This window comes from Streptomyces sp. NPDC058001, assembly GCF_042886315.1.
In the GTDB taxonomy this organism is placed as follows: domain Bacteria; phylum Actinomycetota; class Actinomycetes; order Streptomycetales; family Streptomycetaceae; genus Streptomyces.
This window is the reverse complement of record NZ_JBHVQT010000012.1, coordinates 248,094-305,764: the sequence shown is the minus strand read 5'-3', so window position 1 is coordinate 305,764 and position 57,671 is coordinate 248,094. Positions and strand designations below refer to the sequence as shown.

General features: G+C 70.4%; 50 protein-coding genes, 2 pseudogenes and 1 riboswitch (1 of these 53 only partly in view). Of the genes and pseudogenes, 12 read left to right on the top strand and 40 right to left on the bottom strand.

Features of this window, described 5'->3' with window-relative positions; translation table 11 throughout:
* Both ACFVT5_RS29850 and gabT read right to left on the bottom strand, forming a co-directional pair.
* A protein-coding gene (locus tag ACFVT5_RS29850) for a phosphatase PAP2 family protein (protein ID WP_389894361.1) crosses the window boundary here: on the bottom strand, positions 1-104 show its beginning. The gene continues 652 nt to the left of window position 1, outside the view; only the first 104 of its 756 coding nucleotides appear in the window; the start codon lies at positions 102-104; the stop codon falls past the left edge of the window.
* Positions 105-435: 331 nt separating this feature from the next.
* On the bottom strand, positions 436-1,770 hold the full coding sequence (gabT, locus tag ACFVT5_RS29845) for a 4-aminobutyrate--2-oxoglutarate transaminase (protein WP_389894359.1): 1,335 nt from the start codon (positions 1,768-1,770) through the stop codon (positions 436-438).
* Positions 1,771-2,055: 285 nt separating this feature from the next.
* Here gabT and ACFVT5_RS29840 point away from each other — a divergent pair, with 285 nt between their 5' ends.
* The 3 genes from ACFVT5_RS29840 to ACFVT5_RS29830 all read left to right on the top strand — a co-directional run bounded on the left by ACFVT5_RS29840 (position 2,056) and on the right by ACFVT5_RS29830 (position 7,741).
* A complete protein-coding gene (locus ACFVT5_RS29840) occupies positions 2,056-4,227 on the top strand; it encodes an ATP-binding protein (protein ID WP_389894357.1) in 2,172 nt (723 codons plus the stop codon).
* A gap of 190 nt (positions 4,228-4,417) precedes the next feature.
* Positions 4,418-6,124: a PucR family transcriptional regulator gene (locus ACFVT5_RS29835; RefSeq protein WP_389894355.1), complete on the top strand. Its 1,707-nt coding sequence runs from the start codon at positions 4,418-4,420 to the stop codon at positions 6,122-6,124.
* A 171-nt stretch (positions 6,125-6,295) separates the two neighbouring features.
* Positions 6,296-7,741 (top strand): aldehyde dehydrogenase family protein, encoded by a 1,446-nt coding sequence (locus ACFVT5_RS29830; RefSeq protein WP_389894353.1) that lies wholly within the window; start codon positions 6,296-6,298, stop codon positions 7,739-7,741.
* Positions 7,742-7,843: 102 nt separating this feature from the next.
* On the opposite strand, the gene ACFVT5_RS29825 is transcribed toward ACFVT5_RS29830, so the two are convergent.
* The 8 genes from ACFVT5_RS29825 to ACFVT5_RS29790 all read right to left on the bottom strand — a co-directional run bounded on the left by ACFVT5_RS29825 (position 7,844) and on the right by ACFVT5_RS29790 (position 17,625).
* Complete coding sequence (locus ACFVT5_RS29825) at positions 7,844-9,688, bottom strand: chitinase (protein WP_389894351.1); 1,845 nt, start codon at positions 9,686-9,688, stop codon at positions 7,844-7,846.
* 86 nt (positions 9,689-9,774) lie between these two features.
* Positions 9,775-10,230, bottom strand: a complete 456-nt coding sequence (locus ACFVT5_RS29820; protein WP_389894349.1) for a hypothetical protein — start codon at positions 10,228-10,230, stop codon at positions 9,775-9,777.
* 146 nt (positions 10,231-10,376) lie between these two features.
* Positions 10,377-11,795: an NAD(P)/FAD-dependent oxidoreductase gene (locus ACFVT5_RS29815; RefSeq protein ID WP_389894347.1), complete on the bottom strand. Its 1,419-nt coding sequence runs from the start codon at positions 11,793-11,795 to the stop codon at positions 10,377-10,379.
* Between the two features lie 22 nt (positions 11,796-11,817).
* Positions 11,818-12,618: an ABC transporter permease gene (locus ACFVT5_RS29810; RefSeq protein ID WP_389894345.1), complete on the bottom strand. Its 801-nt coding sequence runs from the start codon at positions 12,616-12,618 to the stop codon at positions 11,818-11,820.
* The gene (locus ACFVT5_RS29805; protein WP_389894343.1) at positions 12,618-13,547 is read right to left on the bottom strand and encodes an ABC transporter permease; all 930 of its coding nucleotides are present in this window, start codon (positions 13,545-13,547) and stop codon (positions 12,618-12,620) included. Before ACFVT5_RS29805 ends, ACFVT5_RS29810 begins: the two co-directional genes overlap by 1 nt.
* On the bottom strand, positions 13,544-14,692 hold the full coding sequence (locus ACFVT5_RS29800) for an ABC transporter ATP-binding protein (RefSeq protein ID WP_389894341.1): 1,149 nt from the start codon (positions 14,690-14,692) through the stop codon (positions 13,544-13,546). The genes ACFVT5_RS29805 and ACFVT5_RS29800 overlap by 4 nt, the downstream gene beginning before the upstream one ends.
* 82 nt (positions 14,693-14,774) lie before the next feature.
* Complete coding sequence (locus ACFVT5_RS29795) at positions 14,775-16,019, bottom strand: PotD/PotF family extracellular solute-binding protein (protein WP_389894339.1); 1,245 nt, start codon at positions 16,017-16,019, stop codon at positions 14,775-14,777.
* 82 nt (positions 16,020-16,101) lie between these two features.
* Positions 16,102-17,625: a gamma-aminobutyraldehyde dehydrogenase gene (locus ACFVT5_RS29790; protein WP_389894337.1), complete on the bottom strand. Its 1,524-nt coding sequence runs from the start codon at positions 17,623-17,625 to the stop codon at positions 16,102-16,104.
* 231 nt (positions 17,626-17,856) lie between these two features.
* Here ACFVT5_RS29790 and ACFVT5_RS29785 point away from each other — a divergent pair.
* A pseudogene (locus ACFVT5_RS29785) lies at positions 17,857-17,964 on the top strand (NADP oxidoreductase); the annotation flags it as partial.
* 4 nt (positions 17,965-17,968) lie between these two features.
* Here ACFVT5_RS29785 and ACFVT5_RS29780 read toward each other — a convergent pair.
* Positions 17,969-18,655, bottom strand: coding sequence for a glycerophosphodiester phosphodiesterase (locus ACFVT5_RS29780; RefSeq protein ID WP_389894335.1), 687 nt, complete (start codon positions 18,653-18,655; stop codon positions 17,969-17,971).
* Between the two features lie 21 nt (positions 18,656-18,676).
* Positions 18,677-19,708, bottom strand: coding sequence for an adenosine deaminase (locus tag ACFVT5_RS29775; RefSeq protein ID WP_389894333.1), 1,032 nt, complete (start codon positions 19,706-19,708; stop codon positions 18,677-18,679).
* Positions 19,709-19,828: 120 nt separating this feature from the next.
* Between ACFVT5_RS29775 and ACFVT5_RS29770 the strand changes: the two genes are divergently transcribed.
* The 3 genes from ACFVT5_RS29770 (at position 19,829) to ACFVT5_RS29760 (ending at position 25,945) form a co-directional block, all read left to right on the top strand.
* Complete coding sequence (locus tag ACFVT5_RS29770) at positions 19,829-20,686, top strand: DUF4190 domain-containing protein (protein WP_389894331.1); 858 nt, start codon at positions 19,829-19,831, stop codon at positions 20,684-20,686.
* Between the two features lie 122 nt (positions 20,687-20,808).
* Positions 20,809-25,461 (top strand): RHS repeat-associated core domain-containing protein, encoded by a 4,653-nt coding sequence (locus ACFVT5_RS29765; RefSeq protein WP_389894329.1) that lies wholly within the window; start codon positions 20,809-20,811, stop codon positions 25,459-25,461.
* A gap of 16 nt (positions 25,462-25,477) precedes the next feature.
* Complete coding sequence (locus tag ACFVT5_RS29760; protein ID WP_389894327.1) at positions 25,478-25,945, top strand: hypothetical protein; 468 nt, start codon at positions 25,478-25,480, stop codon at positions 25,943-25,945.
* Between the two features lie 64 nt (positions 25,946-26,009).
* On the opposite strand, the gene ACFVT5_RS29755 is transcribed toward ACFVT5_RS29760, so the two are convergent.
* Together ACFVT5_RS29755 and ACFVT5_RS29750 are read right to left on the bottom strand one after the other, a co-directional pair.
* The gene (locus tag ACFVT5_RS29755) at positions 26,010-27,197 is read right to left on the bottom strand and encodes an extracellular solute-binding protein (RefSeq protein ID WP_389894325.1); all 1,188 of its coding nucleotides are present in this window, start codon (positions 27,195-27,197) and stop codon (positions 26,010-26,012) included.
* A 126-nt stretch (positions 27,198-27,323) separates the two neighbouring features.
* Positions 27,324-28,763, bottom strand: a complete 1,440-nt coding sequence (locus ACFVT5_RS29750) for a gamma-aminobutyraldehyde dehydrogenase (protein ID WP_389894323.1) — start codon at positions 28,761-28,763, stop codon at positions 27,324-27,326.
* A 173-nt stretch (positions 28,764-28,936) separates the two neighbouring features.
* Between ACFVT5_RS29750 and ACFVT5_RS29745 the strand changes: the two genes are divergently transcribed.
* From ACFVT5_RS29745 to ACFVT5_RS29730, 4 genes are all read left to right on the top strand, one after another.
* Complete coding sequence (locus tag ACFVT5_RS29745) at positions 28,937-29,449, top strand: Lrp/AsnC family transcriptional regulator (RefSeq protein WP_389894321.1); 513 nt, start codon at positions 28,937-28,939, stop codon at positions 29,447-29,449.
* Positions 29,434-30,813: an aspartate aminotransferase family protein gene (locus ACFVT5_RS29740; RefSeq protein ID WP_389894319.1), complete on the top strand. Its 1,380-nt coding sequence runs from the start codon at positions 29,434-29,436 to the stop codon at positions 30,811-30,813. Before ACFVT5_RS29745 ends, ACFVT5_RS29740 begins: the two co-directional genes overlap by 16 nt.
* A gap of 206 nt (positions 30,814-31,019) precedes the next feature.
* The gene (locus ACFVT5_RS29735; protein WP_389894317.1) at positions 31,020-31,754 is read left to right on the top strand and encodes an ABC transporter ATP-binding protein; all 735 of its coding nucleotides are present in this window, start codon (positions 31,020-31,022) and stop codon (positions 31,752-31,754) included.
* A complete protein-coding gene (locus tag ACFVT5_RS29730; protein WP_389894315.1) occupies positions 31,736-32,899 on the top strand; it encodes a hypothetical protein in 1,164 nt (387 codons plus the stop codon). Before ACFVT5_RS29735 ends, ACFVT5_RS29730 begins: the two co-directional genes overlap by 19 nt.
* Positions 32,900-32,906: 7 nt before the next feature.
* Here the strand turns inward: ACFVT5_RS29730 and ACFVT5_RS29725 are convergent, their stop codons facing one another.
* The 9 genes from ACFVT5_RS29725 to rpsB all read right to left on the bottom strand — a co-directional run bounded on the left by ACFVT5_RS29725 (position 32,907) and on the right by rpsB (position 43,298).
* Entirely contained in the window at positions 32,907-33,998 is a 1,092-nt protein-coding gene (locus ACFVT5_RS29725; protein ID WP_389894313.1) for an ABC transporter ATP-binding protein, read from the bottom strand.
* Positions 33,998-35,635, bottom strand: a complete 1,638-nt coding sequence (locus tag ACFVT5_RS29720; RefSeq protein WP_389894311.1) for an ABC transporter permease — start codon at positions 35,633-35,635, stop codon at positions 33,998-34,000. Before ACFVT5_RS29720 ends, ACFVT5_RS29725 begins: the two co-directional genes overlap by 1 nt.
* A 22-nt stretch (positions 35,636-35,657) precedes the next feature.
* Positions 35,658-36,752, bottom strand: coding sequence for a thiamine ABC transporter substrate binding subunit (locus ACFVT5_RS29715; protein WP_389894309.1), 1,095 nt, complete (start codon positions 36,750-36,752; stop codon positions 35,658-35,660).
* Positions 36,753-36,833: 81 nt separating this feature from the next.
* Positions 36,834-36,953: riboswitch (TPP riboswitch) on the bottom strand.
* A 116-nt stretch (positions 36,954-37,069) separates the two neighbouring features.
* Positions 37,070-38,176 (bottom strand): 23S rRNA (adenine(2503)-C(2))-methyltransferase RlmN, encoded by a 1,107-nt coding sequence (gene rlmN, locus ACFVT5_RS29710; protein ID WP_389894307.1) that lies wholly within the window; start codon positions 38,174-38,176, stop codon positions 37,070-37,072.
* A 200-nt stretch (positions 38,177-38,376) separates the two neighbouring features.
* On the bottom strand, positions 38,377-39,525 hold the full coding sequence (locus ACFVT5_RS29705; protein WP_389894305.1) for a phosphatidate cytidylyltransferase: 1,149 nt from the start codon (positions 39,523-39,525) through the stop codon (positions 38,377-38,379).
* Entirely contained in the window at positions 39,525-40,082 is a 558-nt protein-coding gene (gene frr / locus ACFVT5_RS29700; protein WP_389894303.1) for a ribosome recycling factor, read from the bottom strand. Before frr ends, ACFVT5_RS29705 begins: the two co-directional genes overlap by 1 nt.
* A 178-nt stretch (positions 40,083-40,260) precedes the next feature.
* Positions 40,261-41,037 (bottom strand): UMP kinase, encoded by a 777-nt coding sequence (gene pyrH, locus ACFVT5_RS29695; protein WP_389894301.1) that lies wholly within the window; start codon positions 41,035-41,037, stop codon positions 40,261-40,263.
* Positions 41,038-41,290: 253 nt separating this feature from the next.
* Positions 41,291-42,136, bottom strand: coding sequence for a translation elongation factor Ts (gene tsf, locus ACFVT5_RS29690; RefSeq protein ID WP_389894299.1), 846 nt, complete (start codon positions 42,134-42,136; stop codon positions 41,291-41,293).
* A gap of 202 nt (positions 42,137-42,338) precedes the next feature.
* Positions 42,339-43,298: a 30S ribosomal protein S2 gene (gene rpsB / locus ACFVT5_RS29685; protein ID WP_389894297.1), complete on the bottom strand. Its 960-nt coding sequence runs from the start codon at positions 43,296-43,298 to the stop codon at positions 42,339-42,341.
* Between the two features lie 287 nt (positions 43,299-43,585).
* Between rpsB and ACFVT5_RS29680 the strand changes: the two are divergent.
* Positions 43,586-44,230, top strand: a pseudogene (locus tag ACFVT5_RS29680) (peptidoglycan DD-metalloendopeptidase family protein); the annotation flags it as partial.
* Between the two features lie 120 nt (positions 44,231-44,350).
* Here ACFVT5_RS29680 and ACFVT5_RS29675 read toward each other — a convergent pair.
* The 17 genes from ACFVT5_RS29675 to ACFVT5_RS29595 form a co-directional block, all read right to left on the bottom strand.
* Positions 44,351-44,908 carry a TetR/AcrR family transcriptional regulator gene (locus ACFVT5_RS29675; RefSeq protein WP_389894295.1) on the bottom strand — a complete coding sequence of 186 codons (558 nt, stop codon included), beginning with the start codon at positions 44,906-44,908 and terminating at the stop codon, positions 44,351-44,353.
* A gap of 173 nt (positions 44,909-45,081) precedes the next feature.
* Positions 45,082-45,918: an RNA polymerase sigma factor WhiG gene (gene whiG / locus ACFVT5_RS29670; protein WP_389894293.1), complete on the bottom strand. Its 837-nt coding sequence runs from the start codon at positions 45,916-45,918 to the stop codon at positions 45,082-45,084.
* Positions 45,919-46,209: 291 nt separating this feature from the next.
* Positions 46,210-47,445: a DNA-processing protein DprA gene (gene dprA / locus ACFVT5_RS29665; RefSeq protein WP_389894291.1), complete on the bottom strand. Its 1,236-nt coding sequence runs from the start codon at positions 47,443-47,445 to the stop codon at positions 46,210-46,212.
* The gene (locus tag ACFVT5_RS29660) at positions 47,442-49,067 is read right to left on the bottom strand and encodes a YifB family Mg chelatase-like AAA ATPase (protein WP_389894289.1); all 1,626 of its coding nucleotides are present in this window, start codon (positions 49,065-49,067) and stop codon (positions 47,442-47,444) included. Before ACFVT5_RS29660 ends, dprA begins: the two co-directional genes overlap by 4 nt.
* A complete protein-coding gene (locus tag ACFVT5_RS29655) occupies positions 49,067-49,429 on the bottom strand; it encodes a YraN family protein (RefSeq protein WP_389894287.1) in 363 nt (120 codons plus the stop codon). Before ACFVT5_RS29655 ends, ACFVT5_RS29660 begins: the two co-directional genes overlap by 1 nt.
* 158 nt (positions 49,430-49,587) lie before the next feature.
* The gene (locus ACFVT5_RS29650) at positions 49,588-49,896 is read right to left on the bottom strand and encodes a DUF2469 domain-containing protein (protein ID WP_003993268.1); all 309 of its coding nucleotides are present in this window, start codon (positions 49,894-49,896) and stop codon (positions 49,588-49,590) included.
* 55 nt (positions 49,897-49,951) lie between these two features.
* On the bottom strand, positions 49,952-50,479 hold the full coding sequence (locus tag ACFVT5_RS29645) for an NUDIX hydrolase (protein WP_389894464.1): 528 nt from the start codon (positions 50,477-50,479) through the stop codon (positions 49,952-49,954).
* Positions 50,480-50,507: 28 nt separating this feature from the next.
* The gene (gene lepB, locus ACFVT5_RS29640; RefSeq protein ID WP_389894284.1) at positions 50,508-51,260 is read right to left on the bottom strand and encodes a signal peptidase I; all 753 of its coding nucleotides are present in this window, start codon (positions 51,258-51,260) and stop codon (positions 50,508-50,510) included.
* Between the two features lie 79 nt (positions 51,261-51,339).
* Positions 51,340-52,419 (bottom strand): signal peptidase I, encoded by a 1,080-nt coding sequence (gene lepB / locus ACFVT5_RS29635; protein ID WP_389894282.1) that lies wholly within the window; start codon positions 52,417-52,419, stop codon positions 51,340-51,342.
* Entirely contained in the window at positions 52,316-53,383 is a 1,068-nt protein-coding gene (lepB, locus tag ACFVT5_RS29630; protein ID WP_389894280.1) for a signal peptidase I, read from the bottom strand. The genes lepB (ACFVT5_RS29635) and lepB (ACFVT5_RS29630) overlap by 104 nt, the downstream gene beginning before the upstream one ends.
* Positions 53,376-54,143: a signal peptidase I gene (gene lepB / locus ACFVT5_RS29625; protein ID WP_389894278.1), complete on the bottom strand. Its 768-nt coding sequence runs from the start codon at positions 54,141-54,143 to the stop codon at positions 53,376-53,378. Before lepB (ACFVT5_RS29625) ends, lepB (ACFVT5_RS29630) begins: the two co-directional genes overlap by 8 nt.
* Before the next feature lie 92 nt (positions 54,144-54,235).
* Positions 54,236-54,586, bottom strand: a complete 351-nt coding sequence (gene rplS / locus ACFVT5_RS29620) for a 50S ribosomal protein L19 (RefSeq protein ID WP_389894276.1) — start codon at positions 54,584-54,586, stop codon at positions 54,236-54,238.
* Between the two features lie 134 nt (positions 54,587-54,720).
* On the bottom strand, positions 54,721-55,542 hold the full coding sequence (trmD, locus tag ACFVT5_RS29615; RefSeq protein WP_389894274.1) for a tRNA (guanosine(37)-N1)-methyltransferase TrmD: 822 nt from the start codon (positions 55,540-55,542) through the stop codon (positions 54,721-54,723).
* Entirely contained in the window at positions 55,542-56,102 is a 561-nt protein-coding gene (rimM, locus tag ACFVT5_RS29610) for a ribosome maturation factor RimM (RefSeq protein ID WP_389894273.1), read from the bottom strand. Before rimM ends, trmD begins: the two co-directional genes overlap by 1 nt.
* Positions 56,103-56,246: 144 nt before the next feature.
* Entirely contained in the window at positions 56,247-56,486 is a 240-nt protein-coding gene (locus tag ACFVT5_RS29605; RefSeq protein WP_389894271.1) for an RNA-binding protein, read from the bottom strand.
* Between the two features lie 2 nt (positions 56,487-56,488).
* Positions 56,489-56,917: a 30S ribosomal protein S16 gene (gene rpsP / locus ACFVT5_RS29600; RefSeq protein ID WP_389894269.1), complete on the bottom strand. Its 429-nt coding sequence runs from the start codon at positions 56,915-56,917 to the stop codon at positions 56,489-56,491.
* Positions 56,918-57,196: 279 nt separating this feature from the next.
* Positions 57,197-57,671: hypothetical protein (locus ACFVT5_RS29595; RefSeq protein WP_389894267.1), on the bottom strand; the 475-nt coding region annotated here is incomplete at its 5' end.

The following is a 57,671-nucleotide window of genomic DNA, read 5'->3' as shown; positions in this document are numbered from 1 at the left end:
AAGAGCGCGGCGAGGAGAACAGCGAGTGAGCCGGGGAACGCCGACGGCCGCCCCGGAACAGGGGGGGGCGTTCCGAAGCGGCCGTACTGATCGGTTTGCCGCACGCCCCGGGGGGTTTGGGGCGGGCGGCCATCCGATCGGTGAGGAATTCCGGAGCGGGATGCTCCGCGGGTGTGCGCGAAGGCACGACCCGAACGCAGCTGGGGAGGCCACGTCCAGGTGTCGCCCACAGTCTCCTGTGAGCGGGGTGTTTCTCTCATCTGCGCCAAACCTACGGCAGGGGATGAGGGACCGACAGCCGGAAGAGCCACCCGCCATCGCCCTCGCACACGTTCTTCACAGCGTCTGCTCCCGGGGCCGCATGGGGTGCGGCACCGGGGTCCCCTGCGCGCGGTTCTGGCCCCCATGGGTGCGGCCCATGGCTCAGAAGAGCGCTCAGAGCTGCGAGAACGCGCCCTCAAGGATGTCCAGGCCCTCGTTCAGCAGATCCTCGCCGATGACCAGCGGAGGCAGGAAACGGAGCACATTGCCGTAGGTGCCACAGGTCAGGACCAGCAGGCCCTCCGCGTGGCACGCCTTGGCGAGCGCCGCCGTTGCCTCCGGGTTCGGCTCCTTGGTCGCCCGGTCCTTCACCAGCTCGATCGCGATCATCGCGCCCCGGCCGCGGACCTCGCCGACGATGTCGAACTTCTCCTGCATCGCCGCGAGCCGGGCCTTCATGACCTCGCCGATCCGTCGCGCCCGCGCGTTGAGGTCCAGCTCCTTCATGGTCTCGATGGAGCCGAGCGCACCCGCGCAGGCCACCGGGTTACCGCCGTAGGTGCCGCCGAGACCGCCCGCGTGTGCCGCGTCCATGATCTCCGCGCGGCCGGTCACCGCCGCCAGCGGCAGACCGCCCGCGATGCCCTTGGCCGTGGTGATCAGATCCGGCACGATGCCCTCGTCCTCGCACGCGAACCACTGGCCCGTACGGCAGAAACCGGACTGGATCTCGTCCGCGACGAACACGATGCCGTGGTCGGCGGCGAACTGCCGGATCGCGGGCAGGAAGCCCTTCGCCGGCTCGATGAAACCGCCCTCGCCGAGCACCGGCTCGATGATGACCGCGGCCACGTTGTCCGCGCCGATCTGCTTGCTGATCATGTCGATGGCCTGCGCGGACGCCTCAGCACCCGCGTTCTCGGGACCGGTCAGCCAGCGGTACGCGTAGGCCACGGGCACCCGGTAGACCTCGGGCGCGAACGGGCCGAAGCCGTTCTTGTACGGCATGTTCTTCGCCGTCAGTGCCATCGTCAGGTTGGTCCGGCCGTGGTACCCGTGGTCGAAGACGACGACGGCCTGCCGCTTGGTGTAGGCGCGGGCGATCTTCACGGCGTTCTCGACGGCCTCGGCGCCCGAGTTGAACAGCGCCGACTTCTTGGCGTGGTCACCCGGCGTCAGCTCCGCGAGCGCCTCGGCGACGGCCACGTACCCCTCGTACGGCGTGACCATGAAACAGGTGTGCGTGAAGTCGGCGAGCTGCGCGGACGCACGGCGTACGACGGCTTCGGCGGACGCGCCGACGCTGGTCACGGCGATACCGGAACCGAAGTCGATCAGCCGGTTCCCGTCGACGTCCTCGATGATGCCGCCGTCCGCGCGGGCGGTGAAGACGGGGAGCACGGAGCCGACCCCCGCCGCGACCGCGGCGACGCGTCGGGCCTGCAACTCCTGCGACTTGGGGCCGGGGATGGCGGTGACGACGCGGCGCTCCTGCGGAAGTGCGGTCATGTCGGGCTCCTGGGGGGTGGTGCGGACGCGGGTCGGGGTGATTTCACAGCTTTCTTCCGCAGGCTAGGGCCGGGCCCAAGGACTGGGCATGCTCCATGAGGGAGTTGTTCGTGCGGAAGGTTGTCCGTCATGGACATAGTCCCTCGCGGTCCCAGGGCGGGGCGCGGCGGCGGCGCATTCCCGCAGGCCGTGGCGCGTAAGCAGGTGAAGTCCCCCGTGGGGGCACTAGATTGACCGCAGTTCGACCGCGCAACACGGAGACCGGCAGGTCAGGGGGCAAGGGCCATGGACACCGACGGCACGCAGGACGCACGCGGTACGCACGCCACACCGGTGCCGCGCCCGGCGGGACCGCCGAACGGGTCGGGCGCGGAGGCGCTGCCGCCCAGGCCGGCCCGGCCACCCCGCCCCGCGGGCACCGTTCCCGGCCAGGCGGGTACCGCCCTGCCGCCCCTTCCCGACGGCGGCGACTTCCTCGCCTGGCTGCGCGCGCCCCGCCCCGAAGCCGCCCCCGGCGTATGGCGGCTGCTGCACACCCCGCGCCCCGAACAGGAACCCGAGGTCACCCCGGCCCGCCAACTGGTCAGCGGCGCGGTGATCGCGTTCCTGGTGGGCTGGCTGGTCTGGTCCCTGCTCTGGAACGGCTATCTCGGCGGCTGGTGGCTGCTGCCCCTGTACGCGGCGATCCCCGACTCCTGGGCCCAGCCGCACTCCTTCGGCGCCGTGGTCGTCGTCTACGCGTACTACGGCGCCGTCGCCTTCGGCCTGATGGTCACCGTGGGCCGCCTCGGCCGCTGGGCGGAACTCTGGCGCCGCTTCGGCCCGCCCGCCTGGCGCCGCGCCGCCCCACCCGTCCCCGTACGCCCCCCGGCGCCCGAAGAGGACCCCGCCGAGTGGCCCGAGCTGCGGGCGGCGGGTGCCGGGGCCGCCGCCGACCGGCTCGCCGCCGACGCCCGTACCGGACTGATGCGTGACGTCGACCTCGCCCGGATCGCCCGTGCCTGGCAGGGCGTGCGCAACGGCCGGCACGGCATGGCCGACTTCACCCGGGCCGTCACCGACGAGGGCGCCGCCGCCTGTCTGCACCCCTCCGGCGCCCGTGACCTGCCCGGCCGCGCGGCCCGGCACGACCTGCTCACGGCCCAGGTCCGGATCGGCACCACCGCCGACGACAGCCGCAACCCGTACCACTACCGGGGCGCCGGGCTCGCCCTCGGACCCGATCTGCTCGGTACCGGTCTGCTCGCCGTCGGACCGGCCGGATCCGGGAAGACCGGCAGCGTGGTGTGGCCGCTCACCGAGTCGCTCTGCCTCCAGGCACTCGCCGGACGCGCCGCCGTCATCGTGGTCGGCGCGGCGGGCGCGGGACTCGGCGCCACCGAGGGCTATGACGTCGTCGTCCGGATCGGGCACCCCGACTCCGTCTACGACCTCGACCTGTACGGCGGCACCACCGACCCCGACGAGGCCGCCGCCGTGCTCGCCGAGGCCCTGGTCGGCGACCTCGCGGACCCGCATCCCAGCGGCGACAGCAGGCGCTCCACGACCGTCCTCGCCCAGCTCCTGGGACCCTTCCGCGCGGTGCATGGCCGCTTCCCCTCCGTGCCCGAACTCCGCGGCCTCCTGGACGGGGCGCCGGGACCGCTCGGCGCGCTGCGCAAGGCGCTCACCGAGACCGGGCAGGACGCCATGCTCCGCGAACTCGACGCCCGCGAACGGCAGTCGGGCCACCCCGGCGACGTCGGCGGCGTACTCGCGGACCGGGTGGCGCTGCTCGACCGGCCCGCCTTCGCCGGATTCTTCGACACCGCGGGACAGAGCCGGCCCTTCTCGCTGCGCGCCCTCGACCACCCCGTACGCGTCCGTATCGACCTGCCCCAGCGCGGCCACGCCGACGCGTCGCGCATCCTCGCCCGCCTGGTTCTCGCCCAGTTCACCGCGAGTGTCGCCGTCCGCGAGGACCGCTCCCTGTTCGCCTGCCTGGTCATCGACGACGCGACCGGCGTCATCACACCCGAGGCGGTACGCGGCGTCCAGCGGCTGCGGTCCTCGCACGCCGGGGCCGTCCTGACCCTGCGCACCCTCGACGACGTGCCCCGGACGCTGCGCGGACCGCTGCTCGGCGCGATCGGCTGCCGGATGGCGCTGTCCGGGCTCACCCCGTGGGACGGGCAGGACTTCGCCGAGGTGTGGGGCAAGGAGTGGACCGAGGCCCGGGACGTCACCGACCGGCAGATCATCGCCGAGACCCCGCTCGGCAAGACCGTGCACGCCCTGCGGCGCGTGATCACCGGCCGCGCGGTGACCGCGCGCGCGGTGACCGTACGGCAGGTGGAGCGGGAGCGGTGGTCCGCCTCCGAGCTGGCCCACGCGGTGCCGCCGGGACACGCCGTGCTCTCGCTGACGACGGTGCGGGGCGAACACGCGCCGCCGCTCCTGGTCGACCTGCGGAAGTGAGGAGCGGTGCCGCCGGGGGCCGTACGGTGAGATCGGGCGGGGGGAGATCGGGCGGGGGAGATCGGGCGGGCGGTGGCCGGGCGGGTGACACCGTACGGTGAGGCAGAATCGGTAGCAGCCGTTCATACGCGACGGCCAAAAGATCACCCTCCCCCACCCCATCGCACGCCCTCCGCGACCTGAAGGTCCCATGCGCCCCACGCTCGCCTCGCTCGTCCAGCACTCCGCGCTCAAGCTCACCGTGCGCGCGGGCGAGGACCGCCTGGACACCCCCGTCCGCTGGGCACACGTCAGCGAGCTGGCCGACCCGGTGCCGTACATGGAGGGCGGCGAACTGCTCCTCGTCACCGCGCTCAAGCTCGACGCGGAGGACCCCGAGGCCATGCGCCGCTATGTGAAGCGGCTCTCCAAGGCCGGGGTCGTGGGGCTCGGCTTCGCCGTCGGCGTGCACTACGACGACATCCCCGACGCCCTGCTCACCGCCGCCCGCGAGGCCGACCTGCCGCTGCTCGCCGTGCCCCGCCGCACCCCGTTCCTCGCGATCAGCAAAGCGGTGTCCGAGGCCATCGCCCGGGAGCAGTACCGCTCCGTCACGGCCGGCTTCGCCGCCCAGCGCGAGCTGACCAGACAGACCCTCAGCGACGGACCCGACGGCCTGATCGCCGCGCTCGCCGCCCAGGTCGACGGCTGGGCGGCGCTCTACGACGCGTCCGGCGCCCTTGTCTCCACCGCGCCCGACTGGGCGTCCCGCAGAGCCGGCAGGCTCACCGCAGACGTGGAGCGGCTGCGGGAGCGCCCCGCGCCCGCGAGCGCCGTCGTGGCGGGGACCGAGGACCGGGTGGAGCTGCACTCGCTGGGCACCGGACGGCGGCCCCGCGCCGCGCTCGCCGTGGGCACCGCCTCCACGCTGGGCACCGCCGAGCGCTATGCCGTGCACTCCGCCATCGCCCTGCTCACCCTCACCACCGAGCGGTCCCGCTCCCTGCACGCCGCCGAACAACGCATCGGCGGCGCCGTGCTGCGGATGCTGCTCGCCGGGGAACCGGATCACGCGCGGGCCGTCGCGGGCGGGCTGTACGGGGATCTGCTCGACGCGCCGTTCCGCCTGATCATCGCGGAGTCGGCGTACACGTCGTCGTCCGCGTCGGCTTCCGTTTCGGCCTCGGCGTCGGCTTCAGCTTCCGCCCCGGCCCCGGTGGCCGGCTCCGGTGACGATCCGCTGGACGCGCTCACCGATGTCGTCGAGTCCGCCGCCGCGCGGGCCGGTGAGGCCGTGCTCGTCGTCCCTGAGGGCGACCGGCTGCTGCTTCTCGCGGTGGACGGAGGAGCGGCGGTCGAGGCGTGCACGCGGTACGCGGAATCCGTCGAGGCGACCCGGATCGGCGCGGGGGCGCTCCCGGGCAGCGGTGCCGAAGGGGCCGCGTCGGGAGGGGCGGCACCGGGCGCCGTGGTGTCCGAGGGCGGGGACCTCGTCGTCGGACTCTCCGCGCCGGCCGGACCGATCGCCGCCGCGACCGCGTACAAACAGGCCGAACAGGCGCTCTCCGTGGCCCGCCGGCGCGGCCGGGCCCTGGTCGAACACGAGGAACTGGCCGCCGGATCGGTCCTGCCGCTGCTCGCCGACGACGCGGTACGGGCCTTCGCCGACGGCCTGCTGCGGGCGCTGTACGAGCACGACGCCAAGGGTCGCGGCGATCTGGTGGCCTCGCTGCGGGCCTGGCTGTCCCGGCACGGGCAGTGGGACGCGGCGGCGGCGGACCTCGGCGTCCACCGGCACACCCTGCGGTACCGCATGCGCCGGGTCGAGGAGATCCTGGGCCGCTCCCTGGACGACCCGGATGTCCGGATGGAGCTGTGGCTGGCCCTGAAGACGACCACGGCGAGCGGCACCGGTTAGGGCCGACCGCCTCCGTACCTATCGGGCGGCACCGATAAGGCGGTCCACACCGACAATCCGGCCAGCGCGGTCGCCGTACCACTCCGCGTAGGACAAACGCCCCAGCACCCCATCACCCCTACGGTGAAGGTGACCATCACACACCACCCGCGGAAGGGCCGGGACTCGACAATGACTTCCACCCATGCCTTCTGGCTCGCCGGCCGCCAGGCCACCGGCGAGTCCGCCTTCGACGTCACCTCGCCCTGGGACGGGCGGCTGGTCGGCCGGGTCAGCGAGCCGACCGAGGCCCAGGTCGAGGAAGCGGTCGCCGCGGCCCACGCCGTGCGGGACTCCTTCGCCGCGACCCCCGCCCATGTCCGCGCCGCCGCCCTCGACCATGTGTCGAAGCGGCTCGTCGAGCGCACCGAGGAGATCGCCCAGCTCATCTCCGCCGAGAACGGCAAGCCCGTGAAGTGGGCCCGCGGTGAGGTCGGCCGCGCGGTCTCCGTCTTCCGGTTCGCCGCCGAGGAGGCCCGTCGCTTCAACGGCGGTGAGGCCCAGCGGCTGGACACGGACGCCGGCGGTCAGGGCCGCCTCGCCCTCACGCGCCGCTTCCCCAAGGGCGTCGTGCTGGGTATCGCGCCCTTCAACTTCCCGCTCAACCTGTGCGCCCACAAGATCGCCCCGGCCATCGCCGCCGGTGTGCCGATCATCCTCAAGCCGGCCCCCGCGACCCCGCTCTCCGGGCTGCTCATCGGTGAGCTGCTCGCCGAGACCGAGCTGCCCGCCGGCTCCTGGTCGATCCTGCCGGTCGCCAACGACCGTATGCCCGCCCTGGTCCAGGACGAGCGGCTGCCGGTGATCTCCTTCACCGGGTCCGAGCAGGTCGGCTACGCGATCATGGACTCGGTGCCGCGCAAGCACTGCACCCTGGAACTGGGCGGCAACGGCGCCGCCGTCGTCCTCGCCGACTACGCGAGTGACGAGGACCTGGACTGGGCGGCGACCCGTATCGCCACCTTCTCCAACTACCAGGGCGGCCAGTCCTGCATCTCGGTGCAGCGCGTGATCGCCGACGCCTCGGTGTACGACCGCCTCGTGCCCCGGATCGTCGCGGCGGTCGAGGCCCAGGTCACCGGTGACCCCGCCGACTCGACGACCGATGTCGGTCCGCTGGTCAGCGAGGCCGCCGCGCAGCGCGTCGAGTCCTGGGTGGACGAGGCAGCGGCGGCGGGCGCCACGGTCCTCACCGGCGGCAAGCGCGACGGCGCCTCCTACGCGCCGACCGTCCTCGCCGACGTACCGGCCGGTGCCACCGTCGCCTGCGAAGAGGTCTTCGGACCCGTTCTCCTGGTGCGGAAGGTGCACGGCGAGGCGGAGGCGTTCGCCGCCGTCAACGACTCCAAGTACGGCCTCCAGGCGGGTGTGTTCACGCACGACGTGCAGACCGCGTTCCGGGCCCACCGGGCGCTGGAGGTCGGCGGCGTCATCGTCGGCGACGTCCCGTCCTACCGCGCCGACCAGATGCCGTACGGCGGCGCCAAGCAGTCCGGTGTGGGCCGCGAGGGTGTGCGTTTCGCGATGGACGACTACACCTACGAGCGCGTCCTCGTCCTCACGGGACTCGCTCTCTGAGAGACGCTCAGGAACGACTGACGCGACGGCCGGAGCCCGCTGTGCGGGGGCTCCGGCCGTCGCGGTCGGTGTCGGGGTCAGATATCAGGGGCGCCGACGGTCTCAGCCGAAGTACGCGTCGAAGTTCTTCGAGAACTCCCAGGCGCCGAAGCGGTCCCAGTTGATCGACCAGGTCATCAGGCCGCGCAGCGCGGGCCAGGTGCCGTGGGTCGTGTATGAGCCGCAGTTGGTCTTCTTGGTGAGGCAGTCGAGGGCCTTGTTGACCTCGCCGGGCGCCACATGTCCGTTGCCCGCGTTGACGGACGCGGGCATGCCGATCGCTATCTGGTCGGCCCGCAGCGGCGGGAAGACATTGGCCGCGTTGCCCGCGACGGGGAAGCTGGTGAGGAGCATGTCGGTCATGGCGATGTGGAAGTCGGCGCCGCCCATCGAGTGGTACTGGTTGTCCAGGCCCATGATGGGACCGGAGTTGTAGTCCTGGACGTGCAGCAGGGTCAGATCGTCGCGCAGGGCGTGGATGACCGGGAGATAGGCGCCCGCGCGCGGGTCCTGTCCGCCCCACTGGCCGGTGCCGTAGTACTGGTAGCCGAGCTGCACGAAGAACGTCTCGGGGGCCATCGTCAGGACGAACTTGGCGCCGTACTTGGCCTTGAGGGTCTTCACGGCCTGGATGAGGTTGACGATCACCGGGGTCGTGGGGTTCTTGAAGTCGGTGTCGTTGGCGTTGAGGGACAGGGAGTGTCCCTCGAAGTCGATGTCGAGGCCGTCCAGACCGTACTCGTCGATGATCTTCGACACGGAGGTGACGAAGGTGTCGCGGGCGGCGGTGGTGGCGAGCTGGACCTGGCCGTTCTGGCCGCCGATGGAGATCAGGACCTTCTTGCCCGCGGCCTGCTTGGCCTTGATGGCGGCCTTGAAGTCGGCGTCGCTCTCGACGTTCGGGCACTCGGTCTGCGGGCAGCGGTTGAAGCGGATGTCGCCCGAGGTGACCGAGGTGGGTTCGCCGAAGGCGAGGTCGATGACGTCCCAGCTGTCGGGGACGTCGGCCAGCCGGGTGTAGCCGGAGCCGTTGGCGAAGCTGGCGTGCAGATAGCCGACGAGGGCGTGCGCCGGGAGGTCGGTCGGGCCGCCCCCGCCGCCCGTGCCCGTCGTCGCCGTGACGGCCCCGGACCTGGCGGACTCCCCCGCGTCGTTCACGGCGGCGACCTGGAAGCTGTACGCGGTGGACGCGGTCAGGCCGCTGACGGTCGCCGAAGTGCCGGTGACCGTCTGGACCTTGGTGCCGTTGCGGTAGATCGCGTAGCCGGTGGCGCCGGTGACCGGGGACCAGGAGAGGGCGACGCTGGACGAGGTGACCGTGCCCGTCTTCAGGCCGGTGGGGACGGCCGGCGGCTGTCCGGCCTCGACGCCGGGTCCGACGAGGGAGATGTCGTCGGCGTAGTAGGCGGGGGTTCCGTACCAGCCGTGGGTGTAGAGGGTGACCTTGGTGGTGGCGGTTCCGGTGCGGAAGGTGGTGGAGAGTTTCTGCCAGTCGGTGGCCGACGCGGTCCAGGTGGAGACATCGGTGGTGCCGGTGCCCGAGGCGCCGAGGTAGACGTAACTCCCGCGTACGTACCCGCTGATCGTGTACTGGGAGTCGGGTTTCACGGTGACGGTCTGGGAGCACTGGGCGTTGTCGCTGCCGGCCGGGGTCGCCCGGAGCGCCGAAGTGCCGGTGCGCACAGGTGTGTTGACGACGGCTCCGCTGCCCGCGGTGCAGGTCCAGCCGTCGAGGCCGGACTCGAATCCGCCGTTGCGGGCCAGGTCGGCATCGGCGGCACGGGCGGCCGACGGCGTCATGGTGATGCCGGACACGGCGACCAGTGCGGTCGTGGCGAGCACGGCGAGAAGTCTCGGGCGGACGAAGCCGCGTACGGGGGGACGTACGCGTGGTCTGGTGCGGTCCACAACGGCCTCCGGGCATGGGGGATTTGGCGTGGGACGGAGCGCGCTCAATTTGGTCCAGACCAATTCGGTTGTCAAGACCTCTGGCATCAATCCGTCACGCGGGGCCCGGCCGCCGCCTCATGCATCGACAGCTCCAGGACCGCCGGGTCGGTGAGGGTGCCGGTGCCGTCCGGCGCGATCAGCCAGCGCACCCCTCCGGTGGCCGCGCGCCCGGGGTACGGGACGACGATCCAGGTACCGCTGCCCACCGTGCGGACCCCGGTACCGACCCAGCGGGCGGCGGTGCCCGAGGGCACGAAGAAACCCATCCGGGAGTCGCCGAAGTCGACGAGCACGGGGCCCGGACGGTCGACGAAGCGGGTGAGGACATCGAGGGTGGCGTACCCCAGCTCACCCGGCAGGATGAGGACGTCCCAGAGCTTGCCGGCCGGGAGCAGGGCGACCCCGAGGGGGTTGCGCTCCCACTCCCAGCGGCAGGCGTCGGGCTCCGGTGTCACGGACACCAGCCATTCCACAGCCGCTTTGGCTGTCGGCCCGGTCATGTCGACCTCCCTTGTGTGTGATCGCTAAGTGCGGATCACCAGGGAGAGGGCCGACAGCGGGGACCATTACGCGGGTTTCGCTACTTGCCGGTAGTGATCTGGGTCACACCGGCCGACCAGGGCGTACGCCCCCGGGGTCGGGCGGGTCAGCTGTCGAAGCCGAGGCCCAGCCGGTCCATCGTCCTGAGCCAGATATTGCGACGGCCGTCCTGTTCGTCGGCGCGGGCGAGCGACCACTTGGTGAGGGAGATCCCCGCCCACGCGAACGGCTCGGGCGGGAACGGCAGCGGCTTCTTGCGGACCATCTCCAGGTCGGTGCGCTCGGTGCGGTCCCCGGCGAGCAGATCCAGCATCACGTCCGCGCCGAACCGGGTCGCGCCGACGCCGAGGCCCGTGTAACCCGCCGCGTAGGCGACGCGCCCGCCGTGCGCGGTGCCGAAGAACGCCGAGAAACGGGTGCAGGTGTCGATGGCGCCACCCCACGCGTGGCTGAAGCGGACGCCTTCGAGCTGCGGGAAGTACCGGAAGAAGTGCCCGGCGAGCTTCGCGTAGGTCTCGGGCCGGTGGTCGTACTCGGCGCGCACCCGGCCACCGTAGGGGTAGATCGCGTCGTAACCGCCCCACAGGATGCGGTTGTCCGCGGAGAGCCGGAAGTAGTGGAACTGGTTGGCTCCGTCACCGAGGCCCTGCCGGTTCTTCCAGCCGATCGAGGCGAGCTGCTCGTCGGTGAGCGGTTCGGTCATCAGCGCGTAGTCGTAGACGGGCACGGTGTACGACCGCACCCGCTTGACGAGCGACGGGAACACATTGGTGCCCAGGGCGACTTGGCGCGCGAAGATCCGGCCGTAGGGGGTGCGGACGCCCATGCCCGCGCCGCGCTGGGTGAGCGAGAGCGCGGGCGTGTGCTCGTAGATCCGTACGCCGAGGGAGCGGCAGGCGCGCTTGAGGCCCCAGGCGAGCTTCGCCGGGTGCAGCATCGCGACGCCGTCACGGTCCCAGATCCCCGCGAGGAACGCCGGCGAGTCCACCTGGGCGCGGACCGCGTCCGTGTCGAGGAGTTCGGTGCCCGACGCGAGGCCCTGACGGCGCATCTCGCCGTGCCAGGCGGTCAGTTCCTCGGCCTGGTACGGCTCGGTGGCGACGTCGATCTCGCCGGTGCGCTCGAAGTCGCAGTCGATGGAGTACCGGGCGACCGCCTCCTCGATCGCGTCGAGGTTGCGGGCGCCCAGCTTCTCCAGGGTGCCGATCTCGTCAGGCCAGCGGCTGAGTCCGTTGTCGAGGCCGTGGGTGAGGGACGCGGCGCAGAACCCTCCGTTGCGGCCCGAGGCGGCCCAGCCCACCTCGCGGCCCTCGACCAGGACCACCTCACGGGCCGGGTCGCGTTCCTTCGCGATCAGCGCGGTCCACAGTCCGCTGTAGCCGCCGCCGACGACGAGCAGATCGCACTGCTCGGTGCCGGTGAGGGCGGGCTCGGCGCGCGGACGGCCGGGGTCGTCCAGCCAGAAGGAGACGGGCTGCGCGTCGGAAAGGGCTGCGGTCCAGCGGGTCATGGCGCTCGGGGCCATGATTTTCAACTCCCTACAGGGGTTATGCCTTTTGCTTGTTGCGGCGGTTGCTGACGACCATTCCGGCCAGCACGAACACTACGGCGACGACAAACATCGCCGTGCCGATGACATTGATCTGAACGGGCGTTCCGCGCTGCGCCGAGCCCCACACGAACATGGGGAACGTGACGGTCGAACCCGCGTTGAAATTGGTGATGATGAAATCGTCGAAGGACAGCGCGAAGGCGAGCAGGGCACCCGCCGCGATACCGGGCGCCGCGATCGGCAGGGTGACCCGGACGAAGGTCTGGAAAGGGCCTGCGTAGAGGTCCTGCGCGGCCTGTTCCAGACGCGGGTCCATCGACATGACGCGCGCCTTGACCGCGGTGACGACGAAACTCAGACAGAACATGATGTGCGCGATCAGGATGGTCCAGAAACCGAGCTGGGCGCCCATGTTGAGGAACAGCGTAAGGAGCGAGGCGGCCATGACGACCTCGGGCATCGCCATCGGCAGGAAGATCAGCGAGTTGATCGCGCCCCGGGCCCGGAAGCGGTACCTGACCAGGGCGAAGGCGATCATCGTGCCGAGCACGGTCGCGCCCAGGGTGGCCCAGGCGGCGATCTGGAGGCTCAGGGACAGCGAGCCGCACATGTCGGCGACCCCGCACGGGTCCTTCCAGGCGTCCGTGGAGAAGTTCTGCCATTCGTAGTTGAAGCGCCCCTTCGGTTTGTTGAAGGAGAACACCGTGACGACGACATTCGGCAGCAGGAGATAGCCGAGGGTCAGCAGACCGGCGATGACGACGAGATTCCGCCGGAACCAGCGTACGGGAGCCATCAGACCAGATCCTCCGTCCCGGATTTACGGATGTAGAGCGTGACCATGACGAGGATCGCGGCCATGAGGATGAATGAGAGTGCCGCTGCCGTCGGATAGTCGAGAACGCGCAGGAATTGCGTCTGGATCACATTGCCGACCATGCGGGTGTCGGTGGAACCGAGCAGATCCGCGTTGACATAGTCACCGGTCGCCGGAATGAAGGTGAGCAGCGTGCCGGACACCACACCCGGCATGGACAGCGGGAAGGTCACCTTGCGGAAGGTGGTGGACGGCTTCGCGTACAGGTCGCCGGCCGCCTCGTGCAGCCGCCCGTCGATCCGTTCGAGCGAGGTGTACAGCGGCAGGACCATGAACGGCAGGAAGTTGTACGTCAGACCGCAGACCACCGCGAGCGGGGTGGCGAGTACGCGGCTGCCGTCCGTCATCCCGAGCCAACTGGTGACGTCCAGGACGTGCAGGGTGTTGAGGGCGCCGACGACCGGGCCGCCGTCCGCGAGGATCGTCTTCCAGGCGAGCGTACGGATCAGGAAGCTGGTGAAGAACGGCGCGATGACCAGGATCAGCACCACATTGCGCCAGCGTCCGGCGCGGAACGCGATCAGGTACGCGAGCGGATAGCCCAGGATCAGACAGAGGATCGTCGCGGACCCCGCGTACAGGACGGAGCGCAGGAACTGCGGCCAGTACTCGGACAGCGCGTCCCAGTAGGTCGCGAAGTGCCACGTGACCTTGAAGCCGTCCTCCAGGGAGCCCGTCTGCACGGACGTGGACGCCTGGTAGACCATCGGCAGCGCGAAGAACACGAACAGCCACAGGATGCCGGGCAGCAGCAGCCAGTACGGGACGAGCCTGCCGCGTCTGCGGGGCCTACGGGTCTTCTCGCTCCGCTCCGGTTCGGCCGCCGGGGCCTCGGTGACGGCGGTCATGCCGCCTCCTCGACCGTCTCGACACCGGCGTCGATGTCCTGCGAGGCGTCGAGTCCGAAGGTGTGCTGCGGGTTCCAGTGCAGGACGACCTCGGCGCCGGGCACCAGGCGGGGGTCACGCTCGATGTTCTGCGCGTAGACCTCGAAGTCGGGGCAGACCGGGCTGTTGACGACGTACTGCGTGGAGACCCCGATGAAGCTGCTGTCGGCGATCTTGCCGGTGATGCGGTTACGGCCGTCGGGCACCGTGTCCGCGTCGTCGGCGTGCGTGAGCGAGATCTTCTCGGGACGGATGCCGACGAGGACCTTGCCGCCGCTGGTGCCGGGCGCCGAACATCGCGCGGCGGGCAGCACCAGCTTGCCGTCGCCCGCCCTGAGCACCAGGTCGTCGCCGGAGGTGGAGTCGACGCGGGCCTCGATGAGGTTCGACGTGCCGAGGAAGTTCGCGACAAAGGTGGTCTGCGGGTTCTCGTACAGGTCGGCGGGCGCGCCGAGCTGTTCGACACGGCCCGCGTTCATCACGGCGACCGTGTCGGCCATCGTCATGGCCTCCTCCTGGTCGTGCGTGACATGGATGAAGGTGATGCCGACCTCGGTCTGGATCCGCTTGAGTTCGAGCTGCATCTGACGGCGCAGCTTCAGGTCGAGCGCGCCGAGCGGCTCGTCCAGGAGGAGCACCTTGGGGTGGTTGATCAGGGCGCGGGCCACGGCGACGCGCTGCTGCTGACCACCGGAGAGCTGATGCGGCTTACGGCGCGCGAAGTCGCCGAGCTGCACCAGGTCGAGCATGTCGTGGACCTGCTTCTTCACGGACTTGACGCCTCGGCGGCGCAGCCCGAAGGCGACGTTCTCGAAGATGTCGAGGTGCGGGAAGAGGGCGTACGACTGGAAGACCGTGTTCACGGGCCGCTTGTAGGGCGGCAGCGCGGTCACGTCCTGGTCGCCGAGCGAGACCGTGCCCGACGTGGGCTCTTCGAGGCCCGCGATCATCCGCAGGGTGGTCGTCTTGCCGCAGCCGGAGGCGCCGAGCAGGGCGAAGAAGGAGCCCTGCGGGACGGTCAGGTCCAGGGGGTGGACGGCGGTGAAGGAGCCGTATGTCTTGCCGATCCCGGAGAGGCGGACGTCGCCACCGTGGTCTGTCGTCATGATGGATCCCGGAGTTGAGGGACGGTGAAGGGCTGGGGGCGGAGAGAGGGCACCGGGAGGTGCGGTGCCCGCGGTACCGAGGTCAGACGCCGGTGAGCTTGGCGAACTTCGCCTCGTACGCCGTCTCTTCCTTGGAGCTGAGCGAGCGGAACGCGTGGGACTTCGCGGCCATCGCCTTGTCGGGGATGATCAGCGGGTTGTCCGCCGCCTTCTGATCGATCTTGGCCAACTCGTCGTGAACGCCGTCGACGGGACACACGAAGTTGATGTACGCGGCCAACTCCGCCGCGGCCTTCGGCTCGTAGTAGTAGTCGATGAGCCGCTCGGCGTTCTCCTTGTGGCGCGCCTTGATGGGCACCAGCAGGTTGTCCGAGGAGATCATGTAGCCGCTCTCCGGGATGACGAAGACGATGTCCGGGCTGTCGGCCTGGAGTTGCACGATGTCGCCCGCCCAGGCCATACAGGCCGCGAGGTCGCCCTTGGCCAGGTCGGACGTGTAGTCGTTGCCGGTGAAGCGGCGGACCTGGCTCTTGTCCACGGCCTTCTGGATACGCGCCACGGCCGCGTCGAAGTCGTCGTCCGTGAACTTCCCGGGGTCCTTGCCCATGTCGAGCAGCGTCAGGCCCATGGTGTCGCGCATCTCGGAGAGCAGCCCCACGCGTCCCTTGAGTTTGGGGTTGTCCAGCAGGTCCGATACCGAGGTGACCTCGATGCCGTCCAGCGCCTTCTTGTTGCAGGCGATGACGGTCGGGATGCCCGCCCAGGGGTACGAGTACGCGCGTCCGGGGTCCCAGTCGGGGCTGCGGAACTGGTCGGAGAGGTTCGCGAAGGCATGCGGCAGGTTGGACGCGTCCAGCTTCTGCGCCCAGCCGAAACGGACGATCCGCGCGGCGAGCCAGTCGGTCACGTTGATCAGGTCGCGCCCGGTGTCCTGCCCGGCGGCGAGCTGCGGCTTGATCTTCCCGAAGAACTCGACGTTGTCGTTGATGTCCTCGGTGTACTTGACCGTGATCCCGGTGCGTTCGCGGAACTGGTCCAGGGTGGGGTGCTTGCGACCGCTGTCGTCGACGTCCATGTACTCGGTCCAGTTGGAGAAGTTGACCCGCTTCTCCTTGGCCGAGTGGTCCTCGGACGAGACGCCGCCGCTCTTGTTCGCCGCGGCGGGTATGCCGCAGCCGCTGAGCGCGGCTATGCCGCCGACGGCGAGCGCCCCGCCCGTGGTCGCCCGCAGCAGCGAACGGCGGGACAGCGATGCCCTGCCGTTGCGCATGCTGCGCCGCATCGCGGCCACCTGGGCCGAGGACAGGGGTTCGGGCTCGAACTGCATGCGCGTGATGCCCTTCCGGGAGGGTGGGGCCGTCGCGCGAACGTGGCGGTGGCCCCGGCGGCCGAGGCCGCCTGTCGAATACTTAGCGGTCCCCGAAGATCGTGCGGTGCCAGTCCTTCCTGGCCACCGCGGTGTTGTCGAACATGACGTGCTTGATCTGGGTGTACTCCTCGAAGGAGTACGTGGACATGTCCTTGCCGAACCCGGATGCCTTGTAGCCGCCGTGCGGCATCTCGCTGATGATCGGGATGTGATCGTTGATCCAGACGCAGCCCGCCTTGATCTCGCGGGTCGCCCGGTTGGCGCGGTACACGTCACGGCTCCACGCCGATGCGGCGAGCCCGTACGGGATGTCGTTGGCGAGCCGGATGCCCTCGTCGTCGCTGTCGAAGGGTACGACCACCAGGACGGGACCGAAGATCTCCGACTGTACGACCTCGCTGTGCTGAGGGGCGTCGGCGATCAGGGTGGGCCGGTAGTAGGCGCCCCGGGCAAGGTCGCCGCCCGGGACGGTGCCGCCGGCGACCACGCGCGCGTAGGAGCGCGCCCGCTCGACGAAGCCGGCCACCCGGTCACGCTGGGCGTGCGAGACGAGGGGGCCGAGGTCGGTGGCCGAATCGAAGGGGTCACCGACCCGGACGGTGTCCATGAGGTCGGCGACGCCGGACACAAAGGCGTCGTACAGCGGGCGCTGCACATACGCGCGCGTGGCGGCCGTGCAGTCCTGGCCGGTGTTGATGAGGGAACCCGCGACGGCGCCGTGCACGGCGGCCTCCAGGTCGGCGTCGTCGAACACGACGAACGGCGCCTTGCCGCCGAGTTCCAGGTGCAGCCGCTTGACGGTCGCGGTGGCGATCTCGGCGACCCGCTTGCCGACGCCGGTGGAGCCGGTGAACGAGGTCATCGCCACGTCGGGGTGGCCCACCAGGTGCTCGCCGGCGTCCCGGCCCGCGCCGGTGACGATGTTCACGACGCCGTCCGGGATGCCCGCCTCGATCGCGGCCTCGGCGAACATCAGCGAGGTCAGCGGGGTCAGCTCGGCGGGCTTCAGGACGATGGTGTTGCCGGCCGCGATCGCCGGGAGTACCTTCCAGGCAGCCATCTGGAGCGGATAGTTCCAGGGCGCGATGGAGCCGACCACGCCGATCGGTTCCCGGCGTACGTACGACGTGTGGTCGCCCGAGTACTCGCCCGCCGACTGGCCCTGGAGATGCCGGGCCGCGCCCGCGAAGAAGGCGGTGTTGTCGATGGTTCCGGGGACGTCGAACTCGCGGGTCAGCTTGATCGGCTTGCCGCACTGGAGGGACTCCGCGCGCGCGAATTCGTCGGCACGGTCGGCGAGCACGGCGGCGAACCGGTGCATCGCGTCGGAACGCTCACCCGGAGTGGTGGACGACCAGCCGGGGAACGCGTCACGGGCCGCCGCGACGGCCGCGTCGACATCGCCGGGACCTGCGAGTTCGTAGGTGTAGACCGCGTCGCCCGTGGCGGGGTCCACGACCGCGTGGCTCTGTCCCGATGTGCCCTTGGCGGGCCGCCCCGCGATGAACTGGGCACCGTCCGCGAAGCGGTCCTGTGCCAGGAAGCGATGGCCCGGGTTGTGCATGACGCTCTCCTCGGCCGTCCTCCCCGTCCCACGGGGGTCGGCGTAGCTCCACCTCGATTTGAGTGCCGATCCTGACAGAGCAGTACTACTCCAACAAGTGATTCCGTTGTTGCCTTTTGGTTACGCGACGGAATCTGTCGACCAGGTGTCGAGTTCCGGCAGAAAACCCAGGACGGAGTGTCAGTGGTGCGTGCCACAGTGGCGTGCATGACGGAATCCGAGGTCCGGACCCGGGCCGCGCTGCTTGAGGCGACTGCGGCGCTGCTGATCGGGCTGTGGCCCGGTGAGCGGGCGGACGCGCAGGCCATCGCACCCCCGTCGGCCCCCGCGGGGGTGTGAATCCCTACAGTTCGCGGCTTCGCAGACTGTGCAGGACGTCGATGCGGTTCGTCGTGATCGAGTCGGCGCCCGCGTCGAGCAGGCGGCGCATCGAGCGGCGGGTGTCCGGGGTCCACGCCGACAGCAGATACCCGTCGCGGTGGACCCGGGCCGCCAGGTCGCGGTCGACCAGGCTGAAGCGGTAGTTCAGCCACCGGGGCCGCACCGCTTCGAGCAGGCCGGGGCGCGGCGGCGCGAGCGTCGTCCAGGTCAGCGCGATCTCCGCCGACGGGTCCGCGGCGCGGACCGCGAGCATCGTCGGCGCACCCGCGCAGTAGTACGCCCGCTCCCGCGCGCCGCAGTCCCGTACCACCCCGACCACCCTGCGCACCGCGGCGGGCGTCGCCCCCGGCAGGTCGACCATGATCCGGCTGTCGCCGGTCGCGTCGAGCGCGTCGGCCAGCGTGGGCACGCCCCCCTCGGTGAGCCCGCGCACCTCGTCCGCGGAGAGCGCCGACAGGGGGCGTTCGTGCTCCCACAGCCGCTCAAGCGTCGCGTCGTGCAGCAGCACGGGGACGCCGTCGCGGGTGAGCCGGACATCGATCTCCACCGCGTCCGCGCCCCGGTCCAGCGCCGAGCGCAGGGACGGGAGCGTGTTCTCACGGACGCGGTAGGGGTCGCCCCGGTGGGCGACGGCCGTCACGGTGTGCATGGGCCCATTTCTCGGCACGCGTCAGTCGGCGAGCCAGTTCGTCGTGTACGTGTCGATCTCGGCGGTGAGTGCGGCCTTGCCGGAGGGCTCCAAAAATGACGCCTCCACCGCGTTCTTGGCGATGGCGGCGACCCCTCGCTCGTCCAGGTCCAACAGGCGGGCGGCGACGGCGTATTCGTTGTTCAGGTCGGTGCCGAACATCGGCGGGTCGTCGGAGTTGATCGTCACCAGGACACCGGCGTCGACCATCGCCCTGATCGGGTGCTCCTCCAGCGTGCGCACCGCGCGCGTGGCGATGTTGGACGTCGGGCAGACCTCCAGGGCGATGCGGTGCTCGGCGAGATACGCGAGCAGCTCCGGGTCCTGGGCGCTGCTGGTGCCGTGTCCGATCCGCTCGGCCCGCAGCTCCCGCACCGCGTCCCACACGGTCTGCGGTCCCGTCGTCTCGCCGGCGTGCGGTACGGAACGGAGGCCAGCGGCGATGGCGCGGTCGAAGTACGGCTTGAACGGCGGCCGGGGTACGCCTATTTCGGGGCCGCCGAGTCCGAACGACACCAGTCCCTCGGGACGCAGTCCGTCGGTCACGGCCATCCGCGTGGTCTCCTCGGCGGCCTCCGAACCGGCCTCGCCCGGAATGTCGAAGCACCAGCGCAGCGACACGTTCAGCTCGGCCTCGGCCGCCTTGCGGGCGTCCTCGATGGCGGCCATGAACTCCCGCTCGGGGATATTGCGCCGGGTCGACGAGAACGGGGTGACGGTCAGCTCCGCGTACCGGACGTTCTGCCGCCCCAGCTCGCGCGCGACCTCGAACGTCAGCAGCCGTACGTCCTCCGGGGTGCGGATCAGGTCCACGACGGACAGATACACGTCGATGAAGTGCGCGAAGTCCGTGAACGTGAAGAAGTCCGCCAGCGCCTCCGGGTCGGACGGGACCTTCGAGTCGGCGTGCCGGGCTGCCAGCGTGGACACGATACGGGGAGAGGCCGAACCGACGTGATGCACATGGAGTTCGGCTTTCGGCAGCCCTGCGATGAAGGCGTGCAGATCGGTCAAGGGGTCCTCCCCGGGAACGGCGCCTGCGGGTCGGCGCGGTGATCGGCTGATCGGTGGTTCGCAGCACATCGTAGGCGGCCCGCGAGCACGGGTGAGCGGGGCCGTAGCATGTCGGGACGCATGACGGAGGGGGACGCCGCGATGAGCGAGGAACGGCGGGAGGCGCCGGAGGGCGCGCAGGGCAGTGGGGCGAGCCCCGATCCATGGGCGCCGACCGGGGTACGGAACGGGGATGCCGCGCCGCCCGTGTCGCTGGGCAAGGAGCAGCCGGCGGATTCGACGGCCCCAAAAGCCCCGGCCGGCCCGACGTCCGCGCAGCCCACAGCGACGCCCACGCCGCCGCCGACTCAGGCGGACCGGCCGGATCCCTGGGCGGCGCCGATGGACGCGCCGCCGTCCGCGAATCCGTACGCCCCGCCGTCCGGCACGGCTTCGCCGCACAGCCATCCCACGGTGGTCGGCGGTATTCCGGGCGGCCAGGTCCCGGCGCCGCCGCTGTCCCCGGAGGGTCCGGGCCAGGCGGCGCCCTACGGGTACCCGGGACCCGCCCCGTACCCCACGGCGTACCCCTACCCGGGCCGGCCCGTCCCCAGCGCACCCGCCGATTACTTCCCCGGGGTGCCGGGCGGCGTCTCCGGGTACGGCTGGCCCGGTATGCCGGTGGCCCCCAGTAACGGGCTCGGTACGGCGTCGCTGGTCGTCGGGATCATCTCCGTCGTCGGGTTCTGCATGTGGCCGGTCGCGATCATCCTTGGCATCCTCGCTGTGGTCTTCGGCTGTGTCAGCCGGGCGAAGGCCCGCCGGGGCGAGGCCACCAACCCTGGGCAGGCGCTCGCCGGCATCATCTGCGGCTCCGTCGGTCTGGCCCTGGCCCTGATGCTGCTGGTGGCGACAGTGATCGCGGGCGTGAACTCGTACGAGGACCAGACGCTGGGCGCCGGCCCGAGCCGCGGCAGCGCGGGTCCCTGCGGGGCTTGACCGGTTCTCCAGGCTGCGGGTCGTGGGTGGCTGGCCGCACAGTTCCCCGCGCCGCAGCCGAACCTTGTAAGTTCACGTGTGCATACGGTTGTTGGTGATGTACACGTGACGGGGGACACGGGGTGGCGGCATATCGGCCGACGGATTGGCATGTCCTGGACCTGGACAAGGATCCGACGCCGGGTGATCCGGACCGGGTGCGGACGCTGGCGAAGGGGCTGCACGACTTCGCGGACGACGTCACCGAGGCGCTGCGGCTGATCAAGGGGATGGCCGAGGAGGACACGGTCCTGGTCTGGGCGGGCAAGTCCGCCAAGGCGTTCCAGGACGAGTTCTCGGGTGTGCCGAAGAATCTGCGGAAGTTGAAGAAGTCGTACGAGATGGCGGGCGACGCCCTCGCCGCGTACTGGCCGAAACTGGAACGCGCCCAGGCCCTCGCCGACAAGGCACTCGTCAAGGGCCGCGAGGCACAGGCCGACCTGTCCTCCGCCCAGTCCAAGCTGACCTCCGCCGAATCCTGGGTCGACCGGGCCGGCAAGGAAGCCGACAAGTACAAGGACGACCCCACCGGCGGCAAGGACGTCCCCAAGCCGGATCCGGACAAAGTGAAGGCGGCCACCCGGGACGCACAGAGCGCCAAGGACGCCCGCAGCAGCGCGCAGTCGGACGTCACCTCGGCCGGCAACGCGCTGGACGCGGCGAAGAAGATGGCCGAGGACGCCCGCAAGATGCGGGAGGACGCGGCACGCGAGGCGAAGGACAAACTCGACGAAGCGTCGGACGCCGGGATTCACAACCGCAAGTGGTGGGAAGAGGTCGGCGACTGGTTCACCGACAACTGGGACACCATCGTCGCCGTCTGCAAAGTCGTCGTCGCCGTCCTCGGCATCATCGCCCTGATCATCGGCGGCCCCATCCTCGGCGCGATCGTCCTCATCGCCGCCCTCATCGTCCTCGCCGACACCCTCAACAAATACTTCAAAGGCCAGGCATCCCTCTGGGACGTGGGCTTCGCCGCGCTGGACTGCATCCCCGGCATGAAGGGCCTGACCAGCCTCGGCGGCCTCGCCAAGGGCCTCAAGGCGATGAACGGCCTCAAGGGCGGCCTGAAGGGCATGGGCCTGGCGGTGCGGGGCCTGGGAAAGAACGGCGCGCGGCACGTGAAGGATCTCTTCAAGGGGCTGCGCTCAGGGGCCGCGGACGGGGCCAAGGCGGGCAAGCCAATGAAGGGCCGCTGCAAGGGCGGCGACCCCGTCGACATGATCACCAGCGAGATGCTGATGTCACACACGGACATCCGGTTGCCGGGCCTGCTCCCCCTCGTGATCGAGCGCCACCATGTTTCGAGCTTCCGCTCCGGGCACTGGTTCGGTCCGGCATGGATGTCGACGTTCGACGAGCGCCTCGAACTCGACGCCGACGGTGCGGTCTGCGCGAGTGCGGACGGCATGCTCCAGGTCTATCCCGTGCCCGAGGCCGGCGCCCAGGTGCTGCCGAGCCACGGGCCGCGGCGCCCGCTGGCCTGGGACGGAACCCCGGGCGGCATCATCACGGTCAGCGACCCCTTCACCGAGCTGACCCGGCACTACGGCCCCGCACTCGCCCCGGACTCTCCCGACGACGGTGGTGCGACAGCCGTCATACTCCCGCTCTGTGCTGTCACTGACCGCAACGGCCACCGTCTCGATTTCCAGCGGACGCCCGAGGGCACACCCGTCGCGGTCCGCCACTCCGGGGGCTACCACCTCACCGTCGACACCGAGAACGGTCGGATCACAGGTCTGCGCCTCCTGGAGGCCGCCGACAGCGCGACCGGCCCCCAGCCCGGCAGGGTCCTCCGCACGTACTCCTATGCGGGCCCCCGCCGCCATCTCACCGCCATAGCCGATTCCGCCGGCCGCCCCTATCGGCTGACCTACGACGAACGTGGCCGTATCACTTCCTGGACCGATCGGAACGACCGCTGGTACCGCTACGAATACGACGGCGCGACCGACCGCGTGGTCCGCGGCACCGGCCAGGACGGCGCGATGTCCGGGCAGTTCGCGTACGACGACGTGCGGCGCGTGACCACGATGACCGACGGTCTCGGCCACCGCACCGAGTACCACTACGATGAGCGACTCCACCTCAGCCGTGTCGTCGACCCGTTGGGTTTTGCCGTGCACAGCGAGCACGACCCGTACGGGCGGCTGCTGTCCCGTACCGACGAGCTGGGCAACACGACCCGCTTCACCCTCGACGAGCATGGTCAGCCGGTCCGCGTGGACCGGCCGGACGGCACCAGCATCCACGTGGCGTATGACGACAACCTGCTGCCGGTCACCGTCACCGAAGCCGACGGAGCGCGCTGGACGTGCGCGTACGACGACCGGGGCAACCTGCTCACCAGCACCGACCCGCTCGGCGCGGTGAGTTCGTACACATACGACGAACGCGGGCACCGGAACTCGCAGACCGACGCGCTGGGCAACACTCTCCGGTTCGACAGCGACGAGGCCGGACTTCCGGTGCGGGTCATCGATCCACGCGGCAGCGTCGTCACCGTGCGCAGAGACGCATGGGGCCGCGTCGTGCGGATCGACGACGCGGTCGGTGGTACCGTCCGCCAGGCATGGAGCCCCGAGGGCCTGCTGCTGTGGCGGCAGCGCGCAGACGGCGGCCGCGAGTCCTGGTCGTACGACGCGGAGGGCAACCTCACCGAGCACCACGACACGGGCGGGTTCACGACCGCGTTCGAATATGGCGCGTTCGGCCTCCCCAGCGCCAGGACCGACCCTGACGGCACCCGATACCGCTTCGCTCACGACACCGAGTTGCAGCTCACCGCCGTGATCAATCCGCGCGGCGACGAGTGGGTGTACCGCTACGACGCGGCCGGCCGCCTGACCGCTGAAACGGACTTCAACGGCCGTTCACTCACCTACGTCTTCGATCCGACCGGCCGCCAGGTCGCGCGGACGAACGGCAGCGGCGAGACGGTGCGGTTGACCCGTGACGCCGCGGGCCGGGTGGTGACGTCGCGCACCGACGACGGCACGGTCACGTCCCTGCGCTACGACGCGGCCGGACGGCTGGTCGAGGCCGTGAACCCTGACAGCAGGGTCGCCTACGCCTATGACGCGGTGGGCAGGATCGTCGCCGAAACTGTCGACGGCCGGACCGTGGCCGGCGTGTACGACCCGCTGGGCCGACGGGTGCGCCGGACCACGCCCTCCGGCGCCACCTCGCGCTGGTCGTATGACTCCGCAGGACTGCCCACCTCGCTTGTCACTCAGGCCGGTGAGCTGACCTTCACGCACGACGAGGCCGGCCGTGAAACCGCCCGCGGCCTGGGCGACGCCGCCACGCTGACGCAGTCCTGGGACGCGGGCCACCGCCTCGTCGAACAGATCATCCGGTCGGCTGCCGTCGACGACGGCGGACCCCGTGGCGCAACGGTGCGGCAGTCCCGCTCATATGCCTACCGCTCGGACGGCCACCTGACCGGGATCACCGACCGGCTCGGCGGCACCCGCAGGTTCAACCTCGACCGCGCGGGCCGCGTCACAGGGGTGTCGGCTGAAACCTGGACCGAGTCATACGCCTACGACGATCTCGGCAACCTCACCGCCGCCGCTCACCCGGCCCCCGGTGGACAGGACGCGCAGGGTCCGGCACAGCGCTCCGGGACGAAGGCCACTTCGGCGGGCCGCACCACCTACGAACACGATGCCCAGGGACGTGTGGTCCGCGTGATCCGGCGGACGCTGTCCGGACTGCGCCGGATCTGGACGTATACCTGGAATGCCGACGACCGGCTCACCGAGACCGCGACGCCCGACAGCGGCGTGTGGCGGTACCGCTATGACGTGCTCGGTCGGCGCACCGCCAAGTCGCGGCTCGACGGGGACGGTTCGGTTGTTGATGAGATCCTCTTCACCTGGGACTGCGCCAACCTCGCGGAGCAGCAGATGCTCCGGGACGGCCAGGTGCAGACGGACACCTGGGACTGGGAGCCCGGCACCCACCGGGCGGCAGCCCAGTTGCGGAGCCGATGGCGCACCGATTCCCCGGACGAGATCAGCAGGCAGTTCTACGCGATCGTCACCGACCTGGTCGGCACCCCCAGCGAACTCGTCGGCGAGGACGGAACGATCGCCTGGCGGGCCGCCACCAGCCTGTGGGGCAGGCCCCTGGAGGACGAGGGCGGTGACTTGTGCCCGTTGTCCTTCCCCGGCCAGTACCGCGACCCGGAAACAGGTCTGCACTACAACCTGGCTCGCTACTACGACCCGGACACCGCGAGTTTCCTCTCCCCCGACCCGCTCGGCCTGGCACCGGCCCCCAATCACCATGCGTACGTCGACAATCCCTTCCGCTGGAGCGACCCGCTCGGCCTGGAAGGTGACAGCACCGGGCCAGTCCGCGTCTACGACGACTCGGAATACAGCAAGCACGGTTCGGGCAGTGGCTCGTCGGCCAAGGGCGAGGTCAGCCGCGCGCCCTCCAACGGCCAGGCCGCGCTGGACCGGTCCATCGATCTCGACCCGAACAACCCAAACGTCACCCGGCGCCTCGGCGTGGACCACGTGAACAACGAAATCGTGGTCCTGGACCGGCACCGGGCGATCACTGACGCGGAAGGCAATGTCGTCAAGGAGATCTACCATGGCCACGTGCAGTCCTCGTACCCGTCGAAGAGCGTCACGCAGGGCGATCTGACCAAGTTGAAGAAGCAGGGAATGATCGACAACATCAAGAAGCAGCGGGTACTCCCGCCGTGTGACGGCTGACGGACGAAGGGCCGGTATGGCTTCCGAATACGATTGGGAAAGCGGCGAGGGCCTGTCGCACATCGACGATCCGGCCGCCGTCGACGCCGCGTTCGAGCGCGGTGAGCGCCACCTCGGCACGGCGGTGATCGGGTTGGCCTTCACGCGCCCGCCGGCCGAGGCATCGCCCCGGATCGTCAGGGCGATGCGGCTGCCGGACGCCGCGCAACGGCAGTTCGCGTTCACGGCGGCGGGCATCGTGGCACGGCTCAACGGCGAGCTGACACCCGAGCTGTACGCCGCGCTGCGTACCGAGGGCCCCGGCGGCTTCGCCGAGGACGCCATCAGGGACACGCTCACCTTCGTGCCGTTCCGGAAGCTGCCGGCGTGGTTCAAGTGGCGGAACGTGCTGACAACTGTGCGGAACAAGCTGGAGGGCTGGTGGCTGCGGACCGCGGACGCGGTCGGCGACACCTGGCGAGCGCTGCGCGGACGCCGCTCCTGAGCGGATGGGCCCCGCGCCCCTGAGCCCGTGGGCGAGCGGTCACACACGCGGCACGCGCCCACTGCTACAGCCCCGCGATCACGTTCCACCGCTTCGAGAACTCCACGCGCTCACTGGGCGTGATGTCCCGGGCAATCGCGAGGCGGTCGCGCATGGCGTCGTCCGGGAAGATCAGCGGGTCGTCGGCGAGGGCGGCGAGGTCCTTGTCCTTCGAGGAGGCGAGCACATCGCGGGCGGCGGGCACCGGGCAGACGTAGTTGACCCAGGCGGTGAGTTCGGCGGCGACCTCGGGCTCGTAGTAGTAGTCCACGAGTTCTTCCGCGTTGCCCTTGTGGACCGCCAGGTTGGGGATCATCAGCGACTCCGACCAGAGTTCGGCGCCCTCCTCGGGCACCACGAACTCGATGTCCGGGTCGTCCGCCTGGAGTTGGATGACATCGCCGGAGTACGCCTGACAGGCGAGGACGTCGCCGCCGGCGAGGTCCTTGATGTAGTCGTTGCCGGTGAAGCGGCGGATGTGCTTCGTGCGCACCAGCTTGTCGACCTGCTCGCAGACCTGGTCGAAGTCGGCGGCCTTCCACCGGGTGATGTCGACCCCGTTGCCCTGCATCAGCAGCGCGAACGCCTCGTCCAGGCCGGACAGCAGCGTGACACGGCCCTTCAGGTCGTCGGCCCACAGATCGGACACATGCCGGATCTCCCGGCCGAGCCGGCGCTTGTTGTACGCGATGCCGGTGATGCCGGACTGCCAGGGCACGGTGCACTTGCGGCCCGGGTCGAAGTGCGGGGAACGCAGCAGCGGATCGAGGTAGCGGGTGACGTTGGGCTGCCGGGACCGGTCCATCTCCTGCACCCAGCCGAGCCGTACGAAACGGGCGCACATCCAGTCACTGATGACGATCAGGTCGCGCCCGGTGCGCTGGTGGTTCATCAGCGAAGGGCTGATCTTCCCGAAGAACTCGTCGTTGTCGTTGATCTCCTCGGTGTACTTCACCGAGATGCCGGTCTCCTTCTGGAAGGCGGCGAGGGTGGGCCGTTTGCCGGGATCGTCGTCGTCGACGTCGATGTACAGCGGCCAGTTGGCGAAGGTCAGCCGCTTGTCGTCCGCCGAGCGGTCGTCCCCGGCCCGGTCCCCCGGCGCGATGTACGCGGCGGGCACCCCGCAACCGGCGACTGCGGCCAGGGCCCCGGCGGTGCCGAGGGATCTCAGCACGGTACGACGTGACAGCGCGTGACGCGCGTGATCCACCATGCGTCCACCCTCCCCGAGGAGCGGCGGGGCGGGCAATGGACAAGGTGTCCACTGCCCGCCCCGCGAACTGGTCGTTCGGAAAGCCTCAGCCCTCGACCCGAAAGCGTCCGAAAGCCTCCGAGAGCGTCAGCCCTCGATCGACGTCATGACGTGCTTGATGCGCGTGTAGTCATCGAAGCCGTACCCCGACAGGTCCTTGCCGTAGCCGGACTTCTTGAAGCCACCGTGCGGCATCTCGGCGACCAGCGGGATGTGCGTGTTGATCCACACACAGCCGAAGTCGAGGACCTTGGACATACGCATCGCGCGCGCGTGGTCCTTCGTCCACACCGAGGACGCGAGGGCGTAGTCCACACCGTTCGCGTATGCCACGGCCTGGGCCTCGTCCGTGAAGGGCTGGACGGTGATGACGGGGCCGAAGACCTCGTTCTGGATGATCTCGTCGTCCTGCTTGAGGCCCGAGACGACGGTCGGGGCGTAGAAGAAGCCCTTCTCGCCGACGCGGTGGCCACCCGACTCGACCTTGGCGTGCGCGGGCAGCCGGTCGATGAAACCGGAGACCTGCGCGAGCTGGTTGGGGTTGTTCAGCGGGCCGTACAGCACGTCCTCGTCGTCCGGCTGACCGGTCTTGGTCTCGGCCGCCGCCTTGGCGAGCGCCTGGACGAACTCGTCGTGGATGGACTCGTGGACGAGCACGCGTGTGGCGGCGGTGCAGTCCTGACCGGCGTTGAAGAAGCCGGCGACTGAGATGTCCTCGACGGCCTTGGCGATGTCGGTGTCCTCGAACACGACGACCGGTGCCTTGCCGCCCAGCTCCAGGTGGACCCGCTTGAGGTCCTTGGAGGCGGACTCGGCGACGGACATGCCCGCCCGTACCGAACCGGTGATGGAGGCCATCGCGGGCGTGGGGTGCTCGACCATCGCGCGGCCGGTGTCACGGTCGCCGCAGATGACGTTGAAGACACCCTTGGGGACGATCGAGCCGATGATCTCGGCCATCAGAGCGGTCGACGCCGGGGTGGTGTCGGAGGGCTTGAGGACGACGGTGTTGCCCGCGGCGAGCGCGGGGGCGAACTTCCAGACCGCCATCATCATGGGGTAGTTCCAGGGGGCGACCTGGGCGCAGACGCCGATGGGCTCGCGCCGCACGATCGAGGTCAGACCCTCCATGTACTCGCCGGCCGAGCGGCCTTCGAGCATGCGGGCGGCGCCCGCGAAGAAGCGGATCTGGTCGACCATGGGCGGGATCTCTTCGCTACGGGTGAGCCCGACCGGCTTGCCGGTGTTCTCGACCTCGGCCGCGATGAGTTCCTCGGCCCGCTCCTCGAACGCGTCCGCGATCTTGAGCAGCGCCTTCTGGCGCTCACTGGGGGTGAGGTCGCGCCAGGCGGGGAAAGCCGCCTCGGCCGCGGCCATGGCCGCGTCGACGTCCGCCGGCCCGGACAGCGGCGCCGTGGCGTACGCCTCTCCCGTGGCGGGGTTGACCACCTCGGTGGTCCGGCCGTCGGCGGCGTCCCGGAACTCTCCGTCGATGTAATTACGCAGACGACGCAACTCGGTGGTCACTGCCAGGCCCTCCAGTCAGATGTCCGATGGGTGAGACACCCACCCTAGTCGGATGCTAGTGAGTGACTAACGCTTTCAACATACCTGGAGAGCACTCACTACGAAATCCGTGACACCGGAAGTCTCAAACAACGAATTTCATCGATTGAGCCTTGCGGAACCGACGAGACCTCGTGCACAGTGAGCTGGTGGCCAGTCGCAGCGCAGACCCCAGGGACTCCAGGAACGGGAACGGCACTCCTCAGCTTGACGCCGTCTCCCTCGCCATCATCGAACAGCTTCAGGAAGACGGCCGCCGGCCGTACGCCGCCATCGGCAAGGCGGTGGGCCTCTCCGAGGCGGCCGTGCGCCAGCGCGTCCAGAAGCTGCTCGACCAGAACGTGATGCAGATCGTCGCCGTCACGGACCCGCTCACCGTGGGCTTCCGCAGACAGGCGATGGTCGGCATCAATGTCGAGGGCGATCTGGAACCCGTGGCCGATGTGCTGACGGAGATGGCCGAAGTCGAGTACGTGGTGATGACCGCGGGCTCGTTCGACCTCCTGGTGGAGATCGTCTGCGAGGACGACGACCACCTCCTGGAGGTCATCAACAAACGCATCCGGGCCCTTCCCGGGGTGCGCTCCACCGAAAGCTTCGTCTACCTGAAGCTCAAGAAGCAGACCTATATGTGGGGAACCCGATAGCCGTGAGCAAGGACCTCAGCCGAACCGCGTACGACCACCTGTGGATGCACTTCACGCGCATGTCGTCGTACGAGAACGCGCCCGTTCCCACCATCGTGCGTGGCGAGGGCACCTACATCTACGACGACAAGGGAAAGCGCTACCTCGACGGCCTCGCGGGTCTGTTCGTCGTCCAGGCCGGGCACGGCCGCACCGAGCTGGCGGAGACCGCCTTCAAGCAGGCGCAGGAACTCGCCTTCTTCCCGGTGTGGTCGTACGCGCACCCCAAGGCGATCGAGCTGGCGGAGCGACTGGCGCACCACGCGCCCGGCGACCTGAACAAGGTCTTCTTCACCACCGGTGGCGGTGAGGCCGTGGAGACCGCCTGGAAGCTCGCCAAGCAGTACTTCAAGCTCCAGGGCAAGCACACCAAGTACAAGGTGATCTCCCGCGCGGTGGCCTACCACGGCACCCCGCAGGGCGCCCTGTCCATCACCGGCCTGCCCGCCCTGAAGGCGCCCTTCGAGCCGCTGGTCCCCGGCGCGCACAAGGTGCCGAACACCAACATCTACCGCGCCCCGATCCACGGCGACGACCCCGAGGCGTACGGCCGCTGGGCCGCCGACCAGATCGAGCAGGAGATCCTCTTCGAGGGCCCGGAGACCGTCGCCGCGGTGTTCCTGGAGCCCGTACAGAACGCGGGCGGCTGCTTCCCGCCGCCGCCCGGCTACTTCCAGCGGGTCCGTGAGATCTGCGACCAGTACGACGTGCTGCTCGTCTCGGACGAGGTCATCTGCGCCTTCGGCCGCCTCGGCACGATGTTCGGCTGCGACAAGTTCGGCTATGTCCCGGACATGATCACCTGCGCCAAGGGCATGACCTCGGGCTACTCCCCGATCGGCGCCTGCATCGTCTCGGACCGGATCGCCGAGCCGTTCTACAAGGGCGACAACACCTTCCTGCACGGCTACACCTTCGGCGGGCACCCGGTCTCGGCTGCGGTCGCGCTCGCCAACCTCGACCTGTTCGAGCGGGAGGGCCTGAACAAGCACGTCCTGGAGAACGAGGGCGCGTTCCTGTCCACCCTCCAGAAGCTGCACGACCTGCCGATCGTCGGCGACGTCCGCGGCAACGGCTTCTTCTACGGCATCGAGCTGGTGAAGGACAAGGCCACCAAGGAGTCCTTCAACGACGAGGAGTCCGAGCGGATCCTCTACGGCCATGTCTCCAAGAAGCTGTTCGAGAACGGCCTGTACTGCCGGGCCGACGACCGTGGCGACCCGGTCATCCAGCTCTCGCCGCCGCTGATCTCGGACCAGTCCACCTTCGACGAGATCGAGCAGATCGTCCGCGACGTCCTCACGGAGGCGTGGACCCTGCTCTGATCCGAGCTGCTCTGATCCGATCAGCTGTAACGGCAACGGCCCGTGCGCGCCCATTCGAGTGAGAAGGGTGCGCACGGGCCGTGTGCTTCCCAGGACCCCGGCCGCGACTCCCTACGGTGCCCAGTGACCGATCGGCCCCTCCTTCGTTCCCCCGTACGAGGGAGCGGATCTGGGGAGCGGAACTGAACGGAACCGAGGTGTTCGCCATGGAGGCCCCGCCGGACAACGATGTGCTCTGGGCTCGCGCCCTGCACTTCTCGCACAGCGGCTCGCCCGCGCTCACGGGCGTCTCGCTCGGTGTCCGCGAGGGCGAGATCCTCGCCGTCAGCGGCCCGCGCGGCAGCGGGAAGTCGACGCTTCTGCGGTGCCTGTCCGGGCAGTTGCTGCCCCAGCAGGGCGAGGTGTGGTTCAACAGCACGCCCCTGCACACCATGAGCACGATGGTCCGCGACCGGCTGCGCCGTGACCGGTTCGGCTGGATCGACCCGCGGCCGGGACTCGTCCCCGAGCTGACCGCGTGGGAGAACGCCGCGCTGCCCCTGATGCTGGCCGGCACCTCGCGCCGGGCCGCGAAGACCGCGGCGACGGAGTGGCTGGAGCGGCTGGACATCGGCCATATCGCCCGTAAGCGTCCGCACGCCCTGCTTCAGGCCCAGCGGCAGCGGGTCGCCTTCGCGCGGGCCCTGGTCGCCAAGCCGTCCGTGGTGTTCGCGGACGAGCCGACCGCTCCCCTGCACCGCGCCGACCGTGCCCATGTGCTGCGGACGCTGATGAGCGCGGCGCGCTCGCACGGCATCACCGTGGTCCTCGCGACCCACGACCCGGACACGGCCGCGCTGGCCGACCGGACCGTCTCGCTGCTCGACGGGCGACGCGTCACCACGGTCCATCTGCCCGCCGTCGAGGTGGAGGGCCGGACCGCGTGCTCGCTCTCCGTCTGACGCGCGGCGCCCGCCCCTCGGTCCAGGCGCGCAGACTCCTGGTCGCGACGGCTTCGGCGGGTACCGGCTTCCTGTTCCTGTGCACGCTCGGCTACGCGCTCGGGCACCCCGAGGCGGCCCCCGGCTCCTCGCTCCGGCTCGCCTGGTGCGTCGCCCCGCTCGCCGCGACCGTGTACCTGGCGGTCTCCGTCGCCCGTACCGACCCGGCGACCCGGCCGCGCCCCGGACTGTCCGCGGTGGGGCTCGGGCCCGTCCAGCGGACGGTCCTCGCGGCCGTGTCGACCGCGATGGCCTGCGCGGTCGGCTCGATCGTGGCACTGCTGCTCTTCCTGCATCTGCGCGGTGCCGGGACGGGACTGCCGTTCGACGGCGCCGCGTCCGGGCTGCTCGCCGCCGGCTGGGAGCTGCCGGTCGCCGGGACGCTCACCCTGCTCGCCCTGGTACCGATCGCCGCGTCCGTGACCACCGCCGTGGTGCTGCGTCCCCGGCCGGTCAAGGTCGCCGACCCGGACGACCCGGACCGGCCCGACGCCCCGGCCGGCGTACCGGCCGGACTGCCCTGGGGCGTGGCGCTCCTCGCGGCGGGCCTCTCCGTCGAGACCTACGCGGGCCGGACCGGCGCGGCCCCCGGGCTGCCGTTGCCCGGCGGGCTCGCGGGCAGTTCCCTGGGCGTCCTGGTGGGCTGGGCGGTCACGGCGGTGGGTCTGGCGCTCGCCGGGCCCGGTCTGACGTACCAGTGCGGGCGGCTGCTCCAGGCGGGGAAGCCGGGCGCGGTACGGCTGCTCGGGGGCCGGGTCCTCCAACAGGAGGCGGTCCGCATCGGGCGCCCGCTGGGTGTGGTCTGCGCGGTGGCGTCGGGGGCGTTCGCCGCCGCCACGCTGTACACCGGGAACGAGCCGGACACCGGTCCGCTGAGCACGCTCGGCGCGCTGCTCGTCGTGGGCTGCGCGCTCGCGACACTGGCGATGGCGTCGGTCGAGGCCAAGCACGCGCGCTCGCACACGACGGCGGCACTGCTGCGGCTGGGGGCGCCGGCCACGGTGCTCCGGACGGCCGTCGCCCTGCGCGTGGGCGCGCTGCTGCTGCTGTTCGGACCGCTGACCTGGATGATCGCGGAACTGGCGGCGGCACCGCTGACGAGCTGAGTGCCGGTCAGGACGGGACGGGGTTGGGGGCGGGGTCGGAGTCGGGGTCGAGTTCGGGGTCGGGGTCGGATTTCGGGTCCCGGCCCAGGACGACGACCTCCGTCGCGTCGAAGGTGACCCCGACCCGGTCCCCCGGTTCCGGCGCGTCGCGCAGTCCGCAGGCCGCCTCCAGGCGCGGCCCGTGCGCGGGCCGGAGGTGGACGGCGACATGGGTGCCGCGGAAGGTACGGGCGGTCACCGTGCAGGCCAGGCCATCGCGTTCGGATACGAGCCGCACTCCGGCCGGGCGCACCAGCACCTGACGGGCTCCCTGGGGCGCTCCGGCGGGGACCGGTACCTTGCCCCAGGGTGTGTCGGCCCGTTCGCCCGCCACCGTCGCGTCGGTGACGTTGTCGAAGCCGAGGAAACGGGCCACGAACTCGTCGGCGGGCCGCTGCCACACCTCCAGCGGCGTACCGTTCTGCGCGACGCGCCCCTCGCGCATCACCACGACCCGGTCGGCCAGCGCGAACGCCTCCCCCTGGTCGTGCGTGACGGCGAGCACGGTGGTGCCCAACGTGCCGAAGAGTTCCCGCAGTTCGACCACGAGCCGTTCGCGCAGGGTCCGGTCGAGCTGACCGAGCGGCTCGTCGAGCAGCAGCACCCGGGGGCTCGGGGCGAGCGCGCGGGCCAGCGCGACCCGCTGCTGTTCACCCCCGGACAGCGTGCCGATCGCGCGCCCACCGGCGCCGGGCAGGCCGACCAGGGACAGCAACTCCTCGACGCGTGGGCCCTGTTCGGACCGTGCGGCGCCACGCATCCGCAGCCCGAAGGCGACATTGCCGCCGACGTCCCGGTGTGCGAAGAGCTGGTGGTCCTGGAACATCAGCCCGACGCCCCGCTTGTGCGCGGGCACCCGGGTCTGGTCCCGGCCGCCCAGGAGGACCCGGCCCGCGTCGAGGTCCTGGAGCCCGGCCACCGCGCGGAGCAGCGTCGACTTGCCGCTGCCGCTGGGGCCCAGTACGCACACGACCTCGTGCTCGGCGACATCGAGCCGCACGCCGTCGAGGGCGAGCCGGTCACCGAACCGGACGGTCGCGGCATCGAGGCTGAGCGTCATCAGAACTCCCCCGTGTGATCGGTCCGGATGCGTTCCAGGAGCAGCAGGGACACCGCGCACACCGCCATCAGAAGGGTCGAAAGAGCCATCGCCTGGCCGTAGTTGAGGTCCCCGGCGCGGCCGAGGAGCCGGGCGACGGCGACCGGCAGGGTCGGGTTGTCGGGGCGGGCGATGAAGACGGTCGCCCCGAACTCGCCCAAGGACACCGCGAAGGCGAACCCGGCCGCGATCAGCAGCGCGCGCCGCACCATCGGCAGATCCACCTCGCGCCAGGCCCGCAGCGGTGAGGCACCGAGCACGGCGGCGGCCTCCCGCAGCCGCCCGTCGACCGCGCGCAGCACCGGCAGCATGGTCCGTACGACGAACGGCACACCGACCAGGGCCTGGGCGAGCGGCACCAGGATCCAGGAGGTCCGCAGATCGAGCGGCGGTGTGTCGAGCGTGATGAGGAACCCGAAGCCGACGGTTACGGCGGACACCCCGAGCGGCAGCATCAACAGCGCGTCGAAGCCCCGTACGAGACGGCCCGCGCGGCGGGTCAGGGCGGCGGCGGCCAGTCCTCCGACGACGAGAGCGATGGCGGTGGCCGCGAGCGCGTACAGGAGGGAGTTGCCGATGGCGTGCACGGGTGCCACCAGGAAGATGCCGCCGTCGGCCGATGTCAGCGCCCGGTAGTACGTGAGGCCGAAGCCGTCGGGCCCGTCGAAGGACCGCTGGATCAGCACGCCGAGCGGCACCAGGATCAGCGCCGTGACGGTGAGCAGGACGCCGCCGAGGAGAGCCCACTGTCCGGCGCCGCGCGGGCGGCGGGCGGTCGTGGCGGCGTCGACGAGCCGCAGCGCGGTCTCGCGGCGGCGCAGGGTCCAGGCGTGCACGGCGAGGATCAGGCCGACCGCGGCGAACTGCACCAGCGTGAGCACGGCGGCCGTGGCCAGGTCGAAGATCTGCGAGGTCTGCCGGTAGATCTCCACTTCGAGGGTGGAGAAGCCGGGCCCGCCGAGGATCTGCACCACACCGAAGGAGGTGAAGGTGAACAGGAACACCATGAGCGCCGCCGCGGCGACGGCGGGCGCGAGCGCGGGCAGCGTCGTCGTGCGCCAGGCGGTGAACCGCGAGGCGCCGAGGACGCGCGCGGCCTCCTCCTGGCGGGGGTTGAGTTGGGACCACAGACCGCCGACCGTGCGCACGACCACGGCGTAGTTGAAGAAGACATGCGCGAGCAGGATCGCCCACACCGTCGTGTCGAGGCGCACCCCGACCAGCCCGTCGAGGAGACCGCCACGGCCGAGCAGGGCCAGGAAGGCGGTGCCCACGACGACCGTGGGCAGCACGAACGGCACGGTGACGACGGCCCGCAGCACCTGCTTGCCGGGAAACGCGAACCGGGCGAAGACATAGGCGCCCGGCAGCCCGATCAGCAGGGTCAGCCCGGTCGACGCGAGGGCCTGCCAGGTCGTGAACCACAGCACGTGCTGGATGTCGGACTGGGCGAGCACCTCGCCGATCCGCCCCGGCCGCCACACCCCGTCGACCTTGAGACCACGGGCCACGATCGCCGTGACGGGGTAGGCGAAGAACAGCGCGAAGAACGCGACCGGCACGGCGAGCAGACCGAGCCGGGTCGCGTTTCCCCTCACTTCAGTACGGGAGCTGTTCACGTCACTTGAGTACGAGAGCTGTCCACGACTTGACCCACTGGTCACGGTTGGCGGCGATCTTGTCGGGCGCCATGGTGTGCGGGTCCTTGATCTCCACCGCGTACTTGGCGAAGTCGGCTGGAGGCTGTGCGCCTTCGCGCACCGGGTCCACGAACATGTTGAGCGGCATGTCCTCCTGGAACTCCTTGCCGATCATGAAGTCGAGGAGGGCCTTGCCGCCTGCCGGGTTCTTGGCGTTGCTCAGCAGACCCGCGTACTCGACCTGTCGGAAGCAGGTGCCCGTGGCGACACCGGTGGGTGCCTCCTTCGGCTGCGGCTGCGCGTAGATGGCCTCGACGGGCGGCGACGACGCGTACGAGACGACCAGCGGACGGTCGCCGCCGGCCTTCTTGCCGCCGGCCGACCCGGAGAACTCCTCGTTGTACGCCTGTTCCCAGCCGTCGACGACCTTGAGGCCGTTGCCCTTCAGCTTGTTCCAGTAGTCCTGCCACCCCTGGTCGCCGAACTGCGCGGCGGTACCGAGCAGGAAGCCGAGACCGGGCGAGGAGGTGGACGCGTTCTCGGTGACGAGGAGGTTCTTGTACGCGGGCTTCGTGAGGTCGTCCAGGGACTGCGGCGGCGCGAGTTCGTGGTCGGTGAAGTACTTCTTGTCGTAGTTGACGCAGATGTCGCCGGAGTCGATGGGGGTCACCCGGTGCCCGGCCTGGTCGGCGCGGTACTCCGGCCGGATCCGGTCGGCTTCCTGGGCCTCGTACGGCTGGAAGAGACCGTTGTCGAGGGCGCGGGACAGCAGGGTGTTGTCGACGCCGAAGAAGACATCGCCCTGCGGGTTGTCCTTGGTGAGGATCGCCTTGTTGACGGCCTGTCCCGCGTCGCCGTCCTCAAGGACCTTCACCTGGTAGCCGGACTGCTTCTCGAACTCCTTCAGCACGCTCTTCGACGCGGCGAAGGAGTCATGGCTGACGAGCGTCACCGTCTTGGACCCGGAGCCGCCGTCCGACGCGCTGTCACCGGATCCGCCACCGCACGCGGCGAGCGCGCCGATACCGAGACCGGTCGCCAGGGCGGCGACCGAGAACTTCCTGATGGTGCTCACTGAAGAATTCCTCCTGGAGTGGACCAGGAAGAGACGCGGCCCTGCCCGCGACCTTTCGGGTTCGCGGGCAGGGCGCAACAGCTGGAGTGGTGACCGAACTTCCTACCCGGAATGACCCGGGCGAGGTTCAGAGGGTCTGCGGCCCACCGGTTTCCCCGGCTGCCGCACTCTCAGCGCTGTGGCGCTCCCCTGTCGGAATATGAAGATGTACGTACCGGCCCCAGGGTACCCGTAGCGTTCACCGGCACGTCTCCGGGAGGTCCGGCACCGGTTCAACGGGTTCAGCGGGCCGGGGCGGTGACACGCATCGGCACCGTCTACCTTTCGGAAGCCGCCAGTTGACCGCAGGCGCCGTCGATCTCCTGGCCACGGGTGTCCCGGACGGTGACCGGCACGCCGTGCGCGGCGATGGCCTCGATGAACGCCTTCTCGTCCGCCGGGCGGGACGCCGTCCACTTGGAGCCGGGCGTCGGGTTCAGCGGGATCAGATTGACGTGCACCCGCTTGCCCTTGAGGAGCCGTCCGAGCCGGTCGCCGCGCCACGCCTGGTCGTTGATGTCGCGGATCAGCGCGTACTCGATGGAGATGCGGCGGCCCGACCTCTCGCCGTACTCCCAGGCCGCGTCGAGGACTTCGCGTACCTTCCAGCGGGTGTTGACGGGGACGAGGGTGTCGCGCAGCTCGTCGTCGGGCGCGTGCAGCGACACGGCGAGGCGGCACTTGAAGCCCTCGTCGGCGAACCGGACCATCGCGGGGACCAGGCCGACCGTGGAGACCGTGATGCCGCGCTGGGAGATACCGAGGCCGTCGGGCTCGGGGTCCGTGAGTCGGCGGATGGCGCCGACGACGCGGTTGTAGTTGGCGAGCGGCTCGCCCATGCCCATGAAGACGATGTTGGACAGCCGGTCCTGGCCGCCGGGCACCTCGCCGTCGCGCAGCGCGCGCATGCCGTCGACGATCTGGTGCACGATCTCGGCGGTCGACAGATTGCGGTCCAGCCCGGCCTGTCCGGTGGCGCAGAACGGGCAGTTCATGCCGCAGCCGGCCTGCGAGGAGACGCACATGGTGACCCGGTCCGGATAGCGCATCAGGACGGATTCGACCAGCGTGCCGTCGTGCAGCCGCCACAGGGTCTTGCGGGTGGCGTCGTCGTCGCAGCTGATGTGCCGCACGACGGACATCAGCTCCGGCAGCAGCGCTTCCTGGAGCTTGCCGCGCGACGCCGCGGGGATGTCCGTCCACTGCTCGGGATCGTGGGCATACCGCGCGAAGTAGTGCTGCGAGAGCTGCTTGGCGCGAAACGGCTTCTCACCGGTCGCGGCGACGGCTTCCCTGCGCTCGGCAGGCGTGAGATCGGCGAGATGCCGCGGCGGCTTCTTGGCTCCGCGGGGCGCGACGAAAGTGAGTTCTCCGGGTACAGGCATGGTCGTACCAGTGTCGCAGAGATACGAGAAGGGGCTCGCCACCCTGTGGACAACGAGCCCCCGGACGGGAACTGGCCGGAACCTGGACGGGATCTGGTGGGGATCTGGCCGGGAAATGCGCAGGTCAGGCGCCTCTCGGCAACCCGTGATCAGCTCACGACATGCCGCGCGGCCCGCTCACGCCGATCCGCGCGGAGCGCTCACGCGGAACCCACGAAGATCACCAACAGCAGCCACACCACGGGCGCCGTCGGGAGCAGTGAGTCGAGGCGGTCCATGATCCCGCCGTGCCCCGGCAGCACCGTGCCCATGTCCTTGATGCCGAGGTCCCGCTTGATCATCGACTCACCGAGGTCGCCGAGTGTGGCGCTGGCCGCGACGGCGAGGCCGAGCAGCAGCCCCTGCCACCAGGTGCCGTCGTCGATGAGGAAGTGCATACAGACCGCGCCGGCCGCCATCGCGAAGGTGACGGCGCCGACCAGGCCCTCGCGGGTCTTGCCGGGGCTGATGCGCGGGGCGAGCTTGTGCTTGCCGAAGCGCCAGCCGATGGCATAGGCGCCGGTGTCGCTGACGACGGTCAGGACCAGGAAGGTCAGCACCCGCTGGGGCCCGTCCTGGGCGGTGAGCATCATCGACACGAAGGTCGCGAGGAACGGCACGTAGAACGCCGCGAAGACGCCTGCCGTGACGTCCTTCAGATAGCCGTCGGGCGGTTCCGTCATCCGCCAGACGAGCACCGCGAGCGCGGTGAGCGCCATTGCGACCCAGGCGCCCTCGGCACCGCGCGCGTACCCGGCGACGACCATCGCGGCGCCGCCGACGGCGAGCGGGACGAGGGGCGCGTTGATGCCTTTGCGCTCCTTGAGCCGCGAGGTCAGCTCCCACAGGCCGACGACGACGGCGACGGCGACGACGCCGACGAACACGGCCTTGACGATGAACAGGGACGCGGCGATCACCGCGCCGAGGCCGACGCCGACTCCTATGGCCGCGCCCAGGTCACGTCCCGCGCTCTTCTTCTGCGGTGCGGGGGACGGCGGCTGGGGGGCGCTGGGCATGGGCTCCTGTGACCTGTGCGGCGTCACCGGCGGCGGTGACAGGTGGGGGCTGTCGTCGCGGACCGGGGGGCCGCTCAGCCGAGCGGCCCCCCGGTCGTCGTCCTGGTTCCCGCCGGTCGCGGGTATGTCGGGCACGGTGGGCATGGGCCGCGTTTCTGATGGATGCAGGGCGTCATGCGCATCGTATGCAGGACCCGCCGGGGCCGCCCCCCGGGCGGGTCCCCGGTCTGCCGGGGCCCATGGTCCGGCGTACCCGGCCTGCGACGGCGCGCCCCAGGAAGAGTCGTTCATCAGACTTCGAGCAGCTCGGCTTCCTTGTGCTTCAGCAGCTCGTCCACCTGGGCGACATGCTTGGCGGTGGTGTCGTCCAGCTCCTTCTCGCCACGGCGGCCCTCGTCCTCGCCGACCTCGCCGTCCTTGATCAGCTTGTCGATGGTCTCCTTGGCCTTGCGGCGCACGGCGCGGATCGAGATCTTGGCGTCCTCGCTCTTGGTCCGGGCGACCTTGATGTAGTCCCTGCGGCGCTCTTCGGTCAGCTCGGGGAAGTTCACCCGAATGATGTTTCCGTCGTTGCTCGGGTTGACACCGAGGTCCGAGTCACGGATCGCCTGCTCGATATTGCGCAGCGCGCTCTTGTCGAACGGGGTCACGATGGCCATACGCGGCTCGGGCACAGAGAACGAGGCCAGCTGGTTGATCGGCGTCATCGCGCCGTAGTAGTCGGCCACGATCTTGTTGAACATCGCCGGGTGCGCACGGCCGGTGCGGATCGCGGCGAAGTCCTCCTTGGCGACCACGACGGCCTTCTCCATCTTCTCCTCGGCTTCAAGGAGGGTCTCTTCGATCACCACTTGCTCCTGCGTGTCTTGAGTAGGCCCGGCTCCCGTGGGCGGCGGCCGGCTGCGTCGTGTCTGTTCCTGCACGGTTCCCGACCGGCAGGGCTTTGTCCATCCCTCCGGGTCGGTCCCCGGGTCCCTCCAGGATCCGTCGAAGGTGCTGCCGGATCCGTCCAGGGCGGCCTCGGGGTCAGGTCCGGGTGCCCTGGTCGCCCACGAGCGTGCCGATCTTCTCACCCTTGACCGCGCGGGCGATATTGCCTTCGGTGAGGAGTTCGAAGACGAGGATGGGCAGCTTGTTGTCCCGGCAGAGGGTGACCGCGGTGGCGTCGGCGACCTTGAGGTCCCGGGTGATGACCTCGGCGTAGCCGAGCGCGTCGAACTTCACCGCGTCGGGGTTGGTCTTGGGGTCGGAGTCGTAGACCCCGTCCACGCCGTTCTTGCCCATGAGGAGCGCCTCGGCGTCGATCTCCAGGGCGCGCTGGGCGGCGGTGGTGTCGGTGGAGAAGTACGGCATGCCCATCCCGGCGCCGAAGATGACGACGCGGCCCTTCTCCAGGTGCCGTACGGCGCGCAGCGGGATGTAGGGCTCGGCGACCTGTCCCATGGTGATGGCGGTCTGCACGCGTGAGTCGATGCCTTCCTTCTCCAGGAAGTCCTGGAGGGCGAGGCAGTTCATGACGGTGCCGAGCATGCCCATGTAGTCGGAGCGGGCCCGGTCCATGCCGCGCTGCTGGAGTTCGGCGCCGCGGAAGAAGTTGCCGCCGCCGATGACGACGGCGATCTCGGCGCCGTCGCGGACGACGGCGGCGATCTCGCGAGCGATTTTGTGCACCACGTCGGGGTCGACGCCCAGTCCCCCGCCGCCGGCGAACGCCTCTCCTGACAGCTTCAGCAGAAAGCGCCCGGCGATGGTGCCGCCCTCGCTCTTCGCGCCCTTCGCGGCGCCGTGGGCTTTGGTGGTCATGGAGTTCTCGCCCCTTTGTACTTGGTGCACTTGTACGTGGTGCACATACGAAGAAGGCCATTGCCGGTGGGGTGTGGTGGGCAACCCATGCGCGGCAATGGCCTCCTCGTCAGATCTGCGGTCGTCCGTCGCGTGCGTGCCGCACGTGCCGTGCGCGACGCACAGTCCGGACGTCCGTACGTCACGTACGGCGGTCCGTACGCGGGCGACTGCTGTCGACCCTAGCGGGGTCGGCGGCGATCGCGGTACGGACTCAGATGCCGACCTTGACGCGCGTGAAGCGCTTCAGGGTGACACCGGCCTCGTCCAGGACCTTACGGACGGACTTCTTGTTGTCGTGCGCGAAGGGCTGGTCCAGGAGGGTGACCTCCTTGAAGAAGCCGTTGACGCGCCCCTCGACGATCTTGGGCAGCGCGGCCTCGGGCTTGCCCTCCTTGCGGGAGGTCTCCTCGGCGATGCGACGCTCGGCCTCGACGACGTCGGCGGGGACGTCCTCGCGGGAGAGGTACTTCGGCGAGAAGGCGGCGATGTGCTGCGCGACGCTCCTGGCGACCGCGGCGGCCTCGTCGTTCGCCTTGTCCAGCTCGACCAGGACACCGATCTGCGGCGGGAGGTCGGGCATGGTGCGGTGCATGTACGCCGCGACGTAGCCGCCGGTGAACTGCGCGAAGCGGTCCAGGACGATCTTCTCGCCGAGGTTGGCGTTGGCCTCGTCGACGTACGCCTGGACGGTCTTGCCGGGCTCGATCTCGGAGGCGAGGAGCGCCTGGATGTCGGCCGGGGAAGTCTTGGCGACGTGCGCGGCGAGGTGGTTCGCGACGGCCTGGAACTTCTCGCCCTTGGCGACGAAGTCGGTCTCGCACTTCAGCTCAAGGAGGACACCGGAGGTGTTGTCGTCGGCGATGAGGGAGACGACGGCGCCGTTCTCGGCGGAGCGGCCCTCGCGCTTGGCGACGCCCTTCTGGCCCTTCACGCGGAGCAGCTCGACGGCCTTCTCGACATTGCCGTCGGCCTCGTCCAGCGCCTTCTTGCAGTCCATCATGCCGGCGCCGGTCAGCTCACGGAGCTTCTTGACGTCGGCGGCGGTGTAGTTCGCCATGAGTCTTGAATCTTTCTCGAAGTCTGGAAGATCGAAGATCTGCGGGGTCACCGGGATCTACGGGGACACCGGCTAGCTGTGCAGGCCGGTGTGTCGTCCCGCCGACCTACGGGTGGACGGCGGGGACGGAGTGGATGTCACCGCCCCCGCCGTCGTGTCCGGTCTCGGATCAGCCCGGCTCGCGGCCTGTCGCGGCCTGTGGTCAGCCCTGCTCGGCGTCGGCGGCCGGGGCCTCGACGGCGGGAGCCTCAGCAGCGGGAGCCTCGGCGGCGGCGGGGGCCTCAGCGGCAGGGGCCTCGGCAGCGGCGTCGGCGGGGGCCTCGGCCGGCTTCTCGTCGGCGGCAGCGGCCTCGGCGGGCTTCTCGGCCTCGTCGTCGGCCTTCTTCTCGCCTTCGAGGAGGTCGCGCTCCCACTCGGCGAGCGGCTCGCCGGCGGCCTTCTCGCCCGGCTTCGAGTCACCGGTGGCGACGCCGGAACGGGCGATGAGGCCCTCGGCGACGGCGTCGGCGATCACGCGGGTGAGCAGGGTGACGGAGCGGATCGCGTCGTCGTTGCCCGGGATCTTGTAGTCGACCTCGTCGGGGTCACAGTTGGTGTCGAGGATGGCGACCACCGGAATGTTGAGCTTCCGGGCCTCACCGACAGCGATGTGCTCCTTCTTGGTGTCCACGATCCAGACGGCGCTGGGCACCTTCTGCATCTCGCGGATACCGCCGAGGGTCTTCTCCAGCTTGGCCTTCTCGCGCGAGAGGACCAGCAGCTCCTTCTTGGTGAGGCCGGAGGCGGCCACATCCTCGAAGTCGATCTGCTCAAGCTCCTTGAGGCGCTGGAGACGCTTGTAGACGGTCGAGAAGTTGGTGAGCATGCCGCCCAGCCAGCGCTGGTTGACGTAGGGCATGCCGACGCGGGTGGCCTGCTCCGCGATGGCCTCCTGCGCCTGCTTCTTGGTGCCGACGAACATGACCGTGCCGCCGTGGGCGACGGTCTCCTTGACGAACTCGAAGGCGCGGTCGATGTACGACAGCGACTGGAGCAGGTCGATGATGTAGATGCCGTTGCGCTCCGTGAAGATGAAGCGCTTCATCTTCGGGTTCCAACGGCGGGTCTGGTGACCGAAGTGGACGCCGCTTTCCAGCAGCTCCCGCATCGTGACGACGGCCATGGCCGTGTTCTCCTTGGTACTCGGTTGTCGCATCCGCCGGACGGCGGTCGCGCCTGACGCCCCGGCGCGCTGTGCCACGAGGGACCGAGGAGCGCGGACATTGCCGAAGAGGGGCAAATGTCGGGGCGTGCGAAGTCGACCCGGTGACCCGGATCGCCACATGAAGTGTACGGGACCCGCGAGGTGCCGGGTGACGCACGGGTGACGCGGTTGTCCACAACCGGCCGATGATCCACAGTTCTCGACCAAGATCCCCGAAAAGCCGTGCGGTACGGGACCGTTCGGACATGAATGGCGAACGGGGATGGAGCGGAGCCCGGGGCGGCGCCCGAGGCGGGGCCTGGACCAGCGCGGCCGTCGCTCTCGTGGCGCTGGTGACCGTGTGGGCGCTGCTCGCGGCGGCGCCCGGCGGGTCGGGGTCCGACGGCACGGCGGGGACGGTTCCGGCGGTGGGCCGGGGGTGGCCGGTGGGGGTGCGCCCCACGGTGTTACGCGGCTGGGAACCGCCCGCCACGGAGTACGGCGCGGGACACCGGGGCGTGGATCTGGCGGCGGCGCCCGGTGCCGCGGTGCGTGCGGTGGCCGCGGGCCGGGTGTCCTTCGCAGGCCGGGTCGCGGGACGCGGCGTGATCGCGGTGGAGCTGACGGCAACGGGGCTCCCGCCCCTGCGCACGACGTATGAGCCGGTGCGGGCGGTGGTGGAGCGGGGTGACGAGGTCGGGGCGGGGCAGGTCGTGGGGCATGTGGAACGCCCACCGGGTGACGCCGGCGGGGCTGGCGGGTCTGGTGGGGCTGGTGGTGGGGCTGCCCACTGCCGGTCGCCCTGCCTGCACTGGGGCCTGCTCCGGGGCCGGACCTATCTGAACCCGCTGTCCCTGCTACCGCCCTGGCTGCTGACCAGAGGACCGTCCCGCCTGCTGCCACTGACCGGCGGGGCAGATCCAGGTGTGGCTCGGGGCACAGGTGCGCGTACGGGTACGGATACAGGTGGGGCTGCCCGCAGGGCACTGGTACGAGTCCAGGGCGCGCGGCGACCCGCACGCGCCGGCGGATCAGCCGCTCACGCCCCGCAGGGCCATCGCGACCGCGGCATCGGCGATCGCGTCGGGTTCCTCGGCGGCGCCCAGCTCGACCCGTCGCGCCGCCGCGTCGACGATCCCCTGGAGCAGCATCGCCGCGAGCCTCGGCTCCTCGTGCCCCAGGGCACGCAGCGCCTCGGCGATCATCGCGACCAGCCCGCCGTGCGCGGCCCGGATCTTCTCGCGGGCCCCCGCGTCCAGCTCGCTCGCGGAGATCGCCACGACGGCGCGGTGCCGCCGGTCCCCGACCAGCGCCAGCTGCTGCCGGACATACGCCTCGATCTTGCCCTCGGGGCTCTCGGCGCCGGCCATGGCGGCCTCGACCTCGGCGGCCCAGACGGGGAAGTCGACCTCACAGAGTTCTTCGACGACCGCGGCCCGGGAGCGGAAGTACTCGTACACGGACGACCGGGCGAGGCCGGTGCGCTCGGCGAGGGCGGGGAAGGTCAGCGCCTCGGTCCCCCCTTCGGACAGCAGCGACCGTGCGGCGTCCAGCAGGGCGCCGCGCTGCATCGAACGGTGCTCGGCCACAGAGGCCGCTCGAATCCTTGGCACGCACCTACTGTACGGACGCGGGCCGCGCCACGGGAACGGGCACGGTACGAGTCGCTACGGATCGGCCACCGAGGGCATCTGGTCGGCGGGGCGCGGGCTCTCTCGCCGGGCGGGTGGCAGGGACGATTCAGCTCACTGGCGAGGTTCGCTCAGCGGCCGAAACTCGCCAGCTTGGCCCGTAGCTGAAGGACCGATTTGGTGTGGATCTGGCTCACCCGGCTCTCGGTCACGCCGAGCACATGTCCGATCTCGGCGAGGGTGAGCCCCTCGTAGTAGTAGAGGGTGACGACGGTCTTCTCGCGCTCGGGCAGCGTGTTGATCGCGCGGGCGAGGAATCTTCGCAGCTCCCGGTCCTCGGCGACCTCCACCGGGTTGTCGGCGGCGTGGTCCTCCAGGGTGTCCATCAGGCTGAGCCGGTCGCCGCCCTCGCCACCGACGTGCAGCAGCTCCTCCAGGGCCACCACATTGGCCAGCGACAACTGGCTGAACACCGCGTGCAGTTCCTCCAGCGCGATGCCCATCTCGGAGGCCACCTCGCTCTCCGACGGGGTGCGCCGAAGCTGCGCCTCCAGCGTGGCGTAGGCCCGCTCGACATTGCGCGCCTTCTGCCGTACGGACCGGGGGATCCAGTCCAGGGCGCGCAGCTCGTCGATCATCGCGCCCCGGATCCGGGTGATCGCATAGGTCTCGAACTTGATCGAGCGTTCGACGTCGAACTTCTCGATCGCGTCGATGAGCCCGAAGACCCCCGAGGACACGAAGTCGGCCTGTTCGACATTGGGCGGGAGCCCGACGCTCACCCGGCCCGCGACGTACTTCACCAGCGGTGAGTAGTGCAGGATCAGCTGCTCGCGCAACCGTCCGTCGCCCGTCGCCTTGTACGACCTCCACAATTCGTCGAGTGTCGTCGGGGCGGGTGGGCGCACGCTGCCGCGCGCTGCGGGGGGAGCAGCCGCCCGGTCAGACCCGGAGGTGTGCTGGGGCATTCGTCGCCTTGTGCCGTTCTGCCGTGTGCTGGGTGGGGCCGATGAGGTGTCCGCACGGTCCAGGACACCTGACGAGGCCGTCTGCGCCGTCAGTCGAGGTCGGAGTCCTTGTGAGCGTAGCGTGACTACAGTGTCGCAGTGTGCGAAGGCCAGGGGATCACACCTGCGCAGATACGTTCCGTTAGAGCCTCGGGTGAGTCGATTTCGTCACTCAGCGCGACGGTGACATCACGCCACTTCACCGATCCCCCGAGGTCAAAGCGATTCTGCACATGCCAGAGGCCATATCGATCACTCTCCGTGCCCAGGTTGTGGTGTCGGGCTCATTGTCTGGCGTGTCAACTGCCAGCCGTCGCCGTGTCTTTCGACGAACCCCAGTGAGTGAAGTTCGTACAGTCGGCCGATCGCGTCGTCCTCGGTCGTCGTCGCGTCCCGCGCGATGTCCGCCGCCCCGGCCGGGCGGTCGGCGGGCAGGGCGGCGAGCACGCGGGCGGCGCCCGGGTCGAGCAGATCGCGCGGCAGGACCGGACCGCGTCGGGGTGGTGCCAGCTGTCCGATGTTCCCGACGAGTTCGACCACATCCGCCGCGTCGGTGACCAGGACGGCGTCGGTCCGCAGCAGTTCGTGCACCCCTGCCGAGAGCCCGCTGGTGGCGGGCCCCGGCACGCCCATGGTGATCCGCCCGAGATGCCCGGCGCTGCGGGCCGTGGACAGGGCGCCACTGCGGTACGCGGCCTCCACGACGACGGTCCCCCGGGTGAGCGCCGCGATCACCCGGTTGCGGAGGATGAACCGGCTCGGCGTCGGATGGTCCCCCGGCGGCAACTCGCCCACGACCAGCCCCTGTTCCGCGATCCGCCCGATCAGCCGGGCGTGACCCCGGGGGTAGGGCCGGTCGACCCCGCAGGCCAGCACCGCGACCGTGGCCCCGCCCGCCCCGAGTGCGCCGCGATGTGCGGCGCCGTCGATGCCGTACGCCCCGCCGGAGACGACGACCCAGCCCTGTTCGGCGAGGCCAGCCGCGAGGCGGGCGGCCATATGCGCGCCGTACTCGGTACAGGCCCGTGCGCCGACCACGGCGACGGAGCGCAGAGCCCATATCCGCAGGCTGGGACCGCCCCGCACCCACAGTCCGGTGGGCCGGGCGTCCCCCAGATCGTCAAGTTGGGCCGGCCATTCGCCGTCACCGGGACACAGGAACCGCACCCCGGCCTCCTCGGCGGTTGCCAGGTCCCGGCGCGGGCGCATCCGCTGAGCACGGGCGCACAGCCCCGCCCATCGGGTGGCCGTGACCCCGGGCAGCCGCTCCCCACCTCGCCGCAGCCGGGCGGCCACGGACACCGGCCCGTACTCCCGCAGCCACCGTCCGCCCACCTCGTCGCCCGGTTCGATGACGCGGGTGAGGGCGACCCGGGCGAGCCGCTCGTCGTTGTAGGGGGGTCCGGTGCCGGCGGCTGGGGTGATCCCGGCAGTAGGGGCGGTGCCGTCGTCAGGGCCCGTACCGACGACCGGTCCCGTACCGGTCATCCCGTCGCCCCGATGGCCAAGGGAACCCCACGGGAGATCCCGGTCCGCAGTTGCAGGGCCAGGTCGACGTCGGTCTTGTCGGGCCGGCCGCGCCCCGCCAGGTCCGCGATCGTCCAGGCCAGGCGCAGGACACGGTCCAGTCCGCGAGCGGTCAACAGGTTCCGCTCCAGACAGCGTTCGGGTTCGGCCATGGAACCGGGTTCGGGGTGCCAGCGGGTGCGCAGCACATGGCCGGGCACCTCGCCGTTGGTCCGCCAGGGGGTCTCCCTCAGCCGCAGGGCCGCTCTCTCCCGTGCCGCGTGGACCCGGTCGGCGACGGTTCTGGTGGTTTCGCCCCGGGTACCCACCGCCGTCAGTTCGGCCCGGGTGACCCGCTCGACCTGGACACGGAGGTCGACGCGGTCGAGGAGCGGCCCGGAGAGCCGTGCCTGATAGCGGCGGATCGCGGACGGCGAGCAGTCGCACGTGTCACCGGTCTCGCTGAAGCGTCCGCAGGGGCACGGATTCGCCGCGAGGACCATCATGAACCGGGCCGGAAAGCGGACCACTCCAGCACTGCGCGCGATCACCACATGCCCGGACTCCAAGGGCTGGCGCAGGGCGTCCAGGGCCTGTCCGCTGAACTCCGGCGCCTCGTCGAGGAAGAGCACTCCCCGGTGCGAGAGGGACACGGCCCCCGGGCGGGCGATGCCCTGGCCACCGCCGACCAGGGACTGCATCGTCGACGAGTGGTGCGGGGCGCAGTACGGCGGGACGTCGACCAGGGGCTTGCCCGGGGGCAGTATGCCCGCCACCGAGTGGATCGCCGTGACCTCCAGGGACTGAGCCCTGGGCAGTGGCGGCAGGATCGACGGGAGCCGCTCCGCGAGCATCGTCTTGCCCGCGCCCGGCGGTCCCTGGAGGAACACATGGTGGCCGCCGGCCGCCGCGACCTCCACCGCCGTACGCGCCGACTGCTGGCCGACGACGTCCGCGAAGTCATGGGCCTGGTCGTGGGCGGCCGTGCCGAGGGCGGACAGAGCGCCGCCCAGGCCGGCCCCGGGCAGACACAGTCCGGCGAGCATCGGGTCGGGGCGGCCCGCCTGGTCGGGTTCCTCGTGCGGCACGGGCTCGTCCGTGAGTACGGCGATGAGCTGGCGCAGGCTGCGCACGCCCAGCACCGAGATGCCCGGCACCAGTGACGCCTCCGCCGCCGTGCTCTCCGGGACCACCACCTGTTCGTACCCCGCGTCGGCCGCCGCGAGGACCGCGGGCAGGACGCCGCGGACCGGGCGGACCCGGCCGTCGAGTCCCAGTTCGCCGATCATCACGATGTCGGCCAGCACCCGCGGGTCGATGCGCTCGGACGCGCCGAGCACCGCGCTGGCCACGGCGAGGTCGAAGCCGCTGCCGCTCTTGGGGACCGAGGCCGGGCTCAGCCCCACGGTCAGTTTCTTCTGCGGCCACTCGCCGCCGGAGTTGACCACCGCGGCCCTGACCCGGTCGCGGCTCTCGGTCAGGCTCTTGTCGGGCAGGCCCACCAGGGTGAAGGCGGCGACGCCCGGTTCCAGATCGGCCTGGACCTCGACAACGACGCCCTCCACACCGACCAGGGCCACCGAGCACGTACGGGCGAATCCCATCAGGCCGCCCCCCGCACATGCTCGACCGCGGGTGCGCCGCGCCGCGGGACGAGGATGCCGACCAGGTCGATACGGACGCCGCCGGGTGGCGCGCCCCCGTGTTCCTGGACCCATCGCTCCGCGAGGCCCCGCAGGCGCTCCGCCTTGACCGGGGTGACCGCGGCCATCGGATGCTCGAAGGAGCGCTCCCTGCGGGTCTTGACCTCGCAGACCACCAGGACGTCGCCCTCGCGGGCCACGATGTCGATCTCACCGGTCCTGCCACAGCGCCAGTTGCGCTCCAGGACCGTCATACCGGCCTCGGTCAGCCGCCGCGCGGCCAGCTCTTCGCCGTACTTGCCGAGTGCACCTCGTGCGTTCATGTCGGCACCACCTCCGACGCCCACAGTGGGGCCGGAGCGACAAGCTATTGGATCTTGGTGGACAACCTCACGACTGTGGACAACCCCGTCACCCGTGAGGGTGCGGCGACCTCAAGGGGTGACCACCGCACCAGTCAACCGCTCAGCCACTCAGCCACTCAGCCGCTCGGAAGCTCCAGATCACTCTTGTTCAGTTCCTCAATGTTCACGTCCTTGAACGTCAACACCCTCACCTGCTTCACGAAGCGGGCGGGTCGGTACATGTCCCACACCCAGGCGTCCGCCATCGACACCTCGAAGAACACCTCACCCTGGACCGAGTGCACCTGCATCTCGTAGTCATTGGTGAGGTAGAAACGCCGCTCGGTCTCGATCACGTATTTGAACAGACCGACGACATCGCGGTACTCCCGGTAGAGCTTCAGCTCCATCTCGGTCTCGTACTTTTCGAGGTCCTCGGCGCTCATGGCATGTTCCCCTTCAGCCGTGCGTCCCCCCATTGTGCGCCAGCACCGCGTGCCCCTAGACGATTTCGGTGTCCAAGGTCTCGGGATCGGCAGGGGGGCCTTCGTCGAGCAGCCTGCGGAGCAGCTCGGCGAGTCTGGTCGGGTACACCGTCTCATGCGCTTCGGCCAGTTCCTGGCACGTCCACCAGCGTGCTCCCGCGACACTGCGTCGTTCCAGGTCGGTCAGCGCGGTCGGGGCGGTCGCGGTCTGGCTCGTACGGGCCAGGTAGTACCACTCGTCCTGGTCCCAGCGGCGTCCGGCGAAGGGGAAGGAACAGACCCGGTGCCACAGGACCGGGCCCAGTTCGACGTCCGTGATGCCGGTCTCCTCGGCGAGTTCGCGCAGGGCGGCCTGTTCGCGGGACTCGTCGCCCTCCAGGCCGCCGCCGGGCGTGAACCACCAGGCGTCGGACGGATCGCCCGGCTCATGGCCGTGCAGCAGCAGGATGCGCTCCGCCGGATCGAGCAGCACGACCCGCGCCACTCGCCGCAGCGCGACATCCCCGTGCGCCACATGTCCGTGCGCGACATCCCCGTGCGCCACATCCCCCCGCGCGGCACCCGTCGATTCCTCAGCCGACACCGGCCAGCTCCTTCCGCCCGCCGCCTGGTCCCTGCCGGCGCGCGGCCCGCTTCGCCAGCGGCCCGTACGCGGCGCCACCGAGTACCAGCACCGCGCCCACCACGACCAGCGTGAGCATGATCCGCAGGGGACCCGGCTGCGAGACACCGCCGGGCAGGACGTCGAATCCGTGCGGCCTTTCCAGCATGCCGTCCATGGGCCACACCACGGCGTCCACGCGGGCGGCCACCGCGCTGCGCGGTACGGCGCCGCCGCCGGCGTCCTGGAGGTGGGCCGTCGAGTCGAGGGAGCCGCTGCGCTCGTCACCGAGGAGGAAGAGGCGGCCCTCGGGGACGACGGTCTTGGGGATGCCGGTCAGGGACGCCGCCTGGTCGGAGAGCAGATATGTCTCGTCGATCGGCTTGCCGTTGACGGTCAGCTTGCCGTCGGTGCAGCAGGTGACCGTGTCACCGCCGACCGCGACGACCCGCTTCACCATGGGGAGGTCGCCCCAGGTGGCCTGGTTGAAGACGACGACATCACCGCGCCGCACCTGGTCGCCGTCGACGCGCTGGGCCAGTACCCGGTCGCCCGCGCCGATCGTCGGCGACATGGACTCGGTCGGCACGGTGTACGGCTGGTACACCAAGGCACCCCACACGAATCCGCCGAGGAAGAGCACACAGCCGAGGGCCACGGCCAGCCCCGACAGCACGCTGCCGAGCCTGCCATGGCCCTCGTCCGTACGACGTGTCCCGCTCATGTCCGGTGCTCCCCCAGGTCGGAGAGCCGATCTCCCGGCCGGATACGCGCGGGGATGATCGGCGATCTGGGACGGCACCCTACCCGGCGGTACCCCCGCCAGAAACCCTGGTGTCCGCCGCCACCGGAGCACCGGTGACCGCCGCCACCGGACCCCTGGTCTCCGCCACCGAAGGCCGGCGCCGGAGCCACAGGACGACCGGCACCGCGCCCGCGAGGCCCAGCGCACCGGGTGCGGCGGCGAGCGCCCTGCTGAGGCCCGGCTGGTCGAAGGTGTCGGGAACCGGCAGCGTGGACCAGCGGGTGGGCGGCCAGGCGATCACGACGGCGCGACCGACGACATTATCGACGGGCACCGCGCCCTGGTCCTTGTCCTGCTGGTGGTACCGGGAGTCCAGCGAGTTCTGCCGGTGGTCGCCCATGACCCAGATTTTGCCCTTGGGCACCGTGATCTTGAACTGGCCGCCCTGGTCGTCAACGCTGCACGGGGTGTTGCCGGGGTACACATACGGCTCGTTGAGCGCCTTGCCGTTGACCTTCAGCGGGCCCGTGCCCTTGCACTCCACCGTGTCGCCGCCGACACCGATGACGCGCTTGATGAGGTCCTTCTCCTCGGCGGACGGCATCAGGCCGATCCAGCTGAGGGCCTTCTGCACCGGGTTCACCTGAGGGGTCGGCTCGCCCGCCAGCCAGTTGTCCGGGTCGTGAAAGACGACGACCTCGCCGCGCTCGGGCTCGGAGCCGAACCACGGTGTCAGTTTGTCCACGAGCACCCGGTCGCCCTGCTGGAGGGTGTTCTGCATCGAGTCCGAGGGGATCGAGAATGCCTGGACCAGGAAGGTCTTGATGATCAGGGCGAGGACCAGGGCGATTCCGATGAGGAGCGGCAGCTCCTTCCAGAACGATCGCGGCTTCTTGGGCCCCGCGTCTTTGGTACCGGGTCCGTCGCCGCCGGGTCCACCGTCGGCACCGGAGCCGTCGCCGAAGCCTGGTCCTTGGGTGCCGGACCTGTCGCCGTCCGGGCCGTACGGGCCGTTCGGGTCGGGGCTCATGCCGTCAGAGGTCCTGCCCTCCGGGGAACTGCCGGCCTCCTCGGGGTTGTCCGGCCGCTCTTCGGGGCCATCGTGTCCGGATCGTGCGCCGACCGCCAAATCCCCCACATCCACTCCTCATTCCGTGCCGCCGCCTGCCCCAGATGCGACGCAGGCCCACCACTCCCATAACGAGCGGGAGTTCCGCAGGGGTCGGGAGCGGGATCATTCCATTGAGATCCGCGGGGGCCACCCTATGCGACGCCGCTGTGGCGCCGCCCGGCCCGGCACCCGCGTCGGGCACGCGCGCGTAGGTGTCGGGCTCCTCAAGGCTGCGCCAGTGGTTGAAGGGGAACGCGATCCAGCGGGCCCGCCCGACGACGCTGTCCTCGGAGACGGTGCCGCTGTACGCCTCGGTGCGATGGAAGCGCGAGTCGGCGGAGTTGGCCCGGTGGTCGCCCATCACCCACAGCCGCCCGGGGGGCACCTTCACCTCGAAGGCGAACTCCGACGGCTTGTTGCCGGGGTTGATGTACGGCTCGTTGAGCGGGACGCCGTTGACGGTGACGCGGCCCTGGCCGTCGCAGCACTTGACGGTGTCACCGCCGACCGCGACGACCCGCTTGATCAGGTCGCGTTCGTTGTCCGATGGCAGCAGTCCGATGAAGGTGAGGCCCGCCTTGACCTGCTTGACGACGACGGGGTCGTTCTTGGGTTTGCCCGTCTCGTCCTCCAGCCAGCCGCCGGGGTCCTTGAAGACGACGACGTCACCGCGCTGCGGCTTGGCGCCGAACCAGGGCGTGAGCTTGTCCACGAGGACGCGGTCGCCGATCCGGATCGTCTGCTCCATGGACCCGGACGGGATGACGAACGCCTGCACGAGGAAGGTCTTGAGGACCAGGGCGATGAGGAGGGCGACGCCGATGAGGAGGGGTATCTCCTTGACGGCGGAGCGCTGCCTGCGCCGTTTCACCTTGCGGGCGAGCCTGCGCCGGTCGGCCCGTCCGGGCAGGACGGGTCCGCTGGTCGGGCGGGACCCGGTGGGCAGCCGCGTATCGCCCTCGCTGCCGCGTGGGCGGCCCCGGTTACCCATGTGTGCCGCCACCGGCCGGCTGAGCGGTGTCAGCGCCGGGCGCGGGCACGCGCGCGTAGGTGTCCGGCTGCTCCAGGGACATCCAGCGTGCGAGGGGCCATGCGATCCAGTCGGCGCGGCCGACGACGGCCGTGACGGGGATCATGCCGCCGCCGGGTGAACCGAGGTGGTCGCGGGAGTCGCTGGAGTTGCTGCGGTGGTCACCGAGGAGGAAGAGCCTGCCGTCGGGTACGACGACGTCGAACGGCACCTGGGACGGTGTGTCCCCCCGATGCAGATACGTCTCGTCGACGGATCGGCCGTTCACCTCGATCCTCCCCTGGCTGTCGCAGCACACCACGCGGTCTCCCCCCACACCGACCACGCGCTTGATGTAGTCGGCGTCGCCGAAGTATCCGGTGCCGTCGAACACGACGACGTCACCGCGCCGCGGCTCCGACCCGAAACGGTACGCCACCTTGTTGACGAGTACGCGGTCCCCGATGTGCAGTCCGGGCTCCATGGAGCTGCTGGGGATCTCGAAGGGCTGGAGCACGAAGCGGCTGAGGAGCAGCAGAAACACCAGGCAGGACAGCAGGGTCAGGGTGATCCGCCCGCCCGGTACCGCCTGCGCGAGCTTTCCGGGTCCCCAGGTGCGCCGACCTTGAAAAACAGAACGCGACCGCTCCTCCTGGTCCTTCGGCTCCACGGAATCGACTTCCGTGGCGTCGGGGGTACGGGAGGAGCGGTCGCGCTCCGTGTGCTGTGCTGCGGTGTCCATCGGGGCCAGATGCTATCCGGCCCCGCGGGAACACCGCGCGCGAGGCGGTACGTGACGCCGCGCACCGGTCGGTCGGCAGCGGCGTTACGCACTCACTTCTCGCGCTTCTCCTTGATCTTCGCGGCCTTGCCACGGAGGTCGCGCAGGTAGTACAGCTTCGCGCGACGCACATCACCGCGGGTGACCAGTTCGATCTTCTCGACGATCGGGGTGTGCACCGGGAAGGTGCGCTCGACGCCTACGGAGAACGAGACCTTGCGGACCGTGAAGGTCTCACGGACACCGGCGCCCTGGCGACGGATGACAACGCCCTTGAACTGCTGCACACGGGAGCGGTTGCCCTCGATGACGCGCACGTGGACGTTGACGGTGTCGCCCGGACGGAAGGCCGGGATGTCGGTGCGCAGCGAAGCGCTGTCGACGGTGTCGAGCAGGTGGGTCATGATCGTCTGCTTTCCTCGCCCATGCCACAGGTCATCGGCGGAGTGTCGAAGAGTGAAGTGACTGCCGTGCTGCGCGGGCGGGCGTCGTGTCCCCCTGTGGCAGGGGCGCACGCCAGGCGGCGCACAACAGCGGCCTATTCTTCCACGGCGTCCGGCCTGCGCCAAAATCGGCCGTCGGGGCCGGGCGCCCAGCCCAGGATCGAGAGGGTTTCCCGGTCCTTCTTGTCGAGGGCGGAGGGGTCGCAGCGCTCGATCAGGTCGGGCCGGTGCGCGCTGGTGCGCCGCAGGGCCTCGTCGCGGCGCCAGCGGGCGATCCTGCCGTGGTGGCCGCTGAGCAGCACCTCGGGGATCTCCCGGCCGCGCCACTCGGGCGGCTTGGTGTAGACGGGGCCTTCCAGGAGGTCGGCCATGGCGCCGGGGGCGAAGGAGTCGTCGCGGTGGGACTCCGCGTTGCCGAGGACGCCGGGCAGCAGCCGGACGACGGCCTCGGTGATGACCAGGACCGCGGCTTCCCCGCCGGCCAGGACGTAGTCGCCGATGGACACCTCGTGGACGGGCAGCCGGGTCGCGTACTCGTCCATGACGCGGCGGTCGATGCCCTCGTACCGCGCGGGCGTGAAGATCAGCCAGGGGTGGGCGGAGAGCGCGACGGCGAGTTCCTGTGTGAAGGGGCGTCCGCTGGGCGTCGGGACGACGAGTACGGGGTCGTGGGCGCCGTTCTCGTAGCCCTCGGCGAGGGTGGTGTCGAGTGCCTCGCCCCAGGGTTCCGTCTTCATGACCATGCCGGGGCCGCCGCCGTAGGGGGTGTCGTCGACGGTGTGGTGGCGGTCGTACGCCCACGCGCGCAGGTCGTGGACGCGGACGTCGAGCTGTCCCCGCGCGCGTGCCTTGCCGACGAGGGAGACGTTCAGCGGGTCGAGGTACTCGGGGAAGATGGTGAGGACGTCGAGACGCATCAGCCGACGTCCCCCGCGTCATCGTCCTCGTCCTTCACCGCGTCCACGGTGTCCCCGTCGATCAGGCCGGGCGGGGGCTCGATGACGGCGCGCTGGGCGTCGAGGTCGATCTCGGTGACGATCTCCTGGACGAACGGGATCAACACCTCGCTGCCGTCGGGGCGTTCCACGACGAAGAGGTCCTGCGAGGGCAGATGGGAGATCTCGGTGATCCGCCCGACGAGGGTGCCGTCGCCGGTGACGACGTCGAGGTCCATCAGCTGGTGGTCGTAGTACTCGTCGGGCTCTTCGGGACGCTCGTCGGGGTCGACGTCGGCGATGAGGAGGGTGTTGCGGAGTGCTTCGGCGCCGCTCCGGTCGCGGACGCCCTCGAAGCGCAGCAGCAGCCGCCCGCTGTGCACCCGGCCGGTCGCGATGGTCAGGGGGCCCGTCGCGGACGGGTCGGTGGTCAGTACGGCACCGGGCGCGAGCCGCAGCTCCGGCTCGTCGGTGCGTACCTCGACGGTGACCTCGCCCTTGATGCCGTGGGCGCGGCCGATCCGTGCGACTACCAGCTGCACTGCTCGTTCTCCTGTCGGACACGACTTCGCGTAGAAATACGGGTTCCGGCACGACTACGGGCCGGGGCGGGCCGCGAAGCCCTCCCCGGCCCGAGCCGGTGCTGCGTACTGCCTGAGTAAGGCGTCAACTGCCTGATCGCGGCGTCAGTGGACCTGGTCGACGTCGACGAGGTCGACGCGGACTCCCCGGCCGCCGATGGCGCCCACGACGGTGCGCAGAGCGCGTGCCGTGCGGCCGTTGCGACCGATCACCTTGCCGAGGTCGTCGGGGTGCACCCGGACCTCCAGGACCCGCCCTCGGCGCAGGTTGCGCGAGGCGACCTGCACATCGTCCGGGTTGTCGACGATGCCCTTGACGAGGTGCTCAAGAGCCTCCTCGACCATGCTCAGGCTCCGGTCGACTCAGAGGCGGAGGACTCGGCGGTGGCGTCGTCCTTCTTCTCAGCCTTCTTCTTCTGGGTGATGGCCTCACCCTTGGCGCTGTCGTCGCCGCCGAGGGCGTCGAACAACGGGCGCGTGGCCTTCTCGGCCGGCTGGAGCAGCGGCGGCGGGGCGGGCTCGCCCTTGAACTTCTGCCAGTCGCCGGTCTTCTTGAGGATGGCGAGTACGGGCTCGGTCGGCTGCGCGCCGACACCCAGCCAGTACGCGACACGCTCGGCGTCGACCTCCATGCGCGACGGGTTCTGCACCGGGTGGTACAGGCCGATCTCCTCGATGGCCCGGCCGTCACGGCGGGTACGGGAGTCGGCGACGACGATGCGGTAGTGAGGCGAACGGATCTTGCCCAGACGCTTCAGCTTGATCTTGACTGCCACGGAAGTGGTGTCTCCTGGTCTTGACGGGGTTGGGCACGGGCGGATGGCCGCGTGGGGTTGCGGTACCCGAGTGCCCGATGGACGCGTCAGCCGGAGGAAGAGAGGGGTCCTGTTCGACTGTCGAGTACAGCTAGCCATTGTGCCATACGCCCTGAGGGCCACCGACCCGGTGCCCGCGCACCCCGCGCGCGGGGCAGCCCCCGGACCGGCGCGGCAGCTCGCGCGCCGGTTCCCGGCGGGCCGCGGGCCGGTCGGCCACTCGGTCACCGGCCCGTGTGCCTAACTGGCCACGGCTACCGGTTCGGGGATACGGAACGGCTTGCCGCAGCCGCCGCAGACGATCGGCGCCTGGGCGAGGACCGACGGGACGACGCGGACATTGCGCCCGCAGTCGCACACCGCCTTGACGCGCACCCCTCCACCGGAGGAGCCATGGCGCGCGGCGGGGCCCCGGAAGCTACGGGCGGTGTCGGACTCGGTGGCAACGGTGTGTGCCTTGAGGGCACGCTGCAACCGCTCCATCGTCGGCCGATACCGCTTCTTCGCCTCGGGATTGAGGGTGACCAGCGAGAATCCGCTGCTCGGGTGCGGTTCATCGGGGTGATCCAGACCCAGCTCCTCGGCGATCGCGAGGAATCTGCGGTTGTGGTATCGGCCGGCGCGCGGGGTGGGGGGGGCAACCCGCGCCGGGGCGAATGGCGGGGAGGGCCAAAGGAACCGTACGTAGGAGTGAAAGTAATGCCCGCCAGCCGAC

Coding starts and splice junctions, on each gene's coding strand:
- gabT (WP_389894359.1), bottom strand. CDS start 1,770: ATGACCGCACTTCCGCAGGAGCGCCGCGTCGTCACCGCCATCCCCGGC.
- ACFVT5_RS29840 (WP_389894357.1), top strand. CDS start 2,056: ATGGACACCGACGGCACGCAGGACGCACGCGGTACGCACGCCACACCG.
- ACFVT5_RS29835 (WP_389894355.1), top strand. CDS start 4,418: ATGCGCCCCACGCTCGCCTCGCTCGTCCAGCACTCCGCGCTCAAGCTC.
- ACFVT5_RS29830 (WP_389894353.1), top strand. CDS start 6,296: ATGACTTCCACCCATGCCTTCTGGCTCGCCGGCCGCCAGGCCACCGGC.
- ACFVT5_RS29820 (WP_389894349.1), bottom strand. CDS start 10,230: ATGACCGGGCCGACAGCCAAAGCGGCTGTGGAATGGCTGGTGTCCGTG.
- ACFVT5_RS29815 (WP_389894347.1), bottom strand. CDS start 11,795: ATGGCCCCGAGCGCCATGACCCGCTGGACCGCAGCCCTTTCCGACGCG.
- ACFVT5_RS29810 (WP_389894345.1), bottom strand. CDS start 12,618: ATGGCTCCCGTACGCTGGTTCCGGCGGAATCTCGTCGTCATCGCCGGT.
- ACFVT5_RS29805 (WP_389894343.1), bottom strand. CDS start 13,547: ATGACCGCCGTCACCGAGGCCCCGGCGGCCGAACCGGAGCGGAGCGAG.
- ACFVT5_RS29800 (WP_389894341.1), bottom strand. CDS start 14,692: ATGACGACAGACCACGGTGGCGACGTCCGCCTCTCCGGGATCGGCAAG.
- ACFVT5_RS29795 (WP_389894339.1), bottom strand. CDS start 16,019: ATGCAGTTCGAGCCCGAACCCCTGTCCTCGGCCCAGGTGGCCGCGATG.
- ACFVT5_RS29790 (WP_389894337.1), bottom strand. CDS start 17,625: ATGCACAACCCGGGCCATCGCTTCCTGGCACAGGACCGCTTCGCGGAC.
- ACFVT5_RS29780 (WP_389894335.1), bottom strand. CDS start 18,655: ATGCACACCGTGACGGCCGTCGCCCACCGGGGCGACCCCTACCGCGTC.
- ACFVT5_RS29770 (WP_389894331.1), top strand. CDS start 19,829: ATGACGGAGGGGGACGCCGCGATGAGCGAGGAACGGCGGGAGGCGCCG.
- ACFVT5_RS29760 (WP_389894327.1), top strand. CDS start 25,478: ATGGCTTCCGAATACGATTGGGAAAGCGGCGAGGGCCTGTCGCACATC.
- ACFVT5_RS29755 (WP_389894325.1), bottom strand. CDS start 27,197: ATGGTGGATCACGCGCGTCACGCGCTGTCACGTCGTACCGTGCTGAGA.
- ACFVT5_RS29735 (WP_389894317.1), top strand. CDS start 31,020: ATGGAGGCCCCGCCGGACAACGATGTGCTCTGGGCTCGCGCCCTGCAC.
- ACFVT5_RS29725 (WP_389894313.1), bottom strand. CDS start 33,998: ATGACGCTCAGCCTCGATGCCGCGACCGTCCGGTTCGGTGACCGGCTC.
- rlmN (WP_389894307.1), bottom strand. CDS start 38,176: ATGCCTGTACCCGGAGAACTCACTTTCGTCGCGCCCCGCGGAGCCAAG.
- ACFVT5_RS29705 (WP_389894305.1), bottom strand. CDS start 39,525: ATGAACGACTCTTCCTGGGGCGCGCCGTCGCAGGCCGGGTACGCCGGA.
- pyrH (WP_389894301.1), bottom strand. CDS start 41,037: ATGACCACCAAAGCCCACGGCGCCGCGAAGGGCGCGAAGAGCGAGGGC.
- tsf (WP_389894299.1), bottom strand. CDS start 42,136: ATGGCGAACTACACCGCCGCCGACGTCAAGAAGCTCCGTGAGCTGACC.
- rpsB (WP_389894297.1), bottom strand. CDS start 43,298: ATGGCCGTCGTCACGATGCGGGAGCTGCTGGAAAGCGGCGTCCACTTC.
- whiG (WP_389894293.1), bottom strand. CDS start 45,918: ATGCCCCAGCACACCTCCGGGTCTGACCGGGCGGCTGCTCCCCCCGCA.
- dprA (WP_389894291.1), bottom strand. CDS start 47,445: ATGACCGGTACGGGACCGGTCGTCGGTACGGGCCCTGACGACGGCACC.
- ACFVT5_RS29660 (WP_389894289.1), bottom strand. CDS start 49,067: ATGGGATTCGCCCGTACGTGCTCGGTGGCCCTGGTCGGTGTGGAGGGC.
- ACFVT5_RS29655 (WP_389894287.1), bottom strand. CDS start 49,429: ATGAACGCACGAGGTGCACTCGGCAAGTACGGCGAAGAGCTGGCCGCG.
- ACFVT5_RS29650 (WP_003993268.1), bottom strand. CDS start 49,896: ATGAGCGCCGAGGACCTCGAAAAGTACGAGACCGAGATGGAGCTGAAG.
- lepB (WP_389894284.1), bottom strand. CDS start 51,260: ATGAGCGGGACACGTCGTACGGACGAGGGCCATGGCAGGCTCGGCAGC.
- lepB (WP_389894280.1), bottom strand. CDS start 53,383: ATGGGTAACCGGGGCCGCCCACGCGGCAGCGAGGGCGATACGCGGCTG.
- lepB (WP_389894278.1), bottom strand. CDS start 54,143: ATGGACACCGCAGCACAGCACACGGAGCGCGACCGCTCCTCCCGTACC.
- rplS (WP_389894276.1), bottom strand. CDS start 54,586: ATGACCCACCTGCTCGACACCGTCGACAGCGCTTCGCTGCGCACCGAC.
- trmD (WP_389894274.1), bottom strand. CDS start 55,542: ATGCGTCTCGACGTCCTCACCATCTTCCCCGAGTACCTCGACCCGCTG.
- ACFVT5_RS29605 (WP_389894271.1), bottom strand. CDS start 56,486: ATGGTCGAGGAGGCTCTTGAGCACCTCGTCAAGGGCATCGTCGACAAC.